Annotated in this window: 42 protein-coding genes (1 of these 42 running past the window's edge); 14 read left to right on the top strand and 28 right to left on the bottom strand. The window is 68.4% G+C overall.

Annotation, left to right across the window (positions count from 1 at the left end; translation table 11 throughout):
* The coding region annotated (locus ACXJKM_RS28570; RefSeq protein WP_457356448.1) for a hypothetical protein crosses the window boundary (this coding region is incomplete at its 5' end): on the top strand, window positions 1-8765 show 8765 of its 12111 nt. The annotated region extends 3346 nt beyond the left edge of the window.
* Between the two features lie 130 nt (window positions 8766-8895).
* Here ACXJKM_RS28570 and ACXJKM_RS28565 read toward each other — a convergent pair.
* Together ACXJKM_RS28565 and ACXJKM_RS28560 are read right to left on the bottom strand one after the other, a co-directional pair.
* A complete protein-coding gene (locus ACXJKM_RS28565) occupies window positions 8896-9942 on the bottom strand; it encodes a GSCFA domain-containing protein (RefSeq protein ID WP_457356447.1) in 1047 nt (348 codons plus the stop codon).
* Window positions 9926-10738 (bottom strand): hypothetical protein, encoded by an 813-nt coding sequence (locus ACXJKM_RS28560; RefSeq protein WP_457356446.1) that lies wholly within the window; start codon window positions 10736-10738, stop codon window positions 9926-9928. The genes ACXJKM_RS28565 and ACXJKM_RS28560 overlap by 17 nt, the downstream gene beginning before the upstream one ends.
* Window positions 10739-10872: 134 nt before the next feature.
* Between ACXJKM_RS28560 and ACXJKM_RS28555 the strand changes: the two genes are divergently transcribed.
* From ACXJKM_RS28555 to ACXJKM_RS28535, 5 genes are all read left to right on the top strand, one after another.
* A complete protein-coding gene (locus tag ACXJKM_RS28555) occupies window positions 10873-11514 on the top strand; it encodes a glycosyltransferase family 32 protein (RefSeq protein WP_056196558.1) in 642 nt (213 codons plus the stop codon).
* Window positions 11511-12194, top strand: coding sequence for a methyltransferase domain-containing protein (locus tag ACXJKM_RS28550; protein WP_056196555.1), 684 nt, complete (start codon window positions 11511-11513; stop codon window positions 12192-12194). The genes ACXJKM_RS28555 and ACXJKM_RS28550 overlap by 4 nt, the downstream gene beginning before the upstream one ends.
* Before the next feature lie 9 nt (window positions 12195-12203).
* A complete protein-coding gene (locus tag ACXJKM_RS28545) occupies window positions 12204-12995 on the top strand; it encodes a glycosyltransferase family 2 protein (protein WP_457356445.1) in 792 nt (263 codons plus the stop codon).
* A gap of 72 nt (window positions 12996-13067) precedes the next feature.
* Window positions 13068-17522 (top strand): hypothetical protein, encoded by a 4455-nt coding sequence (locus tag ACXJKM_RS28540; RefSeq protein ID WP_457356444.1) that lies wholly within the window; start codon window positions 13068-13070, stop codon window positions 17520-17522.
* A gap of 12 nt (window positions 17523-17534) precedes the next feature.
* Entirely contained in the window at window positions 17535-22400 is a 4866-nt protein-coding gene (locus tag ACXJKM_RS28535) for a hypothetical protein (RefSeq protein ID WP_457356443.1), read from the top strand.
* Window positions 22401-22538: 138 nt separating this feature from the next.
* Here ACXJKM_RS28535 and ACXJKM_RS28530 read toward each other — a convergent pair whose 3' ends face one another.
* From ACXJKM_RS28530 to ACXJKM_RS28500, 7 genes are all read right to left on the bottom strand, one after another.
* On the bottom strand, window positions 22539-24107 hold the full coding sequence (locus tag ACXJKM_RS28530) for a hypothetical protein (protein WP_457356442.1): 1569 nt from the start codon (window positions 24105-24107) through the stop codon (window positions 22539-22541).
* A 12-nt stretch (window positions 24108-24119) separates the two neighbouring features.
* Window positions 24120-25790 carry a hypothetical protein gene (locus ACXJKM_RS28525; RefSeq protein WP_457356441.1) on the bottom strand — a complete coding sequence of 557 codons (1671 nt, stop codon included), beginning with the start codon at window positions 25788-25790 and terminating at the stop codon, window positions 24120-24122.
* A 376-nt stretch (window positions 25791-26166) separates the two neighbouring features.
* Entirely contained in the window at window positions 26167-27180 is a 1014-nt protein-coding gene (gene truD, locus ACXJKM_RS28520; protein WP_457356440.1) for a tRNA pseudouridine(13) synthase TruD, read from the bottom strand.
* Window positions 27181-27340: 160 nt separating this feature from the next.
* Window positions 27341-27904, bottom strand: a complete 564-nt coding sequence (locus ACXJKM_RS28515; RefSeq protein ID WP_457356439.1) for a hypothetical protein — start codon at window positions 27902-27904, stop codon at window positions 27341-27343.
* A gap of 131 nt (window positions 27905-28035) precedes the next feature.
* A complete protein-coding gene (locus ACXJKM_RS28510) occupies window positions 28036-28680 on the bottom strand; it encodes a glutathione S-transferase family protein (protein ID WP_457356438.1) in 645 nt (214 codons plus the stop codon).
* 26 nt (window positions 28681-28706) lie between these two features.
* Complete coding sequence (locus ACXJKM_RS28505) at window positions 28707-29768, bottom strand: hypothetical protein (protein ID WP_457356437.1); 1062 nt, start codon at window positions 29766-29768, stop codon at window positions 28707-28709.
* A complete protein-coding gene (locus tag ACXJKM_RS28500; RefSeq protein WP_457324514.1) occupies window positions 29765-30982 on the bottom strand; it encodes a hypothetical protein in 1218 nt (405 codons plus the stop codon). Before ACXJKM_RS28500 ends, ACXJKM_RS28505 begins: the two co-directional genes overlap by 4 nt.
* 95 nt (window positions 30983-31077) lie before the next feature.
* Between ACXJKM_RS28500 and ACXJKM_RS28495 the strand changes: the two genes are divergently transcribed.
* Complete coding sequence (locus tag ACXJKM_RS28495; protein ID WP_457356436.1) at window positions 31078-31947, top strand: helix-turn-helix transcriptional regulator; 870 nt, start codon at window positions 31078-31080, stop codon at window positions 31945-31947.
* A 6-nt stretch (window positions 31948-31953) separates the two neighbouring features.
* Here ACXJKM_RS28495 and ACXJKM_RS28490 read toward each other — a convergent pair whose 3' ends face one another.
* The 10 genes from ACXJKM_RS28490 to ACXJKM_RS28445 all read right to left on the bottom strand — a co-directional run bounded on the left by ACXJKM_RS28490 (window position 31954) and on the right by ACXJKM_RS28445 (window position 44513).
* On the bottom strand, window positions 31954-32628 hold the full coding sequence (locus tag ACXJKM_RS28490) for a glycosyltransferase (protein WP_056196531.1): 675 nt from the start codon (window positions 32626-32628) through the stop codon (window positions 31954-31956).
* 5 nt (window positions 32629-32633) lie between these two features.
* Window positions 32634-33974, bottom strand: a complete 1341-nt coding sequence (locus ACXJKM_RS28485) for a hypothetical protein (RefSeq protein ID WP_457356435.1) — start codon at window positions 33972-33974, stop codon at window positions 32634-32636.
* A gap of 15 nt (window positions 33975-33989) precedes the next feature.
* Window positions 33990-34547 carry a GNAT family N-acetyltransferase gene (locus tag ACXJKM_RS28480; RefSeq protein ID WP_457356434.1) on the bottom strand — a complete coding sequence of 186 codons (558 nt, stop codon included), beginning with the start codon at window positions 34545-34547 and terminating at the stop codon, window positions 33990-33992.
* A gap of 14 nt (window positions 34548-34561) precedes the next feature.
* On the bottom strand, window positions 34562-35659 hold the full coding sequence (locus ACXJKM_RS28475; RefSeq protein ID WP_457356433.1) for a DegT/DnrJ/EryC1/StrS family aminotransferase: 1098 nt from the start codon (window positions 35657-35659) through the stop codon (window positions 34562-34564).
* The gene (locus tag ACXJKM_RS28470) at window positions 35656-36627 is read right to left on the bottom strand and encodes a WxcM-like domain-containing protein (protein WP_235531951.1); all 972 of its coding nucleotides are present in this window, start codon (window positions 36625-36627) and stop codon (window positions 35656-35658) included. Before ACXJKM_RS28470 ends, ACXJKM_RS28475 begins: the two co-directional genes overlap by 4 nt.
* A 30-nt stretch (window positions 36628-36657) precedes the next feature.
* A complete protein-coding gene (locus ACXJKM_RS28465; protein WP_056196517.1) occupies window positions 36658-38064 on the bottom strand; it encodes a TolC family protein in 1407 nt (468 codons plus the stop codon).
* 230 nt (window positions 38065-38294) lie between these two features.
* The gene (locus ACXJKM_RS28460; RefSeq protein ID WP_457356432.1) at window positions 38295-39500 is read right to left on the bottom strand and encodes an HlyD family type I secretion periplasmic adaptor subunit; all 1206 of its coding nucleotides are present in this window, start codon (window positions 39498-39500) and stop codon (window positions 38295-38297) included.
* Between the two features lie 73 nt (window positions 39501-39573).
* Window positions 39574-41949 carry a type I secretion system permease/ATPase gene (locus ACXJKM_RS28455; RefSeq protein ID WP_457356431.1) on the bottom strand — a complete coding sequence of 792 codons (2376 nt, stop codon included), beginning with the start codon at window positions 41947-41949 and terminating at the stop codon, window positions 39574-39576.
* Entirely contained in the window at window positions 41950-43704 is a 1755-nt protein-coding gene (locus tag ACXJKM_RS28450; RefSeq protein ID WP_457356430.1) for an O-linked N-acetylglucosamine transferase, SPINDLY family protein, read from the bottom strand.
* A 299-nt stretch (window positions 43705-44003) separates the two neighbouring features.
* Window positions 44004-44513: a DUF1993 domain-containing protein gene (locus tag ACXJKM_RS28445; protein ID WP_457356429.1), complete on the bottom strand. Its 510-nt coding sequence runs from the start codon at window positions 44511-44513 to the stop codon at window positions 44004-44006.
* An 80-nt stretch (window positions 44514-44593) separates the two neighbouring features.
* Here ACXJKM_RS28445 and ACXJKM_RS28440 point away from each other — a divergent pair, with 80 nt between their 5' ends.
* The 3 genes from ACXJKM_RS28440 to ACXJKM_RS28430 are packed head-to-tail and all read left to right on the top strand — an operon-like array spanning window position 44594 to window position 46715.
* On the top strand, window positions 44594-45601 hold the full coding sequence (locus ACXJKM_RS28440) for a D-2-hydroxyacid dehydrogenase family protein (RefSeq protein ID WP_457322584.1): 1008 nt from the start codon (window positions 44594-44596) through the stop codon (window positions 45599-45601).
* A gap of 23 nt (window positions 45602-45624) precedes the next feature.
* Window positions 45625-46176 carry a chromate transporter gene (locus ACXJKM_RS28435; protein WP_457356428.1) on the top strand — a complete coding sequence of 184 codons (552 nt, stop codon included), beginning with the start codon at window positions 45625-45627 and terminating at the stop codon, window positions 46174-46176.
* Entirely contained in the window at window positions 46173-46715 is a 543-nt protein-coding gene (locus ACXJKM_RS28430) for a chromate transporter (RefSeq protein WP_457356427.1), read from the top strand. Before ACXJKM_RS28435 ends, ACXJKM_RS28430 begins: the two co-directional genes overlap by 4 nt.
* A 4-nt stretch (window positions 46716-46719) precedes the next feature.
* Here ACXJKM_RS28430 and ACXJKM_RS28425 read toward each other — a convergent pair whose 3' ends face one another.
* Together ACXJKM_RS28425 and ACXJKM_RS28420 are read right to left on the bottom strand one after the other, a co-directional pair.
* A complete protein-coding gene (locus ACXJKM_RS28425) occupies window positions 46720-47184 on the bottom strand; it encodes a hypothetical protein (RefSeq protein ID WP_056196495.1) in 465 nt (154 codons plus the stop codon).
* 112 nt (window positions 47185-47296) lie between these two features.
* Window positions 47297-48274 carry a GlxA family transcriptional regulator gene (locus ACXJKM_RS28420; protein ID WP_457356426.1) on the bottom strand — a complete coding sequence of 326 codons (978 nt, stop codon included), beginning with the start codon at window positions 48272-48274 and terminating at the stop codon, window positions 47297-47299.
* A 72-nt stretch (window positions 48275-48346) separates the two neighbouring features.
* On the opposite strand from ACXJKM_RS28420, the gene ACXJKM_RS28415 reads away from it, so the two are divergent.
* Window positions 48347-49549 carry an aminotransferase class III-fold pyridoxal phosphate-dependent enzyme gene (locus ACXJKM_RS28415; RefSeq protein ID WP_457356425.1) on the top strand — a complete coding sequence of 401 codons (1203 nt, stop codon included), beginning with the start codon at window positions 48347-48349 and terminating at the stop codon, window positions 49547-49549.
* A gap of 4 nt (window positions 49550-49553) precedes the next feature.
* Here the strand turns inward: ACXJKM_RS28415 and upp are convergent, their stop codons facing one another.
* The 7 genes from upp to ACXJKM_RS28380 form a co-directional block, all read right to left on the bottom strand.
* Window positions 49554-50186 (bottom strand): uracil phosphoribosyltransferase, encoded by a 633-nt coding sequence (upp, locus tag ACXJKM_RS28410; RefSeq protein ID WP_056196489.1) that lies wholly within the window; start codon window positions 50184-50186, stop codon window positions 49554-49556.
* 33 nt (window positions 50187-50219) lie between these two features.
* Window positions 50220-50957 (bottom strand): 23S rRNA (guanosine(2251)-2'-O)-methyltransferase RlmB, encoded by a 738-nt coding sequence (rlmB, locus tag ACXJKM_RS28405; protein ID WP_056196486.1) that lies wholly within the window; start codon window positions 50955-50957, stop codon window positions 50220-50222.
* A 15-nt stretch (window positions 50958-50972) separates the two neighbouring features.
* Entirely contained in the window at window positions 50973-51764 is a 792-nt protein-coding gene (locus ACXJKM_RS28400; RefSeq protein WP_457356424.1) for a polysaccharide deacetylase family protein, read from the bottom strand.
* Complete coding sequence (locus ACXJKM_RS28395; protein ID WP_457356423.1) at window positions 51764-52486, bottom strand: DUF1624 domain-containing protein; 723 nt, start codon at window positions 52484-52486, stop codon at window positions 51764-51766. The genes ACXJKM_RS28400 and ACXJKM_RS28395 overlap by 1 nt, the downstream gene beginning before the upstream one ends.
* A 6-nt stretch (window positions 52487-52492) precedes the next feature.
* Complete coding sequence (locus tag ACXJKM_RS28390) at window positions 52493-52795, bottom strand: hypothetical protein (protein WP_457356422.1); 303 nt, start codon at window positions 52793-52795, stop codon at window positions 52493-52495.
* Window positions 52796-52976: 181 nt separating this feature from the next.
* On the bottom strand, window positions 52977-53588 hold the full coding sequence (locus ACXJKM_RS28385; protein ID WP_457356421.1) for a hypothetical protein: 612 nt from the start codon (window positions 53586-53588) through the stop codon (window positions 52977-52979).
* Between the two features lie 183 nt (window positions 53589-53771).
* Window positions 53772-54218 (bottom strand): helix-turn-helix domain-containing protein, encoded by a 447-nt coding sequence (locus ACXJKM_RS28380; RefSeq protein WP_457356420.1) that lies wholly within the window; start codon window positions 54216-54218, stop codon window positions 53772-53774.
* A gap of 177 nt (window positions 54219-54395) precedes the next feature.
* Here ACXJKM_RS28380 and ACXJKM_RS28375 point away from each other — a divergent pair, with 177 nt between their 5' ends.
* The 3 genes from ACXJKM_RS28375 (at window position 54396) to ACXJKM_RS28365 (ending at window position 57645) form a co-directional block, all read left to right on the top strand.
* A complete protein-coding gene (locus tag ACXJKM_RS28375) occupies window positions 54396-55271 on the top strand; it encodes a PEP-CTERM sorting domain-containing protein (protein WP_457356419.1) in 876 nt (291 codons plus the stop codon).
* 103 nt (window positions 55272-55374) lie between these two features.
* Window positions 55375-56460, top strand: coding sequence for a S1C family serine protease (locus ACXJKM_RS28370; protein WP_457356418.1), 1086 nt, complete (start codon window positions 55375-55377; stop codon window positions 56458-56460).
* Between the two features lie 25 nt (window positions 56461-56485).
* Window positions 56486-57645 (top strand): IS3 family transposase gene (locus ACXJKM_RS28365; protein ID WP_457356417.1). Its coding sequence is split into 2 segments (ribosomal slippage): window positions 56486-56750 and window positions 56750-57645, totalling 1161 coding nucleotides; the frame shifts between segments, so codons are not numbered across the junction.
* Window positions 57646-57671 lie beyond the last annotated feature (26 nt).

Here is a 57671-nt window from a genome sequence, read left to right as displayed (position 1 = left end):
TGGCGGCTATTGAGACGGCTGACGTCAAGTCGTTGACGACCGGCGCCCTGCGCAACCTGTCGTCTGACCAGCTCGACGCCTTCACCAGCGACCAACTGCGCGCGCTCAGCAGCGGCCAGATCAACTCGCTGACGACTGCCCAAGTCAACACCCTGGGCACGGCCGACCTGAACAGCCTGACCAGCGGCCAGTTCGCCAACCTGTCCTCGGGCCAGGTCCAGGCGCTGACCAACACCCAGCTCGCCAACCTGGCGACCGACAACCTCAACGCCCTGGGCACCGCCCAGTTCGCGGCGCTGAGCTCCAGCCAGTTCGGCGCTCTGACCACCAGCCAGTTGGGCAAGCTGGAGACGGCCGATCTGCGTGCTGTCACGACCGCCTCGCTCAACGGCCTGTCCTCGGACCAGGTCGGCGCGCTGGCCAGTGACGCTGTTGGCTCGCTGACGACAACCCAAGTCGCCTCTCTGGGCACGGCCCAGATCAAGGGGCTGACCACGGGTGACATGGTCGCCCTGACTTCGGGCCAGGTCGCTGCACTGAACTCGACCCAGGTGACCGGTCTGTCCACGGCGCAGATCGCTGCGATCGAGACGGCCGACATCAAGTCGCTGACCACCGGCGCCCTGCGCAACCTGTCCTCCGACCAGCTCGACGCCTTCACCAGCGATCAACTGCGTGCGCTGAGCAGCGGCCAGATCAACTCGCTGACGACCAGCCAGATCAATACGCTGGGCACGGCCGACCTGAACAGTCTCACCAGCAGCCAGTTCGCCAACCTGTCGTCCGCGCAGGTCCAGGCGCTGACCAACACCCAGCTCGCCAACCTCGCCACCGACAACCTCAACGCCCTGGGCACCGCCCAGTTTGCAGCCCTGTCGTCCAGCCAGTTCGGCGCACTGACCACCGGCCAGCTCGGCAAGCTGGAGACGGCTGACCTGCGCGCCGTCACGACCGCTGCCCTCAACGGCCTGTCTTCCGATCAGGTCGGTGCCCTGGCCAGCGATGCCGTCGGCTCGCTGACGACCGCTCAAGTGGCCTCGCTGGGCACCGCCCAGATCCAGGGCCTGACCACGGGTGACATGGTCGCCCTGACCTCGGCCCAGGTCGCTGCCATCAATTCGACCCAGGCCGGTAGCCTGTCTACCGCCCAGATCGCCGCCATCGAAACGGGCGACGTCAAGTCGCTGACCACCGGTTCGCTGCGCAAACTGTCCTCCGACCAGCTCGACGCCTTCACCAGCGACCAGCTCCGCGCCCTCAGCAGCGGCCAGGTCAACAGCCTGACCACATCCCAGGTCAACACGCTGGGCACGGCAGACCTGAACAGCCTGACGAGCGGCCAGTTCGCCAACCTGTCCTCGGGCCAGGTCCAGGCGCTGACCAGCACCCAGCTCAGCAACCTCGCCACCGACAACCTGAACGCGCTGGGCACCAGCCAGTTCGCGGCGCTGAACTCCAGCCAGTTCGGTTCGCTGACCACCGGCCAGCTCGGCAAGCTCGAGACCGCTGACCTGCGTGCCGTCACGACGGCTGCGCTCAACGGCCTGTCCTCAGACCAGGTCGGCGCCCTGGCCAGTGACGCCGTCGGCTCGCTGACGACGGCACAGGTCGGCTCGCTGGGCACCGCCCAGATCAAGGGCCTGACCACCGGCGACATGATGGCTCTGACCTCGGGCCAGATCGCCGCCATCAACTCCAACCAGGCGGGTGCGCTGTCCACCGCCCAGATCGCCGCCATCGAGACAGCCGACGTCAAGTCCATCTCCACCGGCGCGCTGCGCAACCTGTCGACGGACCAACTCGACGCCCTCACGAGCGACCAGCTGCGCGCACTGACCTCCACCCAGCTGAACGCGCTGACCACCAGCCCGCAGCTCGTCAACATCTCCACGGGCGACCTGAATGTGCTGACGACTGGCCAGATGGCCAACCTGTCGACGGCTCAGATCCGTTCGCTGACGACTGACCAGCTCGGCAACCTGTCGACCGACAACCTCAACGCGCTGGGCACTGCCCAGTTCGCGGCCCTGTCGTCCAGCCAGTTCGGCGCACTGAGCACCAGCCAGCTGGCCAAGATCGAGACGGCCGACCTGCGCGCCGTCACGACCGCCGCCCTCAACGGCCTGTCTTCCGATCAGGTCGGCGCCCTGGCCAGCGATGCCGTCGGCTCGTTGACCACGGCGCAAGTCGCCTCGCTGGGCACCGCCCAGATCAAGGGCCTGACCACGGGTGACATGGTCGCTTTGACCTCGGGTCAGGTCGCTGCACTGAACTCCACGCAGGCCGGTAGCCTGTCCACCGCCCAGATTGCCGCCATCGAAACCGGCGACGTCAAGTCGCTGACGACCGGCGCCCTGCGCAATCTGTCGTCCGACCAGCTCGACGCTTTCACCAGCGACCAGCTCCGCGCGCTCAGCAGCGGCCAGGTCAACAGCCTGACCACATCCCAGGTCAACACGCTGGGCACGGCGGACCTGAACAGCCTGACCAGCGGCCAGTTCGGCAACCTTTCGTCGACCCAAGTCCAGGCGTTGACCAGCACGCAGCTCAGCAACCTCGCCACCGACAACCTGAACGCGCTGGGCACCAGCCAGTTCGCTTCCCTGAACTCCGGCCAGTTCGGCTCGCTGACCACCGCCCAACTCGGCAAGCTCGAGACCGCCGACCTGCGCGCCGTCTCGACGGCCGCGCTCAACGGCCTGTCTTCCGACCAGGTCGGCGCCCTGGCCAGTGACGCCGTCGGCTCGCTGACGACGGCACAGGTCGGCTCGCTGGGCACTGCCCAGATCAAGGGACTGACGACGGGTGACATGGTCGCCCTGACCTCCGGCCAGATTGCCGCCATCAACTCCAACCAGGCGGGTGCGCTGTCCACCGCCCAGATCGCCGCCATCGAGACAGCCGACGTCAAGTCCATCTCCACCGGCGCGTTGCGCAACCTGTCGACGGACCAACTCGACGCCCTGACGAGCGACCAGCTGCGCGCACTGAGCTCGACGCAGCTCAATGCGCTGACGACCGCCCCGCAGGTCAACAACCTGTCGACGGCCGATTTGAATGTGCTGACCACCAGCCAGATCGCCAATCTGTCGACGGCCCAGGTCCGCGCGCTGACCACCGACCAGCTCGGCCACCTGACCACCGACAACCTCAATGCCCTGGGCACCGCCCAATTCGCGGCGCTGAGTTCCAGCCAGTTCGGTGCGCTGAGCACCAGCCAACTGGGCAAGCTCGAAACAGCTGACCTGCGCGCCGTCACGACCGCTGCCCTCAATGGCCTGTCCTCAGACCAGGTCGGTGCGCTGGCCAGCGACGCCGTCGGCTCGTTGACCACCGCCCAGATCGCCGCGCTCGGCACCGACCAGATCAAGGGCCTGACCACGGGTGACATGGTCGCCTTGACCTCGGCACAGGTCGCCGCCATCAACTCCACCCAGGCGGGTGTGCTGTCCACGGCCCAGATTGCCGCCATCGAGACCGCTGACATCAAGTCGCTGTCCACGGCTGCGCTGCGCAACCTGTCCACGGACCAGTTGGATGCCCTCACGAGCGACCAGCTGCGTGCCCTGTCCTCCACCCAGCTCAATGCGCTGACCACCAGCCCGCAGCTCGCCAACCTGTCGACGTCCGACCTGAACTCGCTGACGACCGGCCAGATGGCCAATCTGTCGACGGCCCAGGTCCGCGCGCTGACCACCGATCAGCTCGGCCATCTGAGCACGGACAACCTCAACGCCCTGGGCACCGCCCAGTTCGCGGCGCTGAGCTCCAGTCAGTTCGGTGGCCTCGCCACCAGCCAGCTGGCCAAGCTCGAAACGGCTGACCTGCGCGCCGTCACCACGGCGGCTTTGAATGGCCTGTCCTCCGACCAGGTCGGCGCCCTGGCCAGCGACGCCGTCGGCTCGCTGTCCACGGCGCAGGTCGCCTCGCTGGGCAGCAGCCAGATCAAGGGTCTGACCACCGGCGACATGGTCGCCCTGACTTCGGGCCAGATCGCCTCGCTGAACTCCACGCAGGCCGGCAGCCTGACCACGGCCCAGATCGCCGCCATCGAGACAGCCGACATCAAGTCGCTGTCCACCGGCGCCCTGCGCAACCTGTCCTCCGACCAGCTCGACGCCTTCACCAGCGACCAGCTGCGCGCGCTGAGCAGCGGCCAGGTCAACAGCCTGACCACGGCCCAGGTCAACGCCCTGGGCACGGCCGACCTGAACAGCCTGACCAGCAGCCAGTTCTCCAATCTGTCCTCGGGCCAAGTCCAGGCGCTGACGAGCACCCAGCTCGCCAACCTCGCCAGCGACAACCTGAACGCCCTGGGCACGGCCCAGTTCGCAGCCCTCACTTCGGGCCAGTTCGGCGGCCTGAGCACCAGCCAGTTGGCCAAGCTCGAAACCGCTGACCTGCGCGCCGTCACGACGGCCGCCCTCAATGCCCTGAGCTCCGACCAGATCGGTGCCCTGGCCAGCGACGCGGTCGGTGCCCTGTCCACGGCGCAAGTCGCTTCGCTGGGCACCGCCCAGATCAAGGGCCTGACCACCGGTGACATGGTCGCCCTGACCTCGGCCCAGGTCGCCGCCATCAACTCGGCCCAGGTCGCCGGCCTGTCCACCGCCCAGATTGCGGCCATCGAGACGGCCGACATCAAGGCCCTGTCGACGGCTGCCCTGCGCAACTTCTCGACCGACCAACTGGACGCCCTGACCAGCGACCAGCTGCGCGCGCTGTCCTCGGCCCAGCTCAATGCGCTGAGCACCAGCCCGCAGTTCGCCAACCTGGGTACCGCCGACCTGAACGCGCTGACCACCGGCCAGATCGCCACCCTGTCCACGGCCCAGGTGCAGGCGCTGACCAGCACCCAGCTCGCCAACCTCACCACCGACAGCCTCAACGCCCTGGGCACGGCGCAGTTCGCGGCACTGGGTTCCAGCCAGTTCGGCGCGCTGACCACCAGCCAGCTCGGCAAGCTCGAAACCGCCGACCTGCGTGCGGTGACCACGGCCGCCCTCAATGCGCTGAGTTCCGACCAGGTCGGTGCCCTGGCGAGCGACGCCGTCGGCGCCATGACCACCGCCCAGGTGGCCTCGCTGGGCACTGCCCAGATCCAGGGCCTGACCACGGGTGACATGGTCGCCCTGACCTCGGCCCAGGTCGCGGCCTTGAACTCTGCCCAGGCCGGCTCGCTGTCCACCGCCCAGGTCGCCGCCATCGAGACCGCCGACATTAAGTCGCTGACGACCGGTGCCCTGCGCAATCTGTCCTCCGACCAGCTCGACGCCTTCACCAGCGACCAGCTGCGTGCCCTGAGCAGCGGCCAGGTCAACAGCCTGACCACGGTCCAGATCAACACCCTGGGCACGGCGGACCTCAACAGCCTCTCCAGCGGCCAGTTCGCCAACCTGTCCACGGCCCAGGTCCAGGCGCTGACCAACACTCAGATCGGCAACCTGAAGACCGACAGCCTGAACGCCCTGGGCAGCGCGCAGTTTGCAGCCCTGTCGTCCAGCCAGCTCGGCGCCCTGACCACCAGCCAGTTGGCCAAGCTCGAAACCGGTGACCTGCGTTCGGTCTCGACGGCGGCCCTCAACGGCCTGTCGTCGGACCAGATCGGTGCCCTGGCCAGCGACGCCGTCGGCGCCATGACCACGGCCCAGATCGCCGGCCTCGGCACGGCCCAGATCCAGGGGCTGAGCACGGCCGACATGGTGGCCCTGACCTCGGGCCAGATCGCGGCGCTGAACTCCGCCCAGGCGGCCAGCCTGTCCACGGCCCAGATCGCGGCCATCGAGACGGCCGACATCAAGTCGCTGTCCACGGCAGCCCTGCGCAACCTGTCCACCGACCAGCTCGACGCCCTGACCAGCGACCAACTGCGCGCGCTGTCCTCGGCCCAGCTCAATGCGCTGAGCACCAGCCCGCAGTTCGCCAACCTGGGTACCGCCGACCTGAACGCGCTGACCACCGGTCAGATCGCCACCCTGTCCACGGCCCAGGTCCAGGCGCTGACCAGCGTCCAGCTCGCCAACCTGGCGACGGACAGCCTCAATGCGATGGGTTCGGCACAGTTCGCGGCCCTGTCGTCCAGCCAGTTCGGCGCGCTGACCACCAGCCAGCTCGGCAAGCTCGAAACCGCCGACCTGCGCGGCGTGACGACCGCGGCCCTCAATGCGCTGAGTTCCGACCAGATCGGCGCCCTGGCCAGTGATGCCGTCGGCACACTGACGACGGCGCAGGTCGGGTCGCTGGGCACCGCCCAGATCAAGGGCCTCAGCACCGCTGACATGGTCGCGCTGACCTCGACCCAGGTCGCTGCCTTGAACTCCGCCCAGGCCGGCTCGCTGTCCACCGCCCAGTTGGCGGCCATCGAGACGGCCGATATCAAGTCGCTGTCCACCGGCGCCCTGCGCAACCTGTCCTCCGACCAGCTCGACGCCTTCACCAGCGACCAGCTGCGCGCACTGAGCAGCGGCCAGGTCAACAGCCTGACCACGGCCCAGATCAACACCCTGGGCACGGCCGACCTGAACAGCCTGACCAGCGGCCAGTTCGCGAACCTGTCCTCGGGCCAGGTGCAGGCCCTGACCAACGCACAGCTCGCCAACCTGGCGACCGACAACCTCAACGCCCTGGGCACCGCGCAGTTCGCTGCGCTGGGTTCCAGCCAGTTCGGCGCGCTGACCACCAGCCAGCTGGGCAAGCTGGAGACGGCCGACCTGCGCGCGGTGTCCACCGCCGCACTGAACGCGCTGAGCTCCGACCAGGTTGCTGCACTGGCCAGTGATGCCGTCGGTTCCATGACAGCGACACAGATTGGCGCGCTGGGCACGACCCAGATCCAGGGCCTGAGTACCGCCGACATGGTGGCCCTGACGTCGACGCAGATCGCCGCGATCAGCTCGACGCAAGCCGACGTGTTGTCCACGGCCCAGGTCGCCGCCATCGAGACGGCCGACATCAAGTCGCTGTCCACGGCAGCCCTGCGCAACCTCTCGTCCGACCAGCTCGACGCCTTCACCAGCGACCAGCTGCGCGCCCTGAGCAGCACGCAGATCAACAACCTGACGACGGCGCAGATCAACACCCTGGGCACGGCCGACCTGAACAGCCTGACCACCAGCCAGTTCAGCAACCTGTCCTCCGCCCAGGCCGAAGCACTGACCACCAGCCAGCTCGGCAACCTGGTCACCGACAACCTCAATGCCCTGGGCACGGCGCAGTTCGCCGCGCTGGACTCCGACCAGTTCGGTGCGCTGACCACCAGCCAGCTCGCCAAGCTGGAAACCGCCGACCTGCGCGCCGTCACGACGACCGCCCTGGCCGGCCTGGATTCCGACCAGTTCGCGGCCCTGTCGACCGACCACATCGTCGCGCTGAGCACCGCCCAGGTGCTGTCGCTGACCACCAGCCAGCTCGACGGCTTCTCGGCGGCCGACATGACGGCGATGAGCTCGACACAGGTCTCGGTGCTGACGACGGAACAGGTGGCCTCGCTGTCGACCGACCAGATCGTGGCCATCGACGCCAGCGACCTGGCCAAGCTGTCCACGGCCTCGCTGCGTGCCCTGACCGACACCCAGCTGGCAGCCCTGACGACCGACCAGCTGACCGGCCTGGCTGGCCGCGTCAATGTGCTGACGACCAGCCAGATCAACCACCTGTCCACGGACGACCTGAACTCGTTCACGGCCTCGCAGTTCGGCGTCATGACCTCGAGCCAGGTCCAGTCCTTCAGCACCGACCAGATGAAGGCGCTGGAGACCGACGACCTGCGCGCCCTGACCACGGCCAACTTCGCGGCCCTGAGCAATGCGCAGATCGACGCGATCACCACGGCCCAGTTCACGACGCTGAAGGTGACCCAGATCACCGCGCTGACGACGGACCAGGCCGCCGCGCTGACGACCGACCAGGTCCATGCCATCACGACCGACCAGGTCGCCGGCCTGGAGACCCGCGACATCGCCGCCATGAGCATGGCCCAGCTGGACGCGTTGACCAACGCGGCCGTCGGCGAGATGAACGGCGCCCAGCTCGACGCCTACTTCTCCAAGACGCCGATCGTGCTCGACCTGGACGGCCACGGCATCAACACGCTGGCCGCCGCCCAGGGCGTCAACTTCGACCTGATCGGCTCCGGCCATGTGGACAAGGTCGGCTGGATTGCCGGTGGCGATGGCCTGCTCGTCATGGACCGCAACCTCGACGGCATCATCAACAACGGCAGCGAGCTCTTCGGCATGGGCACCATCCTGGCCAATGGCAAGCACGCCAAGGACGGCTATGCCGCCATGGCCGAGCAGGACAGCAACCATGACGGCAAGCTCGATGCACACGACGCCAACTGGAAGCAGCTGCAGGTCTGGGTCGACGCCAACCACGATGGCAAGACCGACGCCGGCGAACTGAAGACGCTGGACGAGGTGGGTGTCGCCTCCATCGACCTGAACGCCGCCAAGGGTTCGGGCAGCGACCACGGCAACCTCATCGGCCTGGTCTCCAGCTACACGACGACCGACGGCGGCAAGCATGACGTGGCCGACGTCTGGTTCGCCAAGGACGTGCAGCCGCAAAAGGCCGACGACGGCAAGGATGCGACGGTCAGCCTGAGCGACCTGCTGACCGCGCCGGCCGACGCCCTGCTGGGGGCGCCATCCGTGGACCTGGCCAAGGCTGCCCTGCCGAGCGCCGACGCCCACCTCGCCGCCATCGACCGCAAGCTGGCCGAGGACGACGAGCACCGTCGCAACAACAGCGGCAACTGGATCTGAGCCTGATCTCCTGACGCCGGCACGGGGTGCCGGCCCATGCAGGCCCTGTGGAGCAATCCCAGGGCCTGTTTTTATGACGGGCCAAAGAAAACGGCCCCGCAGGGCCGTGCAGAAAACAGACGTGAGCCCTTCAGGGTCTGTCGTTCAGGAGCTCTTCGCACTCGACCTGAGCCGCCGCTGCGGCCTGGGCCGCCAGGCTGGGTGCCGCCACGGCAGCGCGTTCGCCGGCTTCGACAAAGGCGGCCGAGAACTGGCGCATGACATGGTCGACACCGCGCGGCGAGACCTCGCGCAGGTCGCCTTCGAGGTATTGCCCAAAGCTCTGGGCCGACGAGATGATCTCGAAGGAGGGGAAATAGTCGACCTCGTCATGCGCGTCCGCAAACCGCCCGGCGACTGCGCGCAGCACCGCCTTGGAATAGCTGGACGCGACGATGACCGGATGCGCCGTGGCCGTGGCCACCAGCGGCACCGGTGACACCGTGACGATCCAGCGCATGCCCGGGTTCACGCCGGCGACGAACTCGCGCACCCACTCCAGGTCGGCCAGGATCTCCGGGTACTCGAAGTTGACGAAGCCATGCCGCTCGGCATCGAACTCGCCCGCCGCCGTGCCCGGGCAGACCGGGAAGACGACACCGCTGCCCTGCTCCACCCAGGCCTCGGTCAGGCCGAGCGTGAAGACGAAGACATCGCACTCGCTGAAAAGACGCCGCACCTGGGCCAGATGCCAGGCGCGGTCGGCGCGCAGGTCGGCCAGCGAGTCATAGCCGCCAGCCTGGACGCGCGGGCGCAGGGCGTCGAAGATGCGGCCCTTTTCGGTCAGCACCGGCGGGTCGCCCTCGCGCAGGCCGAAGGCGAATTCGACGAGCTGGCGCAGCTGGCGCACCGTGTAGACATTGGCATAGCGGGCCGAGAACACGCCGTACTGCAGCTCACGCGCCCGCTCGGGCGTGAGGCCCGCGGGCGCCTGCTCCACCACCCAATGGCTGAGGCCGAAGCTCTCCAGCCGCCGGGCCATGTGCTGGGCGAAGCAGGAACCAGCCGTCGCGATCTTCAGCGACGGGGTCAGCTTGAACTTGGTACTTGGCTTGAAGTCGAGCTGACCCCAGGCCTGGGCGCTGACGGTCTTGCGCCAGAAGGCCTGGGCCGGCATCGCCTCATACGGATGGGACATTTGCCAGCACCTCTCGAATCTGTTGCGCCAGCAGCTCGGCGTAGAGCTCGTTGCCATGCAGGCAGCCGCGCGCGAATTCGGCCTTCAGGCCGCCGTTCTCGGTCAGCGCGCCGGCGGGCGGCGCCAGGCTCACGACGCCCATCTGCGTCAGGCGCTGGTTCAGGTCGCCGTACATCAACCGGTAGATGCGCTGGCGCATCACAAAGGGCTTGATGCCGTGCACGGCGAACAGCTGTCCGAAGGCTTCGGGATTGGCCGTGATGTGCTCATGCGACTCCACCGGTGGCGGCGCCGGCACATGCACGATGCGTGCGCGCGGGAACTGCTGGCGCAGGGCCAGATGCGTCGTCCACAGCGGCTCGGCGATCTGGCGCACCCAGGCCAGTGCATCGGTGCGGGACATCCAGCGCCGGCCCGGCTCCATCCGGCCGTCGTCGCCCAGGAAGTCGGCATGCGAGGGGTCGTCGACGAGGGCGGCGATCGCGAACTCCTGGCCGCGCAGCAGCGAGAAGATGACCTCGGCCTCTTGAGGGATGTGGCCGAGCACGCCGGTCAGCACGTCCGGGATGTAGAGCACCCCGTCCTTGAGCATGGGCGGCGGCCCGGCCACGGGGGTGTTGTAGAGCACATGCTCGCCACGCCAGCCAGGCGGGGCATCCAGCTCGATGGGCTCACGGAACGGCACGCCGGTCGACCAGACCGAGCGGTACTTGGCCGACGACACCGGCCCGATATAGCGGTCGATCAGGCCGAAAAGATGCGAGCTGCCGATGGCAACGAAAAGCCGTGGGGTCATGATGCTTGGGGCCGAGCATAGGGGAGGCGCGGCGCTTGCCCAGGGGGCAAAAGGGCGAGGAATGGACCTCAGTTTCCCCCTCACGACGCCGGGCGTCGGTCGGATACTGCAACGGATAAGCTCAGGAGAGCACCATGATCCCGAAGACCCTGCACATCATCTGGGTGGGCGACGAATCCAAGCGACCGGACAACTGCATAGACACCTGGCGGGTTCACAACCCCGACTGGCAGCTCAAGGTCTGGGGCAACGCCGACCTGATGTCTTACGGCTGGTACAACGCCGACCACATCCGCGCCATGTCCGGCCGCGAGCTCAACGGCGTGGCCGACATCATGCGCTGGGAGATCCTGTTCCGCGAAGGCGGCTTCGTCGTCGATGCCGACAGCATCTGCCGCCGCCCGCTGGAGCCCTGGCTGTTCGACTGCGAGGCCTGCGCCTGCTGGGAGAACGAGATCATCCGCCCCGGCCTGATCGCCGCGGGCTATGTTGCCTCCGAACCGCAGAACCCCTTCTTCCGCCAGCTCATCCTGGACGTGAAGGAAAAGGCGACCGTCATCGACCGCATGGCCTGGCAAAGTGTCGGCCCGCTGTTCCTGACTGAGGCGCACCGCCGCTACAACTACATCAACTTGACGATCTGGCCCAGCCACTTCTTCATCCCGCAGCACTACTCCGGCATCCGCTACAGCGGCAAGGGCCCGGTCTTCGCCGACCAGGAATGGGGCAGCACACGCAAGAACTACGACGAGCTGCATACACGGAGCCTGGCATGAGCGAGACGACGATTTCCACCGACACGGACCGCGGCCCCAAGCCGGCCCTGTGCCAGCCCGAGGGCCTGCCGCCGGTGTCGGCGCTGGAGCGCGCCCACTCGCCCTATTTCGTGCACCGCATTCCGGTCAGCCGCAACCTGATGGGCCATCCGCGCGTGGCGGTGCTGCAGGAGATGTGCCGCGGCAAGCGCGTGCTGCACGTGGGCTGTGTCGACTGGCCCATCACCGACCTGAACCGCTCGCTGCACCTGCAGCTCGACAAGGTCTGCCAGCTCGACGGCTTCGACATCCACGACGAGGCCTTCCCGCACATGCTGCCGCACCTGAAGGGCCGGCTGTTCTCGTCCTGGGACGACATCAAGGACCCCTATGACCTCGTGCTGGTGCCCGAGGTGCTGGAGCATGTGCCCGACGTGAAGGGCTTCCTCGAGCAACTGGACCGCGTCGGCGCCAAGGAATACGTCATCACGGTGCCCGACGCCTACAGCTGCTTCGCGCGGCACTTCGACTACCAGACCGAGGCCGAGACCTTCGTCGAGGTCGTGCACCCCGACCACAACTGCTGGTACACGCCCTACACCCTGGCCAACGTCATCCACAAGTACACGACGCTGGACCTGCAGGGCATCTGGTTCTTCAACAACATCTCGCTGCTGGCCATCGCCCGGCGCAAGGCCTGACGCATCGCGATGCAGCCCTTCTTCTCGATCGTCATGGCCACGCACAACCGGCCGGCCACGCTGGCGCGGGCGATTGCCTCGCTGCGGGCCCAGACCTGCGCGGACTTCGAGATCCTGCTGGTCGCCGATGCGCTGGACGCCGAGACCGCCGCCGTCGTCGCCCGCGATCTGGGCCCGGCCGACAGCTTCCTCAAGCGCACCGGCGCCAACGGCCCCGCCGAGAGCCGCAACCAGGGCCTGGCCCTGGCGCGCGGCGAATGGGTCATCTTCCTGGACGACGACGACACCTTCGAGCCCCAGCATCTGGCCACGCTGAAGCCGCACTGCGAGCGCCCGGATGCGCAAGTCCTGTTCACCGACATCACCGTCGTCACCGAGGACCGCCAGCAGCCGGGCATCCCCGAGCTCGGCCGCCAGACCACGCCGCTGGCGGGGGCCGACGTCAACACGCTGTGGGTCAAGAACTTCATCCCCCTGCACTGCCTGGCCTACCGCCGCAGCCTGCTGCAAGGGCTGAGCTTCGACGCCCATCTCGCCTCGCAGGAAGACTGGGACTGGCTGCTGGGTGTCTGCTCGCGCGCAATGCCCGTGCACGTTGCGGGCGGTGGCGCCGTCATGCACAAGGACTATGTGAACCCTGGCGCCCGCCGCGGCCAGCAGGAGGCGTCCAACAACACCACGGTGGTGCTGGATTTCCTTCACGTCTACCGGCGCTGGCCGGCACCGACGGCTGAGCTGAAGGCTGCCCGGGCGGGGCTGCTCAAGGGCGTGGGGCTGGCGTTGCCGGTGGAGTGGTTCTAGGGGTACGGCTTGGAAAGCCCGGTCCTATAGTCGCGCCGCGCCGCGGCATTGCGCGGTCGCTGGAGCGCTGCCATGGCAGAGAAGCAGGCGAAGAAGCAGGCCAGGAAGCCGGTCACGAAGCCGGTGAAGGGCCGTGCCATCGGGCCCCGTGCGGCGGCCAGGATCGGCGAGGTCGTGGTCGGCCCGGTCGCGCCGCCCATCGTGGTCGGCCCGATTCCGCCGCCGGTCATCATCACGCCGGGGCCCATCCCCCACGCCATCGAGTACGTCGGCAACCTGTTCAGCGGCAGCCGCCCCGGCGATGCGGTGGTGCGGCCTGACGACCTCGTCGCGCTGCGCATCGAGCTCGTCAACGTCGCCCGCAAGCCGGGCAGCAAACCGCCCGTGCTTGCCAAGAGCGGCAGCGGCGTCGCCTCGCTGGTCGTCCACCATCCGCCGCAGTCGATCGCCGAGGAGGTGTTCTTCGAGCAGCAGGCTCCGGGCACCGGCGCGCCGGACATGCCGCCGCCGCTCGACGGCAAGCCCGCGCCCTCGGCGGTGGTGCCGGACAACGACGTCGATCCGCCGCCCATCCGCGCCCGCGCGGCCAACGAGTCGCGCATCGTGTTCGAGTGGCCCGCCGGCTTCGAATGCCCCTACACGCTGGATGGATTGCTGGGCGCCATCCGCACGCTGGACATGCGCGTGCCACCCGGCGCGCTGCCGCGCCCGGCGCAGCGCCGCGTGCTGGAACTGTGGCCGCGCTGGCAGCGGGCCGCAGGGGTGGTGGTGACCACCAAGACCAAAGCCAAGGCGACCAGCATCACGGCGACCACCCTCCTGCCGGTGCAAGCCATGGTCGGCCTCACCGGGCCGGCACTCAACGCCTTCAGCCTGCGCCAGACACAGATCGCCCGCCGCGGCGGCGAAGCCGCCCAGGCGACGCTGCGCCGGCGCCTGGGCGACGTGATCGGCAGCCAGGCCACGCTGCCCGACGCGGTGATCGTGGAGGTCCCGCCGGTCAGGCGCGTGCTGCCCAAACCCGCGCTGCCCACCAGCACCCAGACGGCGATCGAACTGCCCTGGCGGCTGATCATCTCGCCGCACGACGGCGAGCATTGGCGGCACGCCACCAAGGCGGCCACGTCGCCTTACTCCGGCCACACCGAGCTGTGGCACACGCGGCTGCTCGGCCCCGCAGGTGTGGACTCGCCGGCGCCCGACGCGGGGCGCACGGTGCGCGCCGTCTGGGCCACCACCGGCTGGGGCCAGAAGGCGATGCAGGCGGCCTTCCCGTCCGGTTTCACGGAGCTGCCGGGGCCCGATGCGGGCAACCCCTTCGTCACCAGCGAAACGGCGCTGTCGGACTACGACCGCTACCAGATCACCCACCTGTCGTCGAACTTCTCGATGACGAACTACGAGCCCCAGCCCATCGACACGCGGCTCCTGATGCTGTCCAGCCAGGGCGCCTGGCTCGACAGCCGCGGCGACTGGGAGCCGCCGGGGCTGGACGTCGAAAGCTGGGTGCACCAGGCCACGCAGGGCCGCGACCACTATGTGCGCGTCGTCTACCGCGGCGTGCTCTTCCCCTTCGGCCACCGCGCGGTGCTCATCAAGGTCAGCGAGCGCAAGTTCCACAAGCTGCCGGGCAACCCGGCCTACCTGCGCCAGCGCATGTTCATGATCGTGCGCGAGAAGATCAAGCACTACGACGACGCGTCCACGTTGCGCCCCTTCGGCGCCGGGGACGCCACCGTCGAGCACGAGCTGCCCTTCACCTCGGTGCGCATGCTGACGACGGTGACGCCCGATCTCGCGCAGCCCATCAAGACCCAGGTCGAGCCGGGCCTGGGCCAGTTGCTCTTCTGGCCCGCCACGGGCCCGGGCGACTCGCCGACGCCCTTCCCCTTCCGCATGGCAGGCACCGACCTGGACGGGCGCGAGGTGCAGTTCGAGCTGCCGCTGATCTTCATGTCCAACACCATGGCCAGCCCCCGCGACAAGGTCGGCAACAAGCTCGTGCCCAAGCATTCAGGAACCGGCGGCGCGGCGGACACGGCCAACCGCGCGCTCGCGGGCTGGCGCAAGTTCCAGATCGCCGATGCGGTGGACGACCCGCAGGGCACCGAGCGCGCCACCGCCCAGCTCAAGCGCCAGCGCGTCACGCTCGCGCTGAGCAGCAAGCCCGGCGATACGGCCGTGGAGGTGGCTCATCTCACCTTCGACGCCCATGTGCCGTCCACGGTCGCCACGAGCACCTCGTTCAAGGCCTTCAAGGCCTTCACGCCGGACCTGCTCAAGCCCATGTTCTACCCGCGCGTGTCGCGGCTGAAGGCGCGCATTGGCGCAATGGCCCAGCTCACCGGCTCCGACGGTTTCAACCGCCTGCGCTGGAACACGACCTATCTGCAAAGCGGCTTCGACCCGGGGGTCAACAAGGGCGAGGTGTTCGCCGAGGTCGTGGAGCGCGCCGGCATGGGGCGGCTGGACTTCTCCAAGCAGGGCGACCGCAGCGGCGGCTTCGTGATGCCGAACCTGAGCCCGTCGTCGCTGTCGCGCTCGCTCGGGCCGGCGGCCGGCAACGTAGCCGACGTGGTCGGCGGCAAGGTGCTGCCCGACAACTTCTTCCCCGCCGGCGGCGTGGGCGACCTGCCGTTGCCGCTGCTGTTCGGCTGCATCCCGCTCGGGGCCGTCATCAAGGAGATCGATCAGCTCGCCAGCAACCTCGAAAAGGCGCCCAAGTTCGCGTCGGAGGCCGGCACCAAGGTCGAGGCCTTCTTCAACGACCTGATGCGGCTGTACCAGTTCATCAGCAGCCTGGCCTCCCAGCCCGGCACGCTGGGCAGCGCCGCGCTCGAGGTCGTCAAGGGCACGATCAACGACCTGCTGCAGCAGGCGGCCGCCTTCGGTGCGGCGCAGCTCGCGCCCATCACCACCAAGGTCAACACGCTGCTCGCCACGCTGGACAGCGTCAAGGCCCAGCTCGACAACCTGGGCAGCAAGAGCCTGGACGCCGCCAACCCGCTGGCCGGCATCAACCTCGCGGACGCCCTCGACGCACCGCAGGGCAATGGCGCGCTGCGCGCCAAGCTGGTCGACCTGAAGAACACCGTCCAGGCCTCGACGGTCATCCCCGCGGGCTTTCGCCAGCAGGTCAACGCCGTGGTGGCCCAGGCCCTCACGGTGCTGGACTCCATCAAGCTCATCGCCGGCCTCGTCGGCCATGGCAAGACCCTGTTCGACGCGCTGAAGAACCTGCTGGACAACCCGGCCGCCGGCCAGTCCCTGGGCGAGCTGATCACCAAGCCGGCCGAGCTCGCACCCAAGGTGGAGGCCGTCAAGAACGCGCTCGGCGCAGTGAAGGGCGACGTCGCGGCCTTCCCGCTGCTCGAAGGGCCGCCGCGCAAGACCCTGCTCGACATCCTGGGCGTGGTGGAAGACGCCCTGGGCGCGGTGGGCCCCTTGCTGCAGATGCTGGAGAACCTGCTCGGCGAGGAACTCGTCGTGCGCTTCGACTGGAAGCCCGAGATCAAGAGCTGGGGCTTCGATCCGGCTTCGCCGCTCTTTGTCGTACACGACAAGCATGCCTTCATCGTCGCCGTCGAGGCGCGCATGAAGAAGAGCGGCGGCGCGCCGAAGATCCAGGTGCTGTGCGGCCTGCACCATTTCGACCTCGTCCTCATCGCGCCGGCCAGCTTCATCGAGCTGAACTTCGAGAAGATCGAGTTCAGCGTCGACAGCAGCGCCAAGATGAACGTCGACGTGATGCTGTCGGGCATCAAGTTCGTCGGCCCGCTGTCCTTCGTCGAGACGCTGCGCGACCTGATCCCGCTCGATGGCTTCTCCGACCCGCCCTACCTGGACATCACGGCCCAGGGCATCGATGCGGGCTTCGACGTCTCCCTGCCGGCCATCACCTGCGGCGTGCTCAACCTCAGCAACGTGAGCCTGGGCGCGGGCTTCACGGTGCCCTTCATCGGCCAGCCGCTGTCGGTGCGCTTCAACTTCTGCACCCGCGAGCAGCCCTTCCACCTGACGGTCTACGTCTTCGGCGGCGGCGGCTTCTTCGGCATCACGCTGGACCCCAAGGGCGTGCAGATCCTGGAGGCGGCCTTCGAGTTCGGCGCCGCCATCAGCATCGACTTTGGTGTGGCCTCCGGCGGCGTGTCGGTCATGGCCGGCATCTACTTCCGCATGGAGGCCGATGCGGCGAGCCTGACCGGCTACTTCCGCCTCGAAGGCCATGTGGACGTGCTGGGCCTGATCACCGCGTCGCTGGAGCTCTACCTCGAACTGCGCTACGAGTTCGAGACCGGCAAGGCGGTGGGCAAGGCGACGCTGACCATCGAGATCGAGGTGTTCATCTTCTCGGGCAGCGTGACGATCAGCTGCGAGAAGAAGTTCGCCGGCAGCAACGGCGACCCGACGCTGCGGCAGTTGCTGGGCCTGTCGGCCGACCCGACGCTGGCGCTGGCCGCCGAGCTGGCCGCCATCGACGACAGCACGCGCTACGGCTGGCGTGACTACTGCGAGGCCTTCGCCTGAAGGAGCGACAACATGGCAAAACAAACGCTTCTTTGGACGGCGCTTCCCAACGGCCAACGCGGCGGACGCTGGTGCGTCTCCGTCGTCATCTCGCCCCGGCTGGAGCCCGGCAGCACGGCGGAGCGCCTGCTGGGCAACCCCGCCTGGCAGCCCTGGGCCGACTGGCCCAGCACGGCGGCTGGGCTGAAACTGGAACTGGTGCTGCCCAACGGCGCCGTGCCGCTGCAGCCCTTTGTCGCGGCGCCCGAGCTCAAGCCCGACAGCGCGTTGTGGAAGCAGCTCTTCCCGGCCGACCTGCCGGTGGCGCCTTTCGCCTTCATGGACATCTCGGCCAAGAACCTGCGCTCCTACCCGGTGCGCAGCGTGCTGGGCCTGCTGCGCCAGCACTACACCCAGCTCGCACAGACGGCGGGCGATGGCGACCACCCCGTGCTGCTGCCCTGGCGCGCGGCCGATCCGGCGCTGAAGGGCCTGCTCACCGACCTCGGCACGCGCACGCTGAAGCAGGACTTCGGCAATCGCACCATTGAGGTCCCCTTCCCCGGCTTCGGGCGCTTCCATGCGCTGCGCGGCAATTCACGGGCCCATGACCGCGCCATCGACGGCAGCGTCTTCAACGCCAACAGCTGCATCCCGGCCCCTGCACGCCTGCCGGGGCAAAAGGGCGGCAACACCACCTTCCGCCTGCGTGCGCTGCCGCCACAGTGGGAAGACCCGGCCCTCATCCGCAACGGCAGTATCGCCACCGACCCGGCCGACCGCGAGAAGCGCGCCGTGCTGATGGAGCAGTTCAGCGGCCCGGGCGAGTACGCGCTGTGGCAGAGCGACCGCTTCTACAACCGCCGCGTGCCGACCGCCGCGCAGAAGGCCATGCGCCGCCCCGGCTTCACGGGCGTGGAGGCCTCGCCGGTCGAGCCGGACTACGACTTCCACCAGCGCATCGCCAGCTATGGCGACCACCCCCACCTGATGCGCCGCCTGGGGTTGGTGATCGACTTCGTGCTGGAGAAGAACGACCTGCTCGACGCCCTCGTCACCGCGGCCGGTGCATCGGCCGCCGCGGGCTTCATGCAGCTGCGCATCGTCAGCGGAACCATCGGCGACAGCCAGCGCCCGTGGACGGCCTTCACGGCCACGCGCAAGCGCTTCGTCGTGCGCGAGCGCACGGCTGATCATGCCGACGGCCTGCTGCGCCTCGTCGGCGCCAACGACAACTACCTGCAGGCGCGTAGCCCCTTCGACATCTATCAGGTCGACCCCGACGGCGCGTCGCTGAAGACCGTCAACTTCCTGCTGACGGCGCAGAACCTCGTCGCCAAGCACCTGGAGATGGGCGCCCACGGCGCCGTCACCTACACCACCGGTGACCGCCAGCCGGTGGCCAACCTGCGCTCCGGCGGCATCGGCGTGTCACGCCACGGCCGCGCGGGCAGTGTGGGCATCAATGCCGCCACTGCGGCGCTCAACAACGCCGCCATCAAGGCCGGCGGCGCGGCCGCGGCCGCGGTGACGCTGTTCGCCGAGGACGTGCTGCGCGGCTACCGCATCGACGCCTGGGACGCGGCCGACCCCAAGTGGCGCAGCCTGGTGCAGCGCCAGGGCGCTTTTCGCGCGCTGGCCCGCGGTGCGCTGCCCGAGCGCGCCGTCGACCTGCCGGCCGACGAAGGCCATGTGAAGGGTGCATCCGCCACCGCCTCGCCCGGGGCGCCGGACGACCAGTACCTGCACGAGACCCTGTTCCGCTGGACTGGCTGGAGCCTGGCAGCGCCGCGCCCGGGGCGCACGCTACGCAGCGTGACGACACCCGGCACGCACCTGCAGACCGAGGAGGTCGTGGACACGCCCACCGACACGGCCACGCGCGGCAACGGCATGGCCGTGGCTGTTGTGCCCGTGAAGGGGAGCCTGCCGCGGCTGCGCTTCGGCCGCCGCTATCGCATGCGGGCCCGCCTGGTGGACCTGGCTGGCAACAGCCTCGCGCTGGACGAGCCGGGCGCCGACGAGCAGGCCAGCGAGCCGCTGGCCTACGGTCGCTTCGAGCCGGTGGACCCGCCGGCCCTGGTGCTGACGGCCAAGGTCAGCGAAGGCGAGTCGCTGGAGCGCCAGGTGCTGCGCACCAACTACAACAAGGATGCCGCGGGCTACGTCGCGCAGATCCAGGGGGAACTGTCCACCTTCTACGACAACCCCGATTTCGAGTACGGCAACAGCAGCGACCGCCACATCGTGCCGCCCAAGAGCTCGCAGCAGCAGTGCGAGCTGCATGGCATGTTCGACTCGGCAATAGGCAGTGCCAGCGGCGCCACACCAGCGCGCATCAAGGCCGGCTACGCGGTCGCGGCACGCGAGAACGGCAGCCTGCTGCACCCCGTGCCGGGTGCCACCATCGAGCTCGTGACGCCCGCCAAGGCCGCCCTGGCGGCCACCGTGCAGGGCGGCGCAATAGCGCCGCCCGAGCAGGCTGACGACACCAAGGACCGCTTCGCGGCGGGCCAGTACCTGGTGCACCGCGAGGCCATCGTGCCCGTGCCCTACCTGCCCGACCCGGCCAGCGGCGGCGTCGCCATCGAAGGCGTGCCCGGGCTGAGAGCCTGGATCGTCGGCAAGCCTTTGGTGCTGCTGGCACCGGGGCTGCACGGCTATGTGCTCGACAAGGGCGCCCGCGCGGTGTTCCTGGACGACCACAAGGACCGCCTCATCCTGCTGCTGGACTTCGACCGCGACCCGGCCAATGGCGCCCTGGCCAAGACCTGGCCCGACGACACCCGCAGCCTGCGCCTGCAGTTGCACGAGCAGCCCGGCGAGGTGGCCACGCCGCCCTGCGGCGACGACTTCACCGTGCCCGACGCGCCCAAGTGGGACTTCAACAAGGGCCTCCTGCGCGTCTTCCTGCCCAAGGGCCACATCGCCCGGCTGCGCTACGCGAGCTTCGTGCATGACGAACTGGTGCGCCACCTCGCGCTGCCGTACTGGCAGCCCAGCACGGCGGGCGTGCAGCGGCTGCAGGCCCAGGCCCTGGCCGGCGTCAACTGGATGCTCACGCCCTGGCGCGACCTCGTCTTCGTGCATGCCACCCAGCAACCGGTGTGCGAGCCGCGCGTCGAGAAAGCCAGCGTGGACCGCCAGGCCGGCTGGCAGCACGCCGACCTGCTGGCCCGCACCGTGCGCCTGCATGGCCCGAGCACCGGCAAGTTCGAGATCGTCGGCGAGTGGGACGAGTGGGTCGACGACCCCCTGGCCGACGACCCGGCCGACCCCGGCCCCAAGCGCGTGCCTCACGAGGCCGTGCTGAGCGAGATCCGCCTCGGCGAGATGCACGGCAACCGCTTCACGCTGGAGCAGGCGGTGGCCGAGCAGACGGCCTTCACGCCGGTGGGCGGCCAGCTGCTGCCGGCCGACCTGGCCAAGCATCCCGCCGTGCCGGGCAACCGCCACGAGTTCGGCGACACCAAGTTCCGCTTCGTGCGCTACCACCTGCGCGCCACCACGCGCTTTCGCGAATACCTCCCGCCGCCCCTGTTCACCGAGCGCCAGCGCATCACGCGCGACGGCCCAGTGGTCGAGACCGACCGCGTGCAGATCCAGGCCCACGCCCTGTTGGGCGAGGCCAAGGATGCCGGCGCGCCCATCGCCGACGTGAGCACCGGCGGCACGGTCGGCACCGTCATCCGCTCGACCAGCCCACCCGACATCCCCCAGGTGCTCTACGTCGTGCCCACCTTCCGCTGGGACCGCAGCGTGCGCGACCGCAGCACCCGGCTGGGCAACGGCCTGCGCGTGTATCTCGAGCGGCCCTGGTTCTCGTCCGGCAACGGCGAGCTGCTGGGCGTGGTGCTGCAACCCAACGACGGCAAATTCGCCGACCTGCCCGCCGAGCGCATCCCCTACCTGACCCAGTGGGGGCGCGACCCGCTGTGGGATTCGGCAAACGCCGGTGACATGGCCAACGCCGATGCCTTCGGCGCGGCCGTGCGCACCGAGCAGGTGCTGTTGCTGGAGGACGGCCAGCCGGCCACCGTCGCGGGCCACCGCGTCTACTTCGACAAGCAGCGCAAGCTCTGGTACTGCGACATCGAGCTCAACACCGGCTTCAGCTACATGCCCTTCGTGCGGCTGTCACTGGTGCGCTTCCAGCCCCATGCCCTGGCCGAGGCCAAGGTCTCCCGTACGGTGCTGTGCGACTTCGCCCAGGTGCTGCCGCGCCGCGTCGCGATCATCAAGCGCGAGCGCAACACTGTGCAGCTCGACGTCTACGGTTCGGCCGCCAAGCGCGGGCCGATGCGCCGGCTCAACACCGGTGGCCAGGCCGAGTCCCCGCTCGCCAATGCCTCGGTCATCTCCGACTTCACCGGCACCCACCTCGAAGACGGGCGCAACCGCATGGAGGCCGTGCTGCAGCGCCAGTCCCTCGACTTCGATGGCGACATCGGCTGGCAGGACGTGCAGGTGCTGGGCGGCCAGCTTGTCGGCGGCGACGCCGCGTCGCGCTCCCTGGCCATGAAGGCCCTGGAGGCCCCGGCCCCCAAGCGCGCCGCCGAAACCGTCGTGCGTACCACCCGCGGCGGCGAGACGCTGCGTTTCGACCGCCTGGAGCAGCTCAAGCCCGTCCCCGGCCTGGTGAGGGACGTCGTCGTCGGCCCTGTTGGACCAATCGGACCGATTGGTCCCATTGGCCCGATCGGCCCGCTCTTCGATCCTCCCATCTGGTCCCACACAGGGTCCCTGCCGACCCTGGCCAGCGGCTGGCGCTACCGCGTGCTGCTGCGCGAGTTCGAGCGCTTCTACACCGACAAGACCGTCCCCGACCCGCGCAACGCGACCTGGCGCAAGCTGGTGGTGGAGGAGAGGCTGACGTATGCGGAGGCGTTCGAGGTCTGAACGGAGGGCATCGCGGTTCGGCGAGTCCAGTGCCGTCGGTCAGTTCACCGAAATGCCCTCCCCCATAGCGGGCCTCACCAACCTTGTCTCGCTAGACGGGGCTTTCGCGGCCTGCCTTGCCGCGTCGCTCGCCGACGCCTACCTGATAGTCGCCCTGAGCGCCTGAGAAAGCCTGGCACGGTCCAGGTCGTCGCTGATCTTGCGCGCATTCACCATCAGCTCGCATTTGTCCAGCAATGCCAGCGTCTTCTCGGCTTCGGTGTTCAGCGTGTTCATCTGCTTTGTCACATAGTCGTTGACGCTGCCCTTCACCTTGTCGCGCACGTCAAGGGGAAGTCCGAGAAAGGCGTCCTGGATTGAATCGAAAGCTTCCCTCGGGCCACCCTGCAACACCGTCACGTTCTGCCGCCATTCACGCAGTTTGGTGTCCAGCCCTACGGCTATTACACCGTTGGTCGTCACCAGCCACTTGTCGGGCTCGAGGAGGGCGCGCTCCGTATCCGTGCTGAGACCACCCATGAAACGACCGTCGTTGGCACGGAAGAAATCTTCGAATGCCTTCTCGGTACCGGCGCGCTTACGGTCGAAGATGTCTTTCAGCCCGCGCTGCACCTCAGACCAGTCGCTCTTCTGCCCGTCCGTGCGCAGGCCGGATGCCACCCGGTCCATGTCCGCAACAACCGCAGCATGCGTGGCGCGGGTGCCATCCAGGTTGCACGCCTTGAGGAACTCATCAACCTGCTGCCGGATACCGCCGTAGGCGACGATGATCACGCCTTCGTTGTCCAGTGCGGCCTTCCACACCGCCAGACGCGAGTAATAGCCCACCTCCACGAGGTTGCGGATCGGGTCGCGGAACAGGTCGATCGCGCTGAGCACATTCTTCAAGCCGCTGTCCACGGCCAGGCCCAGCCGGTATTGCACCAACCCACCGACGTTCATCGAGCGCAGCTTGTTCAGCACGTCCAGCACGGCCTCGGTCGCTATGCCGCACATCTGCCCGATCTCGGCGAAGGTCGCCATGTCGTTGGCCCAGGACGCCACCTTCATCAGCGCCTCGACCACCTTGCGTGGCGCACCGGCATTGATGAGCGTCTCCGTCACGTGGTCGGTGATGGTCTTGCCGAAGGCCTTCCACGCGTCCTTCAGCGCCAGCACGGCCGTGCCCATCTGCACGTAGGCCGGCATCGCCGTCGCCAGCGCCCGCTCCAGCAGGTCCTTCAAGTCCTGCGCCGCCTTCTGCTCGGCTTCTTCGACCCGCAGATCCTCTTCACAGAGGTTCTGCCATTTCTTGTCGAGCGAGGAAATCAAGCCCCAGACCTTGCTGCCGTTGTCGACCAGCGCATCGCGCGATTCCGCCAGTTTCAGCTTGCCGATCAAGCCCCAGAACGCCATCTCCTCGAATTCCACCTGTTCCCGAAAGCGCACGGCCGCCTCGCTGGGGGTGGAGACACCGGAGAGCATGTTGTCCAGCTTGTCCTGCGCCGCCCGCGTCGTGTCCCGGAACTTGGAGGCGTACTCCGGCGCCAGCGGCTCGGCGCTGTCGTCTTCGAGGAAGACCAGCACCATCGTCAGCACGGCGTCCCGCGCATTGAGGTAGTCCTCGATCACGCCGGCGATGCGGGTCGATTCGGTGATATCCAGCGTGGACTGCAGCGTGGCCAGCGCCGCACGAAGTTCGCGGCGGCGTCCGTCGAAAGATGGCATGCCCTGCTCCCGTCAGATCGGTTGCAGGCTGGTGATGCGCCACGGCCCGAGCGCCCCTGGCATGCCGATGCGTTGCAGCCGCCACCAGCGGTTCACCGTGACGTCACTGAAGGCGCGGTAAACCCGTGGCGCGCCTTCGGCTTGGCCATCAAACAGGCCGATGTGCTGCATCTCGACGATGACCTCCTCAAGTCGTTGCTGGCCGGGGTACTGGTCACCCGGGATGACGACGCGGACATCATCAAGCCAGACCGGCCGCATGTCGAAGACGCGCTCCATGATGCGCCTGCGCGCTTCCTCGAAATAACGCGCCGGCTGCTCCACGGCGTTGGCCCGGAACAGAACCCGTCCATCCGGCAGCGATTCCACGGACCAGGTGGCAAAGAGCGAGATCCACAGATCCTGATCAGCGGCCTTGAGCGCGGCCACCATCGCCTGCATCACCACCTCGGGCTCGGCGTTGTCGGGCGGCGCCGCGGCGCCATGGTCGTGCAGCGCCTGCTCGCCGGCAAAGCGCGCCACGCCGCCGGCCACACCGCCGTCCTGCTGGCGCAGATCGACGAACATCGCGCCGCCGATCAAGGCCGCAACCGGCTGGAGCGACAAACCGAAGTAAGCCCGCTCGCCGACCACCAGTTGCCCCGGCCGCTCCTGCACCTGGCCGATGAGTTCGTAGCATTCGTCGATGTTCGGCATCACCAGACGGCGGTAGCGGGCCAGCGCGTCCAGCATCTGGACTGCCTGCGGCCCCTCTGCGTCGGCGAAGTAGAAGCCGTCACGCGCGTTGCCGGCGACAAACCAGGTTCGCCCCGCCTCACCGACCCAATCGCGGTTGCGCAGCGGGGGCAGCAATGCGTAGCGGCCGATCACACCGGCGCGGTCACCGTGTATGGGGTGCACGGCAGGAAAGAGCGGGACGATCAGGCGATCAGCGAGTTCGGCCTGCAAGGCGGCCCATTCGGCTTCAGCCTGCTGGCGTATCGCTTCGGCGCGCTGTTCACCCACCTCGCGGTAGGCCAGCGCATCGGCTGGCAGCACGACGTCAGGCCCCTGCAGGCGCAAGCGCATCGCTTCGAAATCCTGCACGACGGCGCGGGCGAAGGGGCTCGGGTATTTCGCGGCCAGCAGTTGCACGCGCGGCTGCTGATCCTGCAGTTGGCGCCGCAGGAACTGCGAGGTCTGGGCCAATGCGTACAGCGGGTCATCGAGCACGGCAGCAGACATGGCGGCGAACTTCCCGGCCCATTCGCGCCAGCTGGAATCGAAGCCATCGTTCTCGAACATCTCGGGCGGCCCGCCGGGGCCGATCAGGATGCGGTTGTCTGCGCTGCGCGCCTGCGCCGGCCCCTGCAGCGTGCCCGTCGCCTGCACTGTGAGCCAACCCCGGCCGGGCGTGGCGCGCCGACGCAGCGTCAGCGTGACGCTCGCGCCCTCGTCTTTTCCCGCATCCGCCCAGCGCTGGCTTTCCTGGTAGCCGCCGATCAGGCGGGGAGCCTCGCGCCGCGCCTCTTCAGGCGTCGAAGGGAGGCGCAGCGCCACACCGTCCACCGCAATGATCTGATCGCCACGCCGCAGGCCGCTGTCGCGCAAACCACTCAGCCAGTCGATGCCCGTCACGCGCAGCGCCGGGGGCACGGCGTCCAGCATCGGCGCGACGGTCAGGCCCGTGGTGACATCGGTCATGGTGGATGGGCTGGCATGAACATCACGGAATCATGGTTGAGGCGCAGCGGTCGGTCCCCCGCTGTGGAAGGGTGGCGGTAGGTGTTCGACCGGGGTCGGGGTGCTGACCGTGCGCGGTCGAACTCGCTGTGAGTGCCCCGAAGACGATGAAAATCATATCCAGGAACCTGAGGTTTGCCATCCAGGGCCGTCGAGCGACTGCTGCCAGCGCTGGTGAATGTCACGACCGCCCTGGTGCCCTGAAGGTTGGAGACAGGTCGCCGCGGGGGCCACCTGCCGCATCAGGTGTGAACACGCACCGACGGGAAAGCGGCCGGACGGGAAATGGTGTGCCAGGAACAGGGTCTGTACCCTTCAACCCGAGGTGAGGACACCGTCATTCGACAGCCGCAGACTCGTTCTCTGTGTGCCGGTCAGGCTCCGTGGTGCGGAGGATTTCGTTCAGAACGGAAGTGGCGTAATTCCCGGCGGGCAAAGAGAACGTGAGCACCAGTTGGTTGGCTTGCAGCCATTCCCATGACATATCCACCGGCCTGGCCACCAGGGCGCGGCGCTCCTGATCCAGACCGGCGTGTTCCATGCCGTCGCACAAGGTGGCGTGACGTTCAGCCACGCCGTTTTCCAGGGCCTGCGCTTGATCGGTGGTGATCACGCGGCCCCGTCCCCAGAGCGGTCCGGTGGGCCGGCCCGCCTCGTCCATCACGTCACCGGGCAGGGTCTTGCCCCAGAGTCCCTGCTGAATTCGCAGCGCCAGCGCTTCATTGAAGACGAAGGAGCGCACCGCCGACAGGTAGATGCCCTTCTTCTTCGGGTTGCGCACGCGGATTTCCCGCGCCAGCATGGCCCGGCCCTGTTCGACGTTGCCGCCGTCATGGCCGAAACGCTGAGCGCCGAAGTAGTTGGGCGCGCCATGTGACGCAACGGCCTTGAGATTGGCCTCAATGGCGTCGCGGTCGCCGGTCACGTCACGCAGCACGATGCGGAATCGGTTGCCCTGCAGATCACCGCGGCGCAGCTTTTTCACGTGGCGGCTCTGACTCAGCACTTTGAATTCCGGGTGCTGAAGCAGGGTCAGGTCGGGCGTCTCACCCTTCGGCAAGTAGATGCTGAACCACTGACGGGTGATGGCGTAGCGGTCCTTGAGGCCGGCATAGCCCACATCCCTTTCTTGAACGCCAGCGGCCTCGGCCAGCTGCTGGGCGACGAAGGCGGTGTTGGCACCGTTCTTTTCGATGTCCAGCCAGATGTGTTCGCCCTCACCGCAGGGCTGCTGCAGCGGCAGTTCGGTCACGATGAAATCCTCGTTGAGGAGTTTCAGGGTGGCGCTGGCGCCGCTGGCCGGATAAGCGTTGGGCCACTGCGGCAAGATCGTGTATTGAGCGTCGGTCATGAGCGGTCTGACGGCACAGCTGTGGATAGGGATTGGCTGTCCAGCCGACCAGGGGCAGTCCAGACTGCGATTCTCTCCCGCGCTACGACAGGCGGCTTCCGGGCGGCGACGTCAACTCACGGACCGGCCAGGAGCGGAAGTGCCACCGACTGACCCCGCCTCACTTCAACGCCAGGCACCGATGCTCGGTCACCTCGTCCACCGTGCGCTCCTGCAGTTTGCCGGCCGAGCCCATGCCCAGCTTGGTACCGGTGGCGTTGATGACGCAGTCCACCTTCCAGCGACCGTCCTCCCAGCGGGTGACGTAGCCCAGGAAGTCCACCATCTCCATGTCGCCGTTCTTCCAATCCTTGCGATAGAACAGCCGCCCCGCGCCACCCACGCCGTCGGCCTTGAGGAAGCGGTAGCCGTCCAGCGACGTGGAGTACGGCGCCCCGCGCTTCAGGGCGGCGGACAAGTCCTTTTCGGAGGCCCCGCGCTGGCGCAGGTTGGCCACCGTCTCATCGATGGCGCCCTCGGCCCGGGTCTGCTTGTAGAGAGCCACGTCACCCGCCTTTTCGGCCGCCAAATGGTTCACATAGGCAGCTTCGGCCTGGGCGACGAAGGGGTCGTTCTTCTGCGTGGTGCCATGCGCCGCGGGCGTTTGCGCCAGGGCGCTGCTTGCCAGCATGGACGCGGTGAGTGCAATGGCACGGGCATGGAGGGGCACGGACTGGAGGCGCAAGTGGGTGTCTCTGGTTGATATGTGGCGTTGAGGCCGAGCCGCACGCCTGGGCGAGCGGGTTCAAGCGGAGTGTCAGCCATCATGCCGGCGCAAGCGAGGTTGCCGGGTCCCAAGCGCTGCCGGCGGCGGTTCTACCCCGCCTCAACCCGCGCGAAGTAGGCTTCCTGGGTCCGCTTCCAGGCGGGCCGGGCCAGGCAGCGGTCCCGATAGGCCGCGAGGCCCGCATAGGGTGCCATCAATGCCTGGTCCTTGATGCCCGAAACGAGCACATGCGCCATCAGGATGTCGGCGATGGTGAATGCCTCGGTCGCGACGAACTCGCGGCCGGCGAGCCAGCGTTCGAGGCTCGTCAACACCCGGTGCACCCAGCCCATCAGGAACTCGCGGTGCTTGCCGCAGCTGCCGTCCGCCGTCCAGTCGAGCACCATCAGGGCGAGCAGCGGCATCTCGACCGTGTTCATCGCCGCAAAACACCAGCGCAGCATCTGGGCCTCACCAGCGCGATCACCGGGGATCAGCCGGCCTGACTTCTTTGCCAGGTGGACAAGGATGGCGGCAGATTCCGACAGCACCAGGCCGTCGTCGTCTATGGCGGGGATCTGCTCGAAGGGGCTGAGCCGGCGATAGGCATCGGTGTTCAGGTCATGTGCCGGGTGGTCCATGCCGGCGATCTCGAAGGGCAGTTGCATCTCTTCGAGTGCCCAGAGCACACGCAGGTCGCGGGTGTGGCCTCGCGCGCCGGCATTGACCTTGGAAAAGCCGTAGAGCCTGAGCATGTAAATTCCTTCGTTGACATTCGAGCCTAGGCGGCCCGCGGTGCGTGACGCGCGTCCATTTGCTGACGCAGGGCAAGCGCCTCGCCCACACGCCCCGTCGCTTCGGCCGCGCGGATGGCCAGCTCGTAGGCGCGCCGCGTCGGGCGTTCGCGCAGATTGGCCTGGGCCCAGATCCAGGCGCGCTGCGGGTCGCGGCCCGCGCCGAGGTAGAACTCGGCCGCATGGTCGGCGAAGGCGGTTGGATGGCGGGCCAGCAGAGCCTCAAAACGGCGGCGCGCCCCATCGATCTCGTCCTGGCCGCGTGCCACCTCGCCCTGGCGCGCATGCAGCGCTCCCAGCAGTGCCATGGCCTCGGGCTCATCGGTGTGAATGACGACATGCAGCAGCCGGGCCTCTGCCGCGGCCTCATTGCCGCGCGCCAGCTCGATCTCGGCGAGGTGGATGCCGGCCGCCGCGTAGTCGGGCAGCAGCCGCAGGGCCTCGGCGTAGAAGGCCGCACCCCGCGCCGGGTCGCCGCCCTGCTCGGCCCACATCAGGCCGCGAGCGAAGGCAACGGCGGCGGCCGGAAAGGGCAAGGTGGTGTCCAGCTCGCGCAGGGCCCGGGCATAAAGCCGGTCGGCGTCCTCCAGGCGACCGACGGCGGCCACGCCGCGGGCCAGCGCGCAGTGGCTGGGAAAGCCCGGCCGGCGCTCGGCCTCAGCGTGCAACGCGGGTAAGGCTTCTGCGGCACGGCCAGTGGCCACCAGCAACGCAGCACGCTGGGCAGGCGTGGCGCCAGCGGCGTCGAGGTCCGCTTGCGCGTCGGCAAAGCGGTGGGCGGCCATGCGGGCCCGGGCCCGCTGCAGGTGGTCTGCGGCACTGCCGGCCCTCACCTCGGTCAAATCGGCGGCGCGGTCCAGCACACGGTAGTCCGCCAGGAACTGCAGGCGCAGCAGCCACAGGTCGAGCGCTGCTGGATCGTCGGCTTGGCGCCGCAGCTGGTCGTCAAGATTGATCAGCGCGATGCTGCCCAGGGTGGTGGTGGCTGGCGGCGCGGCGCACCCTGAGAGAACGGCAATGGCCAGGGCGACAAGCGTGTTGCGGTTCATGGCGCGGACAGGAAGGGGAAAGCTGTGGTGGAGTGCTCGTGGTCGTCCTGCGTGACACCGTCGTCGGCGACATCTGGCGTGCCGCGGATCAGCAGCGAGCGGAACACGGCATTGACGTTCTGCAGCGGCGTGCGACCACCGCAGTCCGCCAGTGGCGGCGCCCCCAAGGCGCTGCGCTCGACGGCGAGGTAATGCAGGCAGCGCGTCTGCCGGCTGTCGACCCAGAGGCGGTCGTCGGCCAGCAGCTCGGCCAAGCGCTTGTAGCGACCGGGCGTCGCGTCCTGCGCATCGGCCAGCCACTGGTTGCCGGCCACGCCATCGAAGCTGTCATACAGCGCCAGGTTGCGGCCGATCTCGGTGGCAAAGCCTGGCCAGCCGGCGGGGTCGGCGCGGTTGTAGGCCTCCTTCAGCAGGTTGGCGATGTCTTCCTCGCCGACGGTGGCCAGCAGGGCGTTGCCGGTCAGCGCGCGGCCCATGCGGTCGATGGGTGCGCCGGGCGGCGGTGGTTCATTGGCCGGCGCGAGCTGGCGGCGCTCGCTGCGGCCCCACACGGCCAGCAGCGGGCCGCCGGTTTTGACGAGGTCGAGGTCAACCGAGACAACGATGGCCGAGGTCGTCCACCCCGCCAGGAAGTTGCGCGCCGGGCCGCCCTGAGTTTGGCCCCAGAGCTGGGGAAGGCGTTTGAGCGTCTCGGCATCGAAGCGGCGAAAGCCGCTGGCGTCCTGCGGTGCCTGGCCAGCCTGGATGGCAGCACCAGCGGCATTCAAGGCGCTGCGCGTGCCGCGCACGTTGTTGAAGTAGGGGTCGTCGCGCAGGCCGGCGAAGACGCGAAAGCGCCCGCCCCGACCTGCCAGGCCCTGTGGGCTGCTGACGTCGCCCTGCAGGCGATCGGCGCGGCCGGCCCAGCAACTGGCGGCGCCCGCGGCGTCGAACTGGCAGACCAGGCGGGTGGTGGCCGAGGTGCGGCCCAGGGCCTGGCCGCTGTCGACGTGGAAAACATACTGGACCTGGTCGGAAAAGCGTTTGCCGACGATGTCCATGACGAGATTGAGCCGCTTGCCGTCAGCCGAGGTCCAGGCGAAGAGATCGCCAATGTCCGCAGCCGGGTCGGCGATGACGGTGGGCGTGTCGAGGTGGTCGGCGGCGAAGGCGGGTGCCGTGGCGAGTGCGGCCAGCCAGACGGAGCGAGAGAGGAGGGTGAGGAGGTTTTTCATGGCACGCAGCCTAGGGAAGGCCGCCGCAGAAAACTTGGCAAAAACTGCGATGCCTGCTGACAGCTTCTGCACATCCGCCCTCCTACGATGCGCCGATGTCCCTGCCCCCGCACTCCCCGGCCGAGGCCGAGCGCCGCTACCGCCCGCTGCAGCGCGGTGCCGGGCTGCGGCTGATGCATTGCCAGTGCCGCGCCGGCCGGGGCGAGCGGGCGGTCGACGAGGAGCATCCGGCCTTCTCGATCACGCTGGTGGACCGCGGCCAGTTCACCTATCGCACGCGGGCCGGTGGCGCCCTGCTCAACGCCGGCTGGTTGATGCTGGGCAATGTCGGCGAGGGCTATGCCTGCTCGCACGAGGACAGTGATGGCTCGGGTGACGACTGCACGGTGCTGTCACTGTCGCCAGACCTGCTCGAGCAAACGCTGGGCGCCCTCGGTGTCGCCAAGGCGGCGAATCGCTTCTCACGGGCCTGCCTGCCGCCGCTGCCGCGGGTCGCCGCCCTCTTCCAGGGGCTGGGCACCGGCGGCGACGAGGGTTTCGCGCTGGAGGAAGCCACCCTGGCCATCGTGTCGCAGGTGCATCGCGCCCTGATCGATGGCGAAGCCCCGGCCGCCTTGCCACGACAGGATGAGCGTGCCCGCGCGGCAGCGCATTGCATCGAGACACGCAGCGCCGAGGCGCTGACCCTTGATGAGGTGGCCCAGGTCGCCGGCCTCAGCCCTTTCCATCTGCTGCGCGTGTTTCGCCAGTCCATCGGCGTGACGCCGCACCAGTACCTGATGCGCACGAGGCTGATGCATGCGTTGAGCCTGCTGCGCGACACCCGCCGGCCGGTGACGGATGTGGCCTACGACACCGGCTGGGCCGACCTGTCAAATTTCAACAAGGCCTTCCGTCGCGAATTCGGCTGCTCGCCGCGCAGACTCAGGGGCACGGGCTGTCGAGAGATCTCTCTCGAAGCCTGAGCGGGCCTACTCGCCCCACTTGCCGATGTACTTCTTGTAGTTCTCGATCCAGCCGTTCGAGCCGAAGCCACCCTCGCTCTGGTGGGTGATGGCGATCGGCCAGGTGGCCAGGCGCAGGCCGGCGGTGCGGGCGCTGCGGCAGAAGTCCATGTCGTAGAAGTGGAAGTCAAAGCGCTCGTCAAAGCCCACCTGCCTGGCACGCAGCGTGTCGCGCCTGGCGGCAAGCAGCACGCCATCCAGCAGTTCGCATTCCGCCGGCACAGGCCCGAAGGCCGAGATCTGGCCGAAGGGGCCGGTACCGTGGGAGACGATGCCACTGAGGTTGGCGCGGTCGTCCCATTCGAACTTGGTGGTCGGGAAGGCCCAGGACGGCTGCATCGGCGCGCGGCGCTTGTTGCCGGCGACGCCGATGACATCGAAGGCGTGCAGGGCCGCCATCACATGCTCGTAGAAGAAGTAGTCGTCCAGCCAGACGTCGTCGTGGATGAAGGCCAGCACCGGCGCCGCGTCGGCGGCAGCGATGCGCTCGTTGTAGAGGATGGGCAGGCCGCGGCTGTTCTCGAAATAGACGCGCGGCAGCAGGCGGTCGTCATGGGCCATGCGGCGCAGCGACAGGCCCAGGGCGGACTTGCCCCAGAACTCATCGGGCGTGCAGCGGGTGGCGCAGACGAGGTCGATCACGAGGGCTAGCGAAGGTAGAGGGCCAGCGTGTCGCAAGGCGGGTTGCGCACCGGTGGGCAGGGAGCCGTGCGGCGGGCGTTGTTGAGCGCATAGGCCAGCTCGCGCGGGTGGTGCCATTGCTCGTAGAAGCGGCGCGAGGCCCGGGACTGCTCGGCCAGGGACTCAGGCGTCTGCGCGGCCAGCACGCGGATTAAGTCGTCCGGCGTTTCCCACCACAGTGCTTCCTCGTAGATGAGGTCGCGCGTGGAGTGGTGCTTGGACAGCGTGCTCTGCTGGATCAGCACCGGCAGGCCCGCGCCCTGGGTTTCGACCAGGCCTTTGGCCCCCTGGAAGGGAAAGGACGAGATGCACAGGTCGACATCGCCGTCGCGCAGATGGTTCCAGAGGCTGCGCACCGGCGGCTGGTATTGGAAGCGCGCCGGGTCAACGCCGGCGCCAGCCAGACGGTCCCTAAAAGCGTCGATGACGGGGCCGGGCAGCATGCCGATGTGCAGATGCGTGCCCCCCACCTCGGCCAGGCGGCGCAGGATGACGTCCAGGTAGTCGTAGCGCGCCGGGGCGATGAACTTGCCCGCCGAGCCGTGTGAGCAGGTGCGCAACTCGCCACCGGCCATGAAGGCATGCCCCGCGCGAGCGCCCTGGTCAGGCGCGGTCAGCGGCCAGTAGACCGCGTGGTGCACGCCCAGAAAGTGCTGGCATTTGTGGAAGGACAGGTTGGTGCAGTCCACATGCAGCGCATGCGGCAGGTAGACGCCCAGGGCCATGTCGTGGTCGGCATGGTGGAAATAGGCGATCTCGCGCGCCACGCCCGGCTGCGCGGCCCCGACCGCGGCCACGTCGTAGTGGTGATGGAACAGCGTCAACAGCCCGGGCTTGAGCGTGGCGAGCTGCAGGTGCAGCCACTGGAGCTTGTCGCGCAGCTGCATGGGCGGCGCCAGCAGCATCTGCACCGTGGGCGGCAGGTCGGCCAGGAAGTTCTGCAGGGGCAACTCGCGCTCATGCAGATTGGTCACCACCACGACATGGGTGAGGTCGGGCCGGGCGCGGATGACGTCCTTCAGCGCGAGCGAGTGGCCGCCCTGGCCGTCGTACAGCTCGGTGGCCACGTGCACGGCGAGGTGGTCGTGATAGCTCTCGGGGGTTGCCAGGTTGAGCTGGCGCGCGGCCAGGGCGCCCGCTGCCAGGCAGAAGCGGTCCATCTCGGCGGAGCCGAAGACCAGGCCCTTGGCCCGCGGGTCATTCAGCAGCGCGATGACGGTGTTGCTGAGTTCCATCAGCATCGCCGGCCAGTCGCCCGCGGCCTGCAGGCCATCCAGGCGCTGCACCAGGTTCAGGTATTGAGTCATTGAAGGACCGGTGGGTCAGCGCGCGATGACGGAGATGCCGTCGGGCAGGTATTTCCTGTACTTCTCGAATGAGGCCTCCATGGCCTCGCGGGAGATGGCGTAGAAGTAGTCCTCGCCCTCCTCCCGTGTGCGCACGGCGCCGAAGCGTTCGTGGAATTTCCAGACCGACTCGTTGCCCACCCTCACGCTGAAGTGCGAGGCGGTGAAGCCCAGGCTCAGGGCATAGCGGTAGACCATCAGCGCCGACTCCACCGCGAAACCGCTGGGGCGGTCGTCGGCCAGGATCCAGGAACCCCAGGAAAAGGAGTCGCCCTGCGGGTCATACAGCCGCACGGTGCCGTGCCGGGTGCCGGCGTGGTCCTCGATGATGAAGTAGACCTGGCTGTCATCGCCGGCATAGGCCTGCAGCCAGGCGCGCTGCGCGGCCACGTCGGACGAGGTCTTGGAGAGGTACTGGCCTTTGACCGGATCGGTACGCAGGCCGACGATGAACTCGGCATCATCCACCGTGGCGTCACGCAGGACGATGCTCTTGCCCAGCACGCGGGCGGGCTTGACCAAAGTGATCGGCATGGCGGCTCCTTTGCTCAGGTCAGCGCCCGCACGGTGCCGATCAGCTGGTCCACCTGGGCGTCGGACATGCCGGGCCACAGGGGCAGGCTCAGCACTTCTCGGTGGATCTGCTCGGTCAGCGGCAGGCTGCCGACGGCCATGCCCAGTTCGGCATAGGCCGGCTGCAGATGCGGTGGCACGGGATAGTGGATCAGCGTGCCGATGCCGCGCTCGGCCAGGGCCTGCTGCAGGCGATCGCGCTCGGGATGCCGGATGACGAACAGGTGCCAGGCTGGCTCGGCCGGCTCGGGCACGAAGGGCAGCACAAGGTTGGCGCCAGCGAGGCCGTCCAGCAGCCTCGCGGCGATATGCCGGCGCTGCTGGGTGAGCGCGTCCAGGTCGGGCAGCTTGGCCGCCAGCACGGCGGCCTGCATCTCGTCCAGGCGCGAATTCAGGCCCTTGACCTCGTTGTGGTACTTGACCCGAGAGCCATAGTTGCGCAGCACGCGAACGCGGTCGGCCACGGCGGGGTCGTTGGTCGTGAGGCCGCCGCCGTCGCCCATGGCACCGAGGTTCTTGCCGGGGTAGAAGCTCCAGGCCGAGGCATCAGCCTGGCTGCCGACGACGCGGCCGCCCCAGCGCGCACCGTGGGCCTGGGCGCAGTCGTCCAGCACGCGCAGGCCGTGCTTGCTGGCGATGGCGTTGATGGCGCCCATGTCGGCCGGCTGGCCGTAGAGGTGCACGGGCAGGATGGCGCGGGTGCGCGGCGTGATGGCCGCCTCGATGCGTCCCGGGTCGATGTTGTAGGTGCGCAGGTCGGGTTCGACGGGCACGGGCGTGGCGCCGCACTGGCTGACGGCCAGCCAGGTGGCGATGTAGGTGTTGGCCGGCACGATGACCTCGTCGCCCTCCCCCACGCCGAGCGCCAGCAGGCCCAGGTGCAGGGCGTCCAGGCCGTTGCCCAGGCCCACGGCATGGGCCGCGCCGCAATAGGCCGCCCACTGCGACTCGAAGGCTTCCAGCTCGCGGCCGAGGATGAACCAGCCGCTGCCGGCCACGCGGCTGAGCGCCGCGTCAATGGCCGCGCGCGAGGCGGCATAGGTGGGTTGCAGGTCCAGAAAGGGCAGCTTCATGCGGGCGCGTTGCCGACGGCGGCAAGGAAGTCGTCGTAGTCGCGGATGTAGTCGCCCGCGTCGTAGGTGTCCGAGGCCAGCACCAGCAGCACGGCATCGGGCGAGAAGCGGTACTGGATGCCCCAGACCATGGGCGGGATGTGCAGCCCGACCTTGGGGCTGTCCAGGCGCAGCTCGTCGCGGTGCTCGCCATCGTCCAGCACGATGGTGCAGCTGCCTTTCACGCAGATGAGGAACTGATGGCAGGCCCGGTGGGCGTGCTCGCCGCGCACCTCCTCATTGGGCACGTCGTAGACGATGAAGAAGCGCCGCGGCGTGAACGGCAGATGGGCGTCGATCTCGCCGAAGCTCAGCGCACCGCGCAGGTCGACGATCTTGGGCAGCGCATGCAACCGTGCACCGCGCGCCTGCAGGGCGGGCAATGCGTCGCCGAGCCGATGCGCCGAGATGGCAGGGCCGCTGACCTGGACCTCGGGCGTGTCGAGGTAGCCGACGATGTGGGCCGGGTTGCCGGCGACGATGGCCCGCGGCGGCACGTCGCGGGTGACGACGGCACCGTCCGTCACCAGCGCCCCCGGGCCGATGGTCAGGCCGGCCTGGATGGTGGCATTGGCGCCGATGCTGGCACCCGCGCGAACGCGGGTCTTGAGGAACTCCGTGGGCTTCCTGCGGCTGCGCGGCGCGGGGTCGTTGCTGAAGGCAGCGTTGGCGCCGACGAAGACGTCATCCTCCAGCGTGATGCCGTCCCACAGATAGACCCCGCACTTGACGGTCACCCGGTCGCCAACCGCCACCTCGTTCTCGATGAAGACGTGGTCGCAGACGTTGCAATCGGCGCCGATGCGGGCGCCGGGCAGGATATGGGCGAAGGCCCAGACGCGCGTACGCGGCCCGATCTGCGTGGACTCGACCAGGGCGTGCGAGTGCACAAAAGCGCCGCTGCCATCCATCATCGATTGATCTCCCATGCTTGGACTGTTCAGTATCCCTCGGCCGCGTCAGCGCAAGGGCGCCGCCACGCCGCGGCCCATGCTCCAGATCAGCGCGACGATCTGCTGCGCGTCGAACATCGCGTTCACATGGGCGACCCGCATCGAGTAGTAGTCGCCCTCGGCGGCCATCACGTCGAACAGCGAGCGGCGGCCGAGCTGCTGCCACTGCTGCAGCGTCGACGCGCGCACGCGGTCGCTGTTGCGCAGGATCTCGACGATGCGCCGGGCGCGATCCAGCGTGGAAGTGCCGACCTCGTTCATCTCCAAGAGGCGGTAGCGCTTGGCCTCGATGGCCTCGTCGCGCTGCAGCACGGTGGCCCGGTAGCGCTGCACGGCGGCACTGGCCTGGGCGTGGGCGCCGGGCTGGAGGATGGGGATGGTGACGGACACGCCGGCGCCAACGTCGTTGGAGCGCGACTCGCCGGGGCCGCTGCGGAACATCGCGCTGGCGCTGCCGGTCAGGTTGACCGTCGGTTTCTGGCCCGCAATGACGGACTCGGCAAAGCTGCGCTGCGAGCGCGCCTGGGCCTCGGCCTGGGCGACGTCAGCGCCGAGCAGGATGTCGCTCTGCATCTGCTCCAGGTCGGGCATCACGGACAGCTGGGCCGTCATGCCGATGCTGGGCGGCAGGGGCTCGCCCACCAGGCGCTTCATGCGCACCTCCGTCTGGCGCAGGGCCGACATGGTCTGCTCCAGCGACAGGTCGGCCTGCTGCAGGCTCTTCTGCGCCTGCACCAGCTCGCTGGCGCGGCCGCGGTCGGCCTTGGTGATGATCTCCAGCGCGTCGACCAGGCAGGCCATCTTGCGCACGTATTGGGTGTAGACCTGGCCCTGCAGCACGTAGCGGCTGCGGTCCAGCGCCAGCGTGACGACGTTCAGCGACAGCTGCTCCTCGGCGCTGCGCTGGCCTTGGGCTGCGACTTCGGCGAGCTCCTTGCGCCAATCGGTCAGCTTGGCGACGCGGCCGGAGTCCCAGACCGGCATGCCGGCGGAGAGCGTCGCACCAGCCTGGCCACCCCGGCCGACGGTCACGCCGCCGACGTTCTGGTACACGCCGTTGGTGCTGATGGTGAGGTTGGCCGTCGGCAGGCCCAGTGCACGCGTCTCTTCGACGTCCGATCGGGCGGCATCGGCCAGCAGGCGCACGGCGCCCAGGGCCTTGCTGCGCGACAGCGTTGCGTTGATCAGTGTTTGCAGCGCGGCGCGCGGGTCGCCGGTCTGGGTTTCGAGGGCGCTCATGTCGCGGCCCAGGCGCGACAGGCCGGCGTCGTCCTCGTTGCAGCGGCCTTGGGACGCAGGCACCTCGACCGCCGGCGGCGGCGCAACAGTCTTGGGCGGGCGCGTCTGCGCCAGCGCGAGTGAACCGAAAGCGGCGAAGCCGAGGACGATGAGGGGACGGAGCGGGTACAGCATGGCCCCGTCACTAGACCATCCGCCCCCCTCCCCTGAAGCCCGGAAAAGCGGGCCCGCACCTGCCCTTGTTCAGCGCTAGCTACGTTGTCTTGCGGGCCGAGCGCCGGGCCGCTCCCAAGCCGGCCCTCTTGGCGATGTGCTTGCCGGTTGATCCGGCAAGCATCGCCGTCCCCCCGGGGGACCGACCAAGCTCGCCGCGTTCAGCAGGCGAGACTGGGCGAGGGGCAGCTTTACCGCTCGCGCAGCGCTTCCTGCGACTTCATCATCGGCCGCAGCAGGTAGCTCAGCACCGAACGCTCGCCGGTCTTGATCTCCACCTGCGACGTCATGCCCGGGATGACGGGCAGCTTCTCGCCCTTGTACTTGAGGTTGTTGCGCTCGGACGTGACGATGACGCGGTAATGGCCCTCGCCGCTCTTGTCGCCCTCGGTGACGGCGTCGGGGCTCATGTAGGTGACCTTGCCTTCCAGGCCGCCATAGGTGTTGAAGTCATAGCCGGCCAGCTTGACCTCGGCCGTCTGGCCCAGGCGGATGAAGCCGATGTCCTTGGGCTTGATGCGCGCCTCCACCAGCACCTTGGGACCGATGGGCGAGATTTCCAGGATGGGTGCGCCGCTGGCAATGACGCCACCGACGGTGCCGGACTTGATGCTTTTGACGACCCCATGCACGGGCGACTTCAGCACGGTGCGCGTCAGCGCGTCCTGGCGCACCACCATCTGCTCGTCCATCTGGGCCATTTCGCTTTGCACGCGCACCAGTTCCTGGCTGGCTTCCTGGCGGTAGCGCGACAGGCGCTCGGTGCGCTGCTGCTGGATCTCGTTGACCTGGCGGTTCAGGCGCATGACCTCGACGTCGCTCATCAGCCCGCTCTTGGACATGTCCTGGGCGAGCTTGAGCTCCTTGGAGATCATGCCGAGGCTGCGGTTGATGGCGCCGACCGCCTCGTCCAGCAGGCGCTTGCGGGCCTCGAAGGATTCAGCCTCGCCCTGGGCGTAGCGCGCCTTGGGGTCGATGCCGGCGGGCCAGTGGATGCTGACGCGGCCATTGGCCTCGGCATCCAGGCGCGCCGCCGCGGCTTTCAGGGCCAGCAGCTTGGCCTGGCCCTCGTTCTGCTGGGCTTCGACACGGGTCGGGTCGAGATAGGCCAGGTCCTCGCCGGCCTGCACCTCCTGGCCTTCGCGAACTTTCAGCTCGCGCAGGATGCCGGCGTCCAGGCTGGCGATGACCTGCTCGCGCCCATCGGGCACGATGCGGCCGTCGCTGCGGGTGATCTCGTCCACCTTGGCCAGGGCCGACCAGGTGATGGCCACCGTGACGACGGCGCACAGCAGGTACAGGGCCCAGGTCGCACGCGGCAGGGGCTCGTCGATCTGGGCGGCATGAAGGGCGCTGACGAACAGGCCTTCTTCCTTGCTCAGGGCTTTAACGCTCACTGGTGCACCCTTCGGCCTGCGGCCTGTCCCGCCAGGCGGGAGCGAGCTTGCTTGGGGCGGCCCGGCGCGGCGCTCATACGCTCGCGGACCTTTGCACGGGCTGGGCGGACGGATGCATGTGCACACCCTCACCCGCCTGGGCACCCGGCGCAGCCGGGCGCACGCCGGACAGCGCCGCCAGCACCTGGTCGCGCGGACCATCCATGACGATGCGGCCGGCGTCGACGACGACGATGCGCTGCACCAGCTCCAGCACGGCCGGGCGGTGGGTCACGACGACCAGGGTCGCCGTGCCGGCCGCGTCGCGCAGCTGGCGCAGGAAGGCCATCTCGCTTTGCGCGTCCATCGAGCTGGTGGGTTCGTCCATCAGCAGGATCTGTGGCTTGGTGACCAGGGCCCGGGCCAGGGCGACGAGCTGGCGCTGCCCGCCGGACAGCAGCTGGCCCATTTCGCCCACGGGCAGGTCCCAGCCCATCGGGTGGGCGGCGACGACGCGGTCCAGGCCGGTCAGCTTGGCCACCTCGACGAGGCGGCCGGCGTCCAGGTGGGCGCGGCCCATCAGCACGTTGTCGCGCAAGGTGCCGACGAACAGCCGCGGCTCCTGGCTGACGAAGCCGACGCGGGCACGGTACTCGGCCGGGTCGACCTGGCGCAGGTCGATGCCATCGACCTCGACCATGCCTTCGGTCGGTTGGTAAAGGCCACCCAGCATGCGCAGGATGGTGGACTTGCCGCTGCCGATGCGGCCCAGGATGGCGACGCGCTCGCCGGCCTCCAGGCGCATGGTCACGTTGCGCAGCACCTTGGGCGCCGCCGACTCGGTGGCGGCTTGCTGGTTGCCGTGCTGAGGTTGCGGGGGATAGCTGAAGCCGATGTCGTGCAGGCCGACCTTGCCGCTGACCTGAGACAGCGGCACGTAGTTGCGGCTGCTGTCACGCTCAACCGGCGCGTTCATCATGTGGTTGAGCGCCGCCATGGCAGCGCGGGCACCTTGGTAGCGCGTGGCCAGGCTGACGAGGCTGCCCAGCGGTGCGATGGCGCGGCTGGCGAACATCACCGAGCCAATCAGCGCGCCGGACGAAATCACGCCGTCATGGATCAGGTAGACGCCCCAGACGAGGATGATGAGGTTGACCGCCTGCTGCAGCGTGCTGGACAAATTCATGCTCCAGCTCGACAGCGCACGCGACGTCAACGCGGTGTCGGCGACGATGGCCGTGGTGCGCTCGTAGCGGCGCACGAAGCGGCCCTCGGCGCCCGAGGTCTTCAGGTCTTCCAGGCCCTCGAGAGACTCGACCAGGGTGCCGTGCAGGTCGGCTGTTTCCTGCATATTGGTGCTCATGGCCTTGCGCAGCGCGCCCTGGATGGCCCAGGACAGGCCCATGATGACCGGCACGGCCAGCACCAGCACCCAGCCCAGCGGCCCGCCGATGACAAAGGTCATGCCGATGAAGATGACCAGGAAGGGCAGGTCCGACAGGGCCGACAGCGTGGCGCCGGTGAAGAACTCGCGCACCATCTCCACCTGGGCCAGGTGGGCGGCATAGGCGCCGGCCGAAGCCGGCTTGTGTTCCATGCGCACGCCCAGGGTCTGGCGATAGAGCTTGGCGCCAATGACGAGGTCGGCCTTGCGGCCAGCCAGGTCGATCAGGTGGGAGCGCAACTGGCGTGCGAACAGGTCAAACACCAGGGCCACGGAGGCGCCAACGGCCAAGGTCCACAGCGTGACCATGGCCTGGTGGGGGATGACTTTGTCGTAGATGACCGAGGTGACCAGGCCCGACACCAGCATCAGCACGTTGGACAGCAGGGCCGCCAGCATGGAGGCGCGGTAATAGGGCGTGAAGCGCTTGAGCGTGCCCCAGAGCCAGTGCGACTCCAGGCCCTTGTCGGCAAGCTTCAGCAGCGGTGACTCGGCGCCCGGGGTGCGGGCCGTCTCCTGCGGCGACACCGCCAGCATGAAGCCGCTGTATTCAGGTTCCAGCTCGGCCGTCGTGGCCGGCACGGCAGCGGCTTCAGGACCAGGGAACACGACCTCGTAGCGGCAGGCGCCCGCGGCCACCGCGGCCGGGTCGTCCAGGCGGCGCACCAGCACACAGGCGTCGCCGCCATTGAGCAGCAGCACCGCGGGCAGCAGCAGGGCATGGATGTCGTCGATGCTCTTGCGCAGCAGGCCGGCGTTGTAGCCCGCCTCGCGCATGACGCGGATGGCGCCGTCGGGCGCGAGAACCCCTTCCACCGGCGCGCCGGCGCGCAGCGACTCGGGCGAACGCGGCTTGCCGTGGTGGCGGGTCAGCCAGGCCAGGGCCTGCAGCAGCGGATCGCCGGCGGGCTGGTTGCTCAGGTTCTCCAGCGGGTCCGGCGCCGGCGCCGGCTCGCCGTTGGCGGCCAGGCGCAGGCCCGCCGCCTGGGGCTGGCCGTCAAAGAAGGGGTCGTGCTGACGCGGCATTTAGGCCTTCTGCCTCGCATCGAGCGCAAGCCGCTCGAACTCACGTTCTATATCGCGCACGATGGCCGGGATGTCAAACAGCGGCGAGCTGTGGCCATGCTCGGCCAGGTAACGCTTGTAAGAAGCCGCGCGGGCCGGTTGGTTGCCGATCTGCACCGCCCGCTGCTCGTATTCCTCGAGGGTCGTCGTGATCAGGTCGGGCAGGCCAACGGCCGTCAGCAGGCTGCCGGCCATGCGGGAGATGTAGGTGCGGCCCGAGCGGGTCAGGATGGGCGTGCCCATCCACAGGCAGTCGCTGGCGGTGGTGCCGGCGTTGTAGGGGAAGGTGTCCAGGAACAGGTCGGCCAGCGTGAAGCGGGCCAGGTAGTCGGCCGGCTGGGCACGGCCCGCGAAGACGAGGCGCTCGGGCGCGATGCCCTCTTCCGCAGCGACGCGCTGCAGATTGGCCTTGGCGAAGGGGTTGTCGGCCAACAGCCACAGCACGCTCTTGGGCACCTGGCGCAGCACACGCATCCAGCAGCGCCAGACCTGCTCGCTCATCTTGTGGTTGTTGTTGAAGGCGCAGAAGACGAAACCGTCCTCCGGCAGCCCCATCTCGGCACGGCTGGGTGCCGGGTTGGCGGCGCGCGTGCGATCGCTGACCTGGTAGCAGTGCGGCAGGTAGATGGGCTTTTCGGTGTGATACGGCAGGGATTCCGGCGGCATCACGAAGCGGTCGGCCAGGATCCAGTCCACGCCCGGCAGGGCCGAGGTGGCCGGCAAGCCCAGATAGCTGACCTGGATGGGCGCGCCGCGATAGGCCAGGATGCCCGGGCGGGCGCCGCTGGTCAGGCCCTGCAGGTCGACGAGGACGTCGATGCCGGCCTCGGCAATCATTTCCGCGGCGCGGCGGTCGGGGATGCCGTGGAGCGGGGTGTAGTTGGCAAAAGCGCCCTTGATGCGGGCGCGCAGCGGCGTACCGTCCTCGCGGCTCCAGCTGAAGGCGTGGACCTCGAACTTGCTCTTGTCGTGCAGCTCATAGAGCTCGGCCGTCAGCAGGCCGACGGCATGCATGTGCAGGTCGCCGGACAGATAGCCGATTCGGATCTTGCCGTCACGCTTGCGGCCCTTGTGCAGCGGCGGCTCGGTGACCTTGGCGACCTTTTCCAGCACAAAGCGCTGGGCGGTCAGCAGCTGCATCGCCGGGTCATCGCTCTCGTCCAGCATGCCGAGCAGCGAGGTGCTCATCAAGAGGTGGTTGTGCGTGACCTCGCCGAAGGTCTGGTAGACCGGCCAGGCGCATTGCTTCTGGCGGATGTGCACGTAATGCTGGGCGACGTCGCTCTGGCGCGGGTCCAGCTCCAGCGAGCGGCGCATCAGCGTCTCGGACTCGTCATAGCGCTTCTCCTGCTCCAGCAGGCGGGCGGCGTTGTTGAAGGCGTGCAGGCGCAGGCTCAGCGGGTCGGTGCCCAGCGCGTCGGGCGCCTCGTTGTCGTAGACGGTGCGCCATTCGGCCAGCGCCTCTTCCATGCGCCCCTGGTGCTCCAGCTGGTGGCCGAGGTTCAGGCGCGCCTGGGCGAAGGCCGGTGCCTGCTCCAGCGCCATGCGGTAGACGGTCTCCGCCTCCTCATGGCGGCGCAGTTCGCCCAGGACGGCACCCCAGTTGAAACAGGCCACATGGCGCAGCGGCGACGCGGTGGCGCCGACCCAGTTCTGGTAGAGCAGCGCGGCCGCGTCCAGGGCGCCGGCCGCCTGCAGGCGCGAAGCGGCCTCCATGACCTGGGGCAAAGGCCATTGGCCGCTGCGGGCCAAGCCAAGCCATTGCTCGAGAAGGGCAATACCTTGGGGCGGGGCAGCGGGAGGCGTCGACATGTCCATGCGGCGGGCGGTGTGATCGGATGTTCCGCCGATTTTCAAGCCGCGCCGCCAGGTTGGGCACGGGGAATAGGCTGCGGATTGCGCAGCATTTCCCGCCCCGGGCACCTCAAACTGGGGAATCATGCCCCGCCGCGGGCAGGCGGCAGGGCCTTCGCGAGGCGTCAGACAGGCCGTAGTGGCCTGTCTTCGGTCCCCGCTCAGCCACCCAAATAGTCCGACTTGCCCAGCGGCACGCCGGCATGGCGCAACAGCGCGTAAGTGGTTGTCGCGTGGAAATAGAAGTTGGGCAGGGCGAAATGCCGCAGATAGGTCGAGCCATCGAACTTCAGCGGGTCACCGCTGCGGCGCGGGATGACGATCTCGCGCTCCTCGCTGCCGGCGAAGGCCTCGGCGGGCACGGACAGCACAAAGTCGCGGGTCTTCTTGATGCGCTCGGCCAGCTCGTCCAGCGTGGCTTCGTTGTCCTCGTACTTGGGGATCTCCTGGCCCCCCAGGCGGGCCACGCAGCCCTTGGCGGCATCGCTGGCGATCTGGATCTGCTTTGTGAAGGGCAGCATGTCGGGCGCCAGGCGCAACGTCAGGTAGACGTCGGTCGAGAACTTCCTGGTTTCGGCATGGGCCTTGGCGGCCTCCAGCCAGGTCAGCATATTGCCCAGCATCTTGGCGAATGCCGGCGCGCTGGCGGCGTGCATGGAAATCGGGGTCATCGGGTGTCTCCTTGAGGGAAAGCGATGGTAGCCATGCAACCCTGACCCCTGCTGAGCACCGTGCACAATCCCCTGCAGCTATGAACGTGATCATCCTGGACGACTACCAAGACGCCGTGCGCAAGCTGCGTTGCGCGGCGAAGTTGGAGCCCCTCAACGCCAAGGTCTTCACCAACACGGTCAAGGGCATCGGCCAGCTGTCCGTGCGGCTGCGCGATGCCGAGGTGCTGGTCCTGATCCGCGAGCGCACCACCTTCCCGCGCCAGTTGCTCGAGAAGCTCCCAAAACTCAAGCTGATCTCCCAGACCGGCCGTGTCGGCAGCCACATCGACGTCGAGGCCTGCACGCGATTGGGGATAGCCGTGGCCGAGGGCGTCGGCAGCCCGGTGGCGCCGGCCGAGTTGACCTGGGCGCTGATCATGGCCTCCATGAGACGGTTGCCGCAATACATCGGCAACCTCAAGCATGGGGCCTGGCAGCAGGCCGGGCTGAAGGCGGCGTCCATGCCGGCCAATTTCGGGGTCGGCATGGTGCTGCGCGGCAAGACGCTGGGCATCTGGGGCTACGGCAAGATCGGCCAGCTCGTGGCCGGCTATGGACGCGCCTTCGGCATGAAGGTCATGGTCTGGGGCAGCGAGGCCTCGCGCCTGCGCGCCGAGGCCGATGGCTACCAGGCCGCCCCCAGCCGCGAGGCCTTCTTCGCCGAGGCCGACGTGCTGTCCGTGCACCTGCGCCTGTGCGACGCCACGCGCGGCATCGTCACATCCGAAGACCTGGCTCGGATGAAACCGACGGCGCTGTTCGTCAACACCTCACGGGCCGAACTGGCCGTCGAGGGCGCGCTGGTGTCGGCACTGAACCGCGGCCGGCCCGGCATGGCCGCCATCGACGTGTTCGAGAGCGAACCCATCCTGCAAGGCCACCCGCTGCTGCGGCTGGAGAACGCCGTCTGCACGCCGCACATCGGCTATGTGGAGCAGGACAGCTACGAGCTCTATTTCGACGCGGCTTTCGACAACGTGCTGAACTTCATCAATCAGCAGCCGACGAATATCGTCAACCCGGACGCGCTGAAGGTCCTGCGCTGAAGCCCAGCGCTGAGGAAGCGGCCTTGAACCGTCCCGAATCCCTGACCGAACTCTTCCTGGCGTTCTCAAGGCTGGCCCTGCAGGGCTTTGGCGGCGTGCTGGCGATAGCCCAGCGCGAACTGGTCGAGCACCATCACTGGATGAGCAAGGAGGAGTTCGTCGAGACCCTGGCCATCGCCCAGGTGCTACCCGGGCCCAATGTGGTCAACCTGTCCATGATGATCGGCGACCGCTTCTTCGGCCTGCGAGGCGCCGTCGTGGCGCTGGCCGGCATGCTGGTGGCGCCCGCGATCATCGTGCTGGCCCTGGCTGCCGCCTTTGGCCAGCTGGCCCGCCACCCCATGGCCATCAACGCGCTGCGCGGCATGGGCGCGGTGTCGGCCGGACTGATCCTGGCCACCGGCATCAAGCTGCTGCCGGCACTCAGGAAGAGCCCGTTGGGGCTGCCGCTCGCCCTGGGCCTGGCCTTGACGGCTTTCGTGCTGATCGGGCTGCTGCGCTGGCCGCTGGTCAATGTGCTGGCCCTGCTAGGCGGCGGCGGCATGTTCCTGGCCTGGTGGAGAACGCGGCCATGACAATGCCCGTCGATCTTCTCGGCCTCTTCCTGCATTTCCTGACGCTGTCGCTGTTGTCCATCGGCGGCGCCATCACGACGGTGCCCGAAATGCACCGCTACCTGGTCGACAAGACCGGCTGGCTGAGCGATACCGACTTCACGTCGTCCATCGCCCTGGCACAGGCGGCGCCAGGTCCCAACATCCTGTTCGTCGCGGTGCTGGGCTACAACGTGGCCGGCCTGACGGGCGCGGCGGCTGCGATGGCCGGCATCATGCTGCCGTCCAGCGTGCTGACCGTGACGGCCACGCGCTGGGCCCGCGCCAACCGCGAGCACATCGTGCTGCGCGCCTTCTCGGCCGGCATGATGCCGCTGACGCTGGGGCTGATCATCGCCACGGGCTGGCTGCTGGCCCTGCCTTTCCTGCGCGCCGACGAGCACCGCTGGAGCACGCTGGCGATGATTGCCGTCACCGTGCTGCTGACGCTGAGGACGAGGCTGGGCCTCGTCTGGATGGTGCTCGGCGGTGGCGTGCTGGGCGCGCTGGGTCTCGTCTGAGTTCTCAGACGCCCAGGCCGGCCTGCGTGGTCACCGAGCGCTTGCTGACGGGGGACATGCCCAGCGTCACCTGCGCATAGACCTCGTCGGAGCGCGGCATGATGATGGGCGTGTGGATATCGGCCCAGCCGACGATCTCGGTGCCGGCGTCCTCGTCGAGCTTGGCGGTGTCGATGGCGCGCTTCTCGGAGTAGTTGACGCTGCCCGCGGCCAGCACCGAGACGGCCTTGTAGGGGCGCAGCAGCAGGCCGCCGGCCAGCCAGGTGAAGGTGCTGATCAGGTCGTCGGCACCGCCGTCGCCGGAGGGCAGATGGTCGCCGGCGAGGTCTTCGCCGAAAAGCTCGATCTCCAGCCGATAAGTGCGGCCGACATCGCTCGCGTCGAAGGTCATCGTGCCGGCGACGGTCACGTCGCGCTTGCTGCCATTGACGGCGCCGAGGGTGATGGTGGGGGTGGAAAGCGTGGCCATGATGGGCTCCTTGAGTCAGTTGAATCAGATCGAGGGCTCGCCAGGAATGGCTTGCCTGCCTGTACTGACGCAAGGCAGCGCCCGCAGGGATCAGCCCCGCGCTGGTGAAAGTTCACCCTGCGCCGACGCCACCTGGCCGAAACGCCGCCGGCGGGCGGCCCAGCAGCCGCAGGAAGGCGCGCCGCATGCGCTCGGTACTGCCGAAGCCGCATTCCAGCGACACCCGCAACACCGACGCCGATCCGCCCTCCAACGCCGCGCGCGCCGCTTCCACGCGCAGCCGCTCGACCGCCTGCGCGGGCGTGGCGCCCGTCTCGGCGTGAAAACAGCGCGCGAAATGCCGTGGGCTCATGCAGGCCCGGGCGGCCAGCTCGTCCACGCGGTGATCGCGCTTCAGGTCGCGCCGCACCTCGTCCAGCAGCGCGCCGAAACGGCCGTCGGGGCGCTGCAGGTCCAGCAGCGGCGAGAACTGCGACTGCCCGCCGGGCCGCCGCCGCTCCACGACGAGCTGGCGCGCGGCCTCCCGTGCGAGGTCTTCGCCATGATCGTGGGCCAGCAGTGCCAGGCAGAGGTCGATGCCGGCGGTCATGCCGGCGCTCGTCCAGAGTTCCGGCAGGCCAAGCTGGCGGACTGCGGGCTCGCGGACGTAGATGCGGTCGGGCTGCAGGCGCACGGCGGGAAAGTCGGTGGCGAACTGCCGGCTGCGTGACCAATGCGTCGTGGCCGTGCGCTCATCCAGCAGGCCGGCGGCGGCCAGCACGAGGCTGCCGCTGCAGATGCTGGCGACGCGAGCGCCCGAGCGGCTGGCCCTGCGCAGCCAGGCAATGAGGCGGCTGTCGAGGCAGGCGGCGTCCACGCCATCGCCGCCGATCACCATGACCAGGTCGAGATCTCCCAGATGGCGCGGCAGCCCCTGCACCGGCCAGGCCACGCCGGCCGAACTGTGCACGGCAGGCGGCGCACTCGCCACCAGCCGCCAGTCGTAGCTGCCCGGCCGCGCCAGGCGGGCGAGCTCGAACACCGCCATAGGCCCGGCCAGGTCGAACTGCTGGAAACCCGGGAAGAGCACGAAGGCGATGCGGCAGGTCATGCCGACATGATGGCAGGAAAGGTGGGAACTGCGTCATGGCGGCCATGGGCCAACCCACACAAACTGCTGGCCATGGACCACGAAGCACCCACCATGACCGACCCCGGACACGACCTCATCACCATCACCCGCCGCCCCGACACGGTTTTCGTCTCGGGCCAGGGCGCCTGGCTGACCGACGAGGGCGGCAAGCGCCACCTCGACCTCGTGCAGGGCTGGGCCGTCAACAGCCTGGGCCACAGCCCGGCTCTCATCACGCAGGCCCTGCTGGCGCAGTCGCAGCGGCTGCTGAACCCCAGCCCCGCCTACTACAACCGCCCGCTGCTGGACCTGGCCGGGCGCCTCGTGGATTCAAGCTGCTTCGACCGTGTCTTCCTCGCCAGCTCGGGCGCCGAGGCCAACGAGGGCGCGGTGAAGCTCGCGCGGCGCTGGGGCAGCAGCATGCGCAGCGGCGYCAACGAGATCATCGGCTTCGAGCAGGCTTTCCACGGCCGCACGCTGGCGATGATGAGCGCTTCGAGCAAGCCGGGCTGGGGCGAGATCTACCCGCCCATGCCCGGCGGCTTCGTGAAGGCGCGGCTCAACGACATCGCTTCGGTGGAGCGCGCAATAACGCCACTCACGGCGGCCGTGATGATCGAATTCGTGCAGGGCGAGGCGGGCGTCGTTGTGGCCGACCCGGGCTTCGTGCGCGAGCTGCGCGCGCTGACGGCCGAACGCGGCGTGCTGCTGATCGCCGACGAGGTGCAGACCGGCATCGGTCGCTGCGGGCATGCCTTCGCCTACGAGCACTTCGGCATCGAACCCGACGTGATGACGCTGGCCAAGGGCCTGGGTGGCGGCGTGCCGCTGGCGGCGCTGCTGTGCAAGGAAGCTTTCAACTGCTTCCTGCCCGGCGACCAGGGCGGCACCTTCTGCGGCAACCCGCTGATGGCGGCGGTGGGGCTTGCCGTGGTCAACGAGGTCTGCCGCGAGGAGTTCCTGGCCGGTGTGCGCGAGCGTGCGGCGCAGTTGTCCGCCGGGCTGCAGGCTGTCGCGCGCGATCACGGCCTGGTGGGCGAGCGCGGCCTCGGGCTGCTGCGGGCACTGGTGCTGCCGTCAGACGTCGCGAACGAGGTGGTGGCAGCCGCCCAGGCGCTGGCGCCGGTGGGCCTGCTGCTCAATGCGCCTCGCCCTCACCTGATCCGCTTGATGCCGGCGCTGAACATCAGCGCGACCGAGGTCGACGAGGGGCTGGCGCTGTTGCGCCGGGCGCTGCGCGAGGTGTTGCGTTGAAGGCCTAGCCTTGCGTGGTCCCGAAGATCTTGTCGCCGGCGTCGCCCAGGCCCGGGATGATGTAGCCCACGTCGTTCAGGTGGCTGTCGATGGCCGCCGTCCAGCACCGCACATCGGGATGGGCCGCTTGCAGGGCCTTCACGCCCTCGGGGGCAGCCACCAACACCAGGGCGCGCACGTCCTTGCAGCCGCGGGCCTTCAGCAGGTCGACGGTGGCGATCATGCTACCGGCCGTGGCCAGCATGGGGTCGATGATCAGCGCCGTGCGGGCGTCGAGGTTGCCGACGAACTTGTCGAAGTAGTTCACCGGCTTGAGCGTCTCGTGGTCACGCGCCAGGCCCACGACCGAGACCTTGGCGTTGGGCAGGATGTCCAGCACACCGTCCAGCATGCCCAGGCCTGCACGCAGGATGGGCACGACGGTGACCTTGCGGCCCGCGATCTGGTCGATCTCGGCGGGGCCGCTCCAGCAGTTGATCGTCGTCTTCTCCAGAGGGAAGTCGGCCGTCGCCTCGTAGCAGAGCAGCCGCGCCACCTCGCCGGTCAGCTCGCGGAACTTCTTCGTCGAGATGTCGACCTCGCGCATCAGGCCGATCTTGTGCTTGACGAGGGGGTGCTTGACTTCGATGACGGCCATGGCGGGCTTCCTATTTTTTCTGAATAGTCAGAATTATCGACGTTGACGCAGGGCCTCGTAGAGGCAAACCCCGGACGCAACCGACACGTTCAGGCTTTCGACGGCGCCGGCCATCGGGATGCGCACCAGTTCGTCGCAGGTCTTGGCCGTCAGCTGGCGCATGCCCTCGCCCTCGGCGCCCAGCACGAAGGCCACCGGGCGCTTCAGGTCCAGGTCGTAGATGGAGCGCTCGGCCTGGTCGGAGGTGCCGACCACCCAGATGTCGCGTTCCTTCAGCTCATTCAAGGTCCGTGCCAGGTTGGTGACCATCAGATAGGGCACGGTCTCGGCCGCGCCGCTGGCCACCTTGGCCACCGTGGCGTTCAGGCCCACGGCACGGTCCTTGGGGGCGACGACGGCATGCGCGCCGGCGCCATCGGCCACGCGCAGGCAGGCACCGAGGTTGTGCGGGTCGGTCACGCCGTCCAGCACCAGCACCAGCGGCGGGCCTTCAACGGCGTCCAGCACGTCGTCCAGCGAATGCAGCTGGGCCAGCGCCTGCACCCGGGCCACGACGCCCTGGTGGCGCGGGCTGCCGGCGATCTGGCTCAGACGCTCGTCGTTGCTCTCCACCAGCTTGGCGCCGGCCTCCTTGGCACGCTCGACGAAGGCGCGCATGCGCTGGTCGCGCCGGGAAGGGTCGAAATGAACCTCGGCCACTGAGGCGGGATGGGTCTTGAGGCGGACGGTGACGGCGTGGAAGCCGAACAGGACGGACTTGGGGGAGCTCATGGCCGCATTGTCGGTTCAGCGGCCGGCCTGCTTCCTCGCGTTCTCCATGACGTTCACGAAGCTGTCAGTCCAGAAGCGCGCCTTGTTCTTGGCCAGATGGTCTAGCAACTGGTCATGCGCTTGACGCGTGACGCTCAGGTGTTCTGCACCCACGCCGTGAAAGAGCAGCGACACCAGCGCATGCTGGGCCGCCGCCTTTTCGACCAGGGCGATCAGTTGCTCGCCGCTCCAGCCCTCGACGAAATAGACCGGCATGGCATAGGGGTCGAGCGCGGCAGCATCGGTAGCCATGGCCGGGCCGGCAACCCGGTAGGCGACGAAATGCGGCTTCAGTGCCGCAACGAAGTCCTGGCCCCCGGCCTGCGTGTCCAGGCAGGGTGGCGTGAAAGTGCGGCGGGTCCTGCCGTCCAGCGCTTGCAGCCAGGTGTTGGCGGCGATGACCTGCTCCTGCACCTGGGCCGCCATCTGGCGCTCCAGGTCGCGCTGCGGCTGCACCCATTCGCGGCCCGGCCCCTTGGCCGAACAGCCGTGGAAGAGGCTGTGGTTGCCCAGCTCATGGCCCGCCGCGGCGGCGGCCTTCCATTCGTTCTGGCGGCCGGGCAGCGTCGGGCCGTTGATGGGAATGTAGAAGGTGGCTCGCAAGCCGCGCTTGTTCAGCGCCGGCACGACATGATCGAGCTGGCTGTCCAGCGCGTCGTCATAGCCCAGGCTGACGGCCGCCTGCGCGCCGTTCGGCCACACGAAGGGCGCCGCCTGGACGGTCCAGCTCATCATCAGGCCAGCGGCGGCCAGAAGCAGTGCCCGCATCACGATCCTTTCAGCATTTGAACAACCATCAGCACGCCGATCAACACCGGCTGATGGACCATATAAAAACTCAACGACCAACGCCCCAGCACAGCCAGCGGCCGCGGCGCGCTGCCGGTCCAGAGGCCGGGCCAGGCACGCGTGACGACAAAGCCGAGCAGCATGACGCCCAGCCACGGCAGCACCGGCACATAGTCCTCGGTGATGGGCTTGTGGGTGACGAGGCCGACCCAGTTGGTCCAGCGCGTGTCGAAAAAGGGCAGTTGCACCAGCCGTGGCGCCGCAACGGCCAGCGCGGCCAGCACCAGCAGCACCGCGTTCGGCAACCGGCTCAGGCCCATCCGCAGCAGCAGCAACATCACCGCGATGCCGTGCAGCACGCCAAAGCTGATCCAGCTGTTGGGGAACATGAACCACGAGCCCAGCGAGACCAACGCCGCGCAGCCAGCTACCTGGCTCCAACGCTTCCAGAAGCGGCCAGCGCCCTGCCCCGCCAGCACCGCAAGGGCCTGGCCGCCGCCGGCGCAGAACAGGAAGAGGCTGACGATGCAGATGCGCTGCCAGGTCCAGACCGGGTCGCGGTAGAAGTCCTGGCGGATCCAGCCGAAGTGGTTCAGGTCGAAACCGAAGTGGAACGCGGCCATCCAGACGATGGCCAGGCCGCGCAAGGCGTCGAGGCGATCGGAACGGGGGGGCGATGGGTCGGCGGCGGCCGTGGGCATGCAGGGCTAGGGAGTCGGCGAGGACGCCGGATTCTGACGCCTCGGCACATAGCCTCGCTGCACGAAATCGGTCTGCATCAGCCCCTGCATAGCGAACTGCGGCCCGCGCGCGCCACGCGCCCTGGCAGCACGGCGAGGCGGCGGCGCCAGCGGTGGCTGGCTGGCGGCGTTTTCGGCGGGTCGCGCCGAAGCCGGCACATCGGACGCTGCCGAGGCGGCGGGGCTGGGGTTCTCCACCCCATTCGGTTGCAGGTTGCGCGCCGGCAGGGCCGCACCGCTCTTCTCGCAGGGCTGGTCGGTGTAGCGCACCTGCCCGTCCACTTCACACCGCCAGACCTGCTGCGCCCAAGCACCGCCGCATGTCAGCCACATTGCCAGACACATTCCCAACCCTGCAGCCAAGCGCTTCATCGTGGATCTCCACGCAGCCCCGGCAGCGCGCCGACTGCGCGCAGACCATCGGCAAACGCCGTGCCCCCACGGGTGAGCGCTAGGAAGCCGGCGCCGAGGCGGGGTTTTGAATTCTTTGCCGTTGCTGCTGCTGGCGACGCTGCATCTTTTCCTCGGCGATGCGGCGGCGGTTGATGCGGTCGCCCTCATCAGGGTCGGCCGCGCTGTGCATGGCCTCGGCGCGCAGCCGCGCGTCGTAGCGGGCGCGGTCGCTCAGCTGGGTCTGCGCTGCCTGGGCCTCGCGGCTGATGACCCAGTCGGCCTCTCGGTAGCGCCCCTGCCCGGCGCGGCACTGGCGCACGCGGCGAACCTCGTCCTGCAGGAACTGGCGCTCCGCATCGCCCAGCGTCGTCGAGTTGGCACGGACTTCCATGCCCCGGATCTCGCCGTCACCGGGGCAGGCATTGCCCGCCGTCGCGATGGGCGCCGAAGCCGCGGACGCTGCTCCCATGGTGGCGCGGATCAACTCCGGCTTGAGGCTCTCGACGACATTGGGCTGCAGGCTGCGCTCGGCTACCGGCTGGCCGCTGCCCGGGCAGGGCTTGTCGCTGAAGCGCACCTGACCGCTCAGCTCGCACTTCCAGACCTGCTGCGCGCCAGCGCCAAAAGGCAGCAGCGCAAGGCCAATCGCCAACCCCAAGCACGAACTCACTCGCCGCATCTCAAACCATCCCTTTGAAGTCGATCCTCGCATAACGCACCACCGGACCATGCGCCGACAGGCCAGGCGCTGGATGCGACGCGCTGCCCTGTCGATGTTCTTTACAGTCGAAGTCAAGTGCCAAGGCCACGACCTCCCGGTGGGCACCGGACACGACAGAACATTGACGCAATGTCAGGCGCTCGGGGGCGCTGGCTTTGCCAAGACATCGTGCAAGGTGCGCTGGCACTGGCGCAAGCTCAGGCAGACGCCGTGATGCTCCCGCAGATGCTGTTGCAGCAGCTTCCCATCCCATCGCCCTTTGGCGTAACCGCAGCCACCGGGCGGTATACGAAGCTCAGCAGCCACTTCCAGCGACTTCACGCCCGTTAGCCGCGGCGGCCGCCCCGGCGGACGCTCTGCCACCGGCGTGATGGCGGCCCCACGGAAATGCCGAACCCAACGCTGCAGGCTGCGGGGGTTGTCGCCAAACCATGCCGCAACCTCCGAGCAGCTGCGCCCGCAGGCCACCAGGCAAACGCAATGCAGACGGTGCAGCGCCTGCTCCTGGGCCGATCGATCGGATCCGATTCGCAACATCTGCCGCAGCGCATCGAGCGCCGCGTCGGGCAGTTGGGTCATGAAATACCTCCCGGGCATGGCCGCCGGCGTGCGACATGCCTTCTGACGCTTCCGTCTGGAGTCGGCAACTGGCACGTTCGATGCTCGCTACCGGAGGAATCAGCCGGCAAGGGCACGCCTTCTGACAACAGCCAATATAGGCGTTGCGATCGGTGCCTACCTCCAAGGAGACACACCATGCCCTGTCCTCACACCCGCAGCAGCCATCGGTGGGTTGCCTTGCCGCTTCTGGCTCTTGCGCTGCCCGCGCTGGCCGACACCGGCCCCGAGGCCAACAGCAATGACTGCAGCCAGCGCAACGCCTATGTGATCGAGCACAACTACACCCGCACGGCGCTGGACTTCACCATCAACTACACGGATCGCCGAAACGGCGGCACCATCGTCGCCTCGGATCACGTCGGAGAAATCGCGGCGGGCGGGCAAAGCGGCAAGCGCGACATCCCCGACGCCGCCAAGACGTTGACGCTCTGCGATGTCGTCAACCACACCCGTGCCGTTGGCAACCCTGGCGGCGCAGGCGGTGGGGCCGGTGGGCCGGACGACATCTGGAGCGGCGCCGAGCACGATCAGAAGTTCGAGGTGCTCTACAAGGACCCGGCCACCGGCAAATACGTTCAGCAGAGCATCTTCCATTTCCTGGCCCTGGCTTACGGCGGCGAGGAAATTCCTTTCCTCGACTTCTGGTTCGACACCAGCGGCGATGGCCGCATCGACGCCAACGATCACATGTACGCGCTCTACGACATCGGCGAGTACACGCACAGCGGTGCCGACTCGCTCGCGGCGCTGCGCTCCCGCTTCCTGCCGGGCCAGGCGGTGGACATCCTCAATGGCCGCATCGCGGGCGTCGACGGCCTTTACTTCAGCACCACCGCCTTCACCTTTGACGAGAGCAGCGGCTACCAGGGCAGCAACTACTCGGGCAGAGGTTTCGGCGTGACAGACCACACCTTCTACAGCCGGCTGCCCGAGCCCGCCAGCTTGGCGCTGACTCTGGCGGCGCTCGTGGCGGGCCTGAGTTCTCGCCGGGTGAAGCGGCCCCGGGCTTAAGCGCGCGCCCGGGAGGGCAGCACGGGCGGCGTGAAGCGGCGGGCCTCGGGAGCCCGGAGTTGTGCCCAAAATGCGGATCGACGCCACTCCCGCCGACGCCCCCGTGCCCACCCTGCCCCGCTGCCTCACCCTCGCCGTCGCGCTGCTCTTCCTCGGCTGCGCTCCCGCTTTCGCCAAGGCTCAAGCCCAGCCTCGCGCCGTCAACGCCCGCGGCGCGCTGGACGCCGAGGAGTTGAACAACATCGGCGTCTTCAAACGCGTGTCGCCGTCGGTGGTGCACATCACCACGCTGAGCGTGCAGCGCGACTTCTTCTCGCTGCGTACCAGCGAGCAGCCCAGCGGTACGGGCACCGGTTTCATCTGGGACGACGCCGGCCACGTCGTCACCAATTTCCACGTCATCCAGGGCGGCGACCGCGCCACCGTCACGCTGAACGACCAGAGCAGCTTTCCAGCCAAGCTCGTCGGCGCCTACCCGGACCGCGACATTGCCGTGCTGCGCATCGAAGCGCCCCACGAGAAGCTGCCGGCAATCGCGGTCGGTGCCAGCCGCGATCTGCAGGTGGGCCAGAAGGTCTACGCCATCGGCAACCCCTTCGGCCTGGACCAGACGCTGACCACCGGCATCGTCTCGGCGCTGAACCGCGAAATCGAATCGGTCACGCGACGCACGATCAAGGGCGCCATCCAGACCGATGCGGCCATCAACCCTGGCAATTCGGGCGGGCCGCTGCTGGACTCGGCGGGGCGGCTGATCGGCGTAAACACAGCCATCTACAGCCCGAGCGGCGCGAGTGCCGGGATCGGCTTTGCGATTCCGGTGGACGAGGTGAATCGCATCGTGCCGCGATTGATTCGAGATGGGCGCTTCATCCGGCCCGCGCTGGGCGTGACAGCCGGGCCGGAGAACCTGGCCAAGGCGCTGGGGGCGCCGAAGGGTGTGCTGCTGGTCAACGTGGCGGACGCCAGCCCGGCTGCGGCGGCGGGCTTGAAACCCTTCGGCAGGGATCGCAGCGGGCGCATCGTGCAGGGGGACGTCATCACGGCTGTCGATGGCGTAGCGGTGGCTGACTTGGACGACATGCTGTCGCTGCTGGAGACGAGGCAGATTGGGGAGAAGGTGACGTTGACGGTGTGGCGGGCGGGGCAGACGCGGAAGGTGGTGGCGACGTTGGGTAGCTCAGACTAGAACGAGGGGAAGGCTTTGAACGATTATGAGAACCAGCAAGTACAGCGAGCAGCAGATCATTGGCTTCTTGAACCAGGCCACAGCCGGGATGGGCATCAAGGAGCTGTGCCGCAAGGAAGGCTTCAGCGAGGCCACCTTCTACAAGTGGCGGGCCAAGTACGGCGGCCTGCAGGTCAGCGAGGCCGTGCGGCTGCGTGAGCTCGAGGCCGAGAACGGCAAGCTCAAGAAGCTGCTGGCCGAGGCGCACCTGGACATGCACGCGCTCAAGAGCGTGCTGGGTGTAAAGCGCTAGCCCCGCAAGTGCGCCGGGACGCCGCGCGTCGCATGGTGGACGAACACCATTTCAGCGAGCGCCGCGCCTGCCGCCTTGTGGGGCTGAGCCGAGATGCCTATCGCCATCCACCGGTGGTGAGCACAGAGAACCAGACCTTGAGCGAAGCCATCAAGACCATCGCGCTGCAGCGCCGCCGCTTCGGCTACCGACGCGTGCACGACCTGCTGYGCACCGCCCACCCGGGCGTCAACCACAAGCGCGTGTACCGGCTGTACCGCGCCGCAGACTTGGCCGTGCGCAAGCGCGCCAAGGCCAAGCGCCCGGTGGGGGCGCGCACGCCGCTGGTGGCGGCCAGCCATGTCAATGCCACGTGGAGCATGGACTTCGTCTCTGACAGCCTGTGCAGCGGCCGGCGGCTGAAGTGCCTGACGGTGGCCGACGACTTCAGCCACGAGTGCGTGGACATCGCGGTGGACTTCGGCATCGGCGGCGAGTACGTCACGCGGCTGCTGGACCAGGCGGCGCGGTTCCGGGGCTACCCCCAGGCTGTGCGCACCGACAACGGACCGGAATTCACCAGCCGCGCGTTCCTGGGCTGGGCCCAGCGGCACGGCATCAAGCACATCCTGATCGAGCCGGGCGCGCCGACGCAGAACGGCTACATCGAGAGCTTCAATGGCAAGTTCCGCGACGAGTGCCTCAACGAGCACTGGTTCGAGACGCTGGCGCAGGCCCGGGTCGTGATCCAGGCCTGGGTACAGGACTACAACGAGGTGCGGCCGCATTCGAGCATCGGCCGCATGCCACCCAGGTGCTTCGCACGCCTTCAACGGCAGCAGGCTGTCGAGGAAGGTTCAGCTTCAACCGCCGCACTGGCGATACCCTTGACCCCCAGGGCTCCCTCGCAATGACTGGTACGGCGATTGGGGGCAGGTCA

The sequence above is a fragment of the Roseateles sp. P5_D6 genome (assembly GCF_054049415.1).
This window is presented reverse-complemented; position numbering and strand designations above follow the sequence as displayed.

Bases quoted from the DNA above. Each gene is read 5' to 3' on its own strand.
- ACXJKM_RS28565 (WP_457356447.1), bottom strand. From the start codon at position 9,942: ATGTCCCATCCGTATGAGGCGATGCCGGCCCAGGCCTTCTGGCGCAAG.
- ACXJKM_RS28560 (WP_457356446.1), bottom strand. From the start codon at position 10,738: ATGACCCCACGGCTTTTCGTTGCCATCGGCAGCTCGCATCTTTTCGGC.
- ACXJKM_RS28555 (WP_056196558.1), top strand. From the start codon at position 10,873: ATGATCCCGAAGACCCTGCACATCATCTGGGTGGGCGACGAATCCAAG.
- ACXJKM_RS28550 (WP_056196555.1), top strand. From the start codon at position 11,511: ATGAGCGAGACGACGATTTCCACCGACACGGACCGCGGCCCCAAGCCG.
- ACXJKM_RS28545 (WP_457356445.1), top strand. From the start codon at position 12,204: ATGCAGCCCTTCTTCTCGATCGTCATGGCCACGCACAACCGGCCGGCC.
- ACXJKM_RS28540 (WP_457356444.1), top strand. From the start codon at position 13,068: ATGGCAGAGAAGCAGGCGAAGAAGCAGGCCAGGAAGCCGGTCACGAAG.
- ACXJKM_RS28535 (WP_457356443.1), top strand. From the start codon at position 17,535: ATGGCAAAACAAACGCTTCTTTGGACGGCGCTTCCCAACGGCCAACGC.
- ACXJKM_RS28530 (WP_457356442.1), bottom strand. From the start codon at position 24,107: ATGCCATCTTTCGACGGACGCCGCCGCGAACTTCGTGCGGCGCTGGCC.
- ACXJKM_RS28525 (WP_457356441.1), bottom strand. From the start codon at position 25,790: ATGACCGATGTCACCACGGGCCTGACCGTCGCGCCGATGCTGGACGCC.
- truD (WP_457356440.1), bottom strand. From the start codon at position 27,180: ATGACCGACGCTCAATACACGATCTTGCCGCAGTGGCCCAACGCTTAT.
- ACXJKM_RS28510 (WP_457356438.1), bottom strand. From the start codon at position 28,680: ATGCTCAGGCTCTACGGCTTTTCCAAGGTCAATGCCGGCGCGCGAGGC.
- ACXJKM_RS28505 (WP_457356437.1), bottom strand. From the start codon at position 29,768: ATGAACCGCAACACGCTTGTCGCCCTGGCCATTGCCGTTCTCTCAGGG.
- ACXJKM_RS28500 (WP_457324514.1), bottom strand. From the start codon at position 30,982: ATGAAAAACCTCCTCACCCTCCTCTCTCGCTCCGTCTGGCTGGCCGCA.
- ACXJKM_RS28495 (WP_457356436.1), top strand. From the start codon at position 31,078: ATGTCCCTGCCCCCGCACTCCCCGGCCGAGGCCGAGCGCCGCTACCGC.
- ACXJKM_RS28485 (WP_457356435.1), bottom strand. From the start codon at position 33,974: ATGACTCAATACCTGAACCTGGTGCAGCGCCTGGATGGCCTGCAGGCC.
- ACXJKM_RS28480 (WP_457356434.1), bottom strand. From the start codon at position 34,547: ATGCCGATCACTTTGGTCAAGCCCGCCCGCGTGCTGGGCAAGAGCATC.
- ACXJKM_RS28475 (WP_457356433.1), bottom strand. From the start codon at position 35,659: ATGAAGCTGCCCTTTCTGGACCTGCAACCCACCTATGCCGCCTCGCGC.
- ACXJKM_RS28470 (WP_235531951.1), bottom strand. From the start codon at position 36,627: ATGGGAGATCAATCGATGATGGATGGCAGCGGCGCTTTTGTGCACTCG.
- ACXJKM_RS28465 (WP_056196517.1), bottom strand. From the start codon at position 38,064: ATGCTGTACCCGCTCCGTCCCCTCATCGTCCTCGGCTTCGCCGCTTTC.
- ACXJKM_RS28455 (WP_457356431.1), bottom strand. From the start codon at position 41,949: ATGCCGCGTCAGCACGACCCCTTCTTTGACGGCCAGCCCCAGGCGGCG.
- ACXJKM_RS28450 (WP_457356430.1), bottom strand. From the start codon at position 43,704: ATGGAGGCCGCTTCGCGCCTGCAGGCGGCCGGCGCCCTGGACGCGGCC.
- ACXJKM_RS28445 (WP_457356429.1), bottom strand. From the start codon at position 44,513: ATGACCCCGATTTCCATGCACGCCGCCAGCGCGCCGGCATTCGCCAAG.
- ACXJKM_RS28440 (WP_457322584.1), top strand. From the start codon at position 44,594: ATGAACGTGATCATCCTGGACGACTACCAAGACGCCGTGCGCAAGCTG.
- ACXJKM_RS28430 (WP_457356427.1), top strand. From the start codon at position 46,173: ATGACAATGCCCGTCGATCTTCTCGGCCTCTTCCTGCATTTCCTGACG.
- ACXJKM_RS28425 (WP_056196495.1), bottom strand. From the start codon at position 47,184: ATGGCCACGCTTTCCACCCCCACCATCACCCTCGGCGCCGTCAATGGC.
- ACXJKM_RS28420 (WP_457356426.1), bottom strand. From the start codon at position 48,274: ATGACCTGCCGCATCGCCTTCGTGCTCTTCCCGGGTTTCCAGCAGTTC.
- upp (WP_056196489.1), bottom strand. From the start codon at position 50,186: ATGGCCGTCATCGAAGTCAAGCACCCCCTCGTCAAGCACAAGATCGGC.
- rlmB (WP_056196486.1), bottom strand. From the start codon at position 50,957: ATGAGCTCCCCCAAGTCCGTCCTGTTCGGCTTCCACGCCGTCACCGTC.
- ACXJKM_RS28400 (WP_457356424.1), bottom strand. From the start codon at position 51,764: ATGCGGGCACTGCTTCTGGCCGCCGCTGGCCTGATGATGAGCTGGACC.
- ACXJKM_RS28395 (WP_457356423.1), bottom strand. From the start codon at position 52,486: ATGCCCACGGCCGCCGCCGACCCATCGCCCCCCCGTTCCGATCGCCTC.
- ACXJKM_RS28380 (WP_457356420.1), bottom strand. From the start codon at position 54,218: ATGACCCAACTGCCCGACGCGGCGCTCGATGCGCTGCGGCAGATGTTG.
- ACXJKM_RS28375 (WP_457356419.1), top strand. From the start codon at position 54,396: ATGCCCTGTCCTCACACCCGCAGCAGCCATCGGTGGGTTGCCTTGCCG.